This is a genomic window from Chryseobacterium lactis, assembly GCF_003815875.1.
GTDB lineage: Bacteria > Bacteroidota > Bacteroidia > Flavobacteriales > Weeksellaceae > Chryseobacterium > Chryseobacterium lactis.
Genome location: NZ_CP033924.1, coordinates 1,268,542 through 1,326,212, shown reverse-complemented (window position 1 = coordinate 1,326,212; position 57,671 = coordinate 1,268,542). Strand labels below are relative to the sequence as shown.

General features: G+C 38.0%; 26 protein-coding genes (2 of these 26 only partly in view). 5 read left to right on the top strand and 21 right to left on the bottom strand.

Annotation, left to right across the window (positions count from 1 at the left end):
• The 5 genes in view from EG342_RS05600 to EG342_RS25450 are tightly spaced (at most 45 nt apart) and all read right to left on the bottom strand, a layout consistent with a single transcriptional unit that may run on beyond the window.
• Positions 1 to 92 carry the start of a glycosyltransferase family 2 protein gene (locus EG342_RS05600; protein WP_103288774.1) on the bottom strand. Its footprint begins 808 nt before the window's first position, so 92 of the gene's 900 nt are visible here — the first part of the coding sequence; the start codon lies at positions 90 to 92; its stop codon lies off the left edge, out of view.
• 1 nt (position 93) lies between these two features.
• Positions 94 to 1,062: a glycosyltransferase family 9 protein gene (locus tag EG342_RS05595; protein WP_246008737.1), complete on the bottom strand. Its 969-nt coding sequence runs from the start codon at positions 1,060 to 1,062 to the stop codon at positions 94 to 96.
• 2 nt (positions 1,063 to 1,064) lie between these two features.
• Complete coding sequence (locus EG342_RS05590; protein ID WP_103288773.1) at positions 1,065 to 1,484, bottom strand: SufE family protein; 420 nt, start codon at positions 1,482 to 1,484, stop codon at positions 1,065 to 1,067.
• 45 nt (positions 1,485 to 1,529) lie between these two features.
• Positions 1,530 to 2,627 (bottom strand): glycosyltransferase, encoded by a 1,098-nt coding sequence (locus EG342_RS05585; RefSeq protein ID WP_103288772.1) that lies wholly within the window; start codon positions 2,625 to 2,627, stop codon positions 1,530 to 1,532.
• The gene (locus EG342_RS25450) at positions 2,627 to 2,851 is read right to left on the bottom strand and encodes a uroporphyrinogen decarboxylase (protein ID WP_103288771.1); all 225 of its coding nucleotides are present in this window, start codon (positions 2,849 to 2,851) and stop codon (positions 2,627 to 2,629) included. The genes EG342_RS05585 and EG342_RS25450 overlap by 1 nt, the downstream gene beginning before the upstream one ends.
• Before the next feature lie 152 nt (positions 2,852 to 3,003).
• On the opposite strand from EG342_RS25450, the gene EG342_RS05575 reads away from it, so the two are divergent.
• Positions 3,004 to 5,541: an ATP-dependent Clp protease ATP-binding subunit gene (locus tag EG342_RS05575; RefSeq protein WP_103289284.1), complete on the top strand. Its 2,538-nt coding sequence runs from the start codon at positions 3,004 to 3,006 to the stop codon at positions 5,539 to 5,541.
• 146 nt (positions 5,542 to 5,687) lie between these two features.
• Here EG342_RS05575 and EG342_RS05570 read toward each other — a convergent pair whose 3' ends face one another.
• Complete coding sequence (locus tag EG342_RS05570; protein ID WP_103288770.1) at positions 5,688 to 6,215, bottom strand: transporter; 528 nt, start codon at positions 6,213 to 6,215, stop codon at positions 5,688 to 5,690.
• A gap of 192 nt (positions 6,216 to 6,407) precedes the next feature.
• On the opposite strand from EG342_RS05570, the gene mnmA reads away from it, so the two are divergent.
• Together mnmA and EG342_RS05560 are read left to right on the top strand one after the other, a co-directional pair.
• Positions 6,408 to 7,595 carry a tRNA 2-thiouridine(34) synthase MnmA gene (gene mnmA, locus EG342_RS05565; protein WP_103288769.1) on the top strand — a complete coding sequence of 396 codons (1,188 nt, stop codon included), beginning with the start codon at positions 6,408 to 6,410 and terminating at the stop codon, positions 7,593 to 7,595.
• 115 nt (positions 7,596 to 7,710) lie between these two features.
• A complete protein-coding gene (locus tag EG342_RS05560; protein ID WP_103288768.1) occupies positions 7,711 to 7,920 on the top strand; it encodes a hypothetical protein in 210 nt (69 codons plus the stop codon).
• A 66-nt stretch (positions 7,921 to 7,986) separates the two neighbouring features.
• On the opposite strand, the gene EG342_RS05555 is transcribed toward EG342_RS05560, so the two are convergent.
• Positions 7,987 to 8,331, bottom strand: a complete 345-nt coding sequence (locus EG342_RS05555) for a hypothetical protein (protein ID WP_103288767.1) — start codon at positions 8,329 to 8,331, stop codon at positions 7,987 to 7,989.
• Positions 8,332 to 8,343: 12 nt separating this feature from the next.
• On the bottom strand, positions 8,344 to 9,081 hold the full coding sequence (locus EG342_RS05550; RefSeq protein WP_103288766.1) for a glycine-rich domain-containing protein: 738 nt from the start codon (positions 9,079 to 9,081) through the stop codon (positions 8,344 to 8,346).
• A 124-nt stretch (positions 9,082 to 9,205) separates the two neighbouring features.
• On the opposite strand from EG342_RS05550, the gene EG342_RS05545 reads away from it, so the two are divergent.
• On the top strand, positions 9,206 to 10,102 hold the full coding sequence (locus tag EG342_RS05545) for a hypothetical protein (RefSeq protein WP_103288765.1): 897 nt from the start codon (positions 9,206 to 9,208) through the stop codon (positions 10,100 to 10,102).
• Between the two features lie 182 nt (positions 10,103 to 10,284).
• Positions 10,285 to 11,511 carry a DUF6051 family protein gene (locus EG342_RS05540; RefSeq protein WP_103288764.1) on the top strand — a complete coding sequence of 409 codons (1,227 nt, stop codon included), beginning with the start codon at positions 10,285 to 10,287 and terminating at the stop codon, positions 11,509 to 11,511.
• Between the two features lie 146 nt (positions 11,512 to 11,657).
• Here the strand turns inward: EG342_RS05540 and EG342_RS05535 are convergent, their stop codons facing one another.
• The 13 genes from EG342_RS05535 to EG342_RS05475 all read right to left on the bottom strand — a co-directional run.
• Complete coding sequence (locus tag EG342_RS05535) at positions 11,658 to 12,401, bottom strand: LytR/AlgR family response regulator transcription factor (protein WP_103288763.1); 744 nt, start codon at positions 12,399 to 12,401, stop codon at positions 11,658 to 11,660.
• 59 nt (positions 12,402 to 12,460) lie between these two features.
• On the bottom strand, positions 12,461 to 12,751 hold the full coding sequence (locus tag EG342_RS05530) for a 2TM domain-containing protein (RefSeq protein WP_103288762.1): 291 nt from the start codon (positions 12,749 to 12,751) through the stop codon (positions 12,461 to 12,463).
• A gap of 23 nt (positions 12,752 to 12,774) precedes the next feature.
• Entirely contained in the window at positions 12,775 to 13,068 is a 294-nt protein-coding gene (locus EG342_RS05525) for a 2TM domain-containing protein (protein ID WP_103288761.1), read from the bottom strand.
• A 183-nt stretch (positions 13,069 to 13,251) separates the two neighbouring features.
• The gene (locus EG342_RS05520) at positions 13,252 to 13,821 is read right to left on the bottom strand and encodes a methyltransferase family protein (protein ID WP_103288760.1); all 570 of its coding nucleotides are present in this window, start codon (positions 13,819 to 13,821) and stop codon (positions 13,252 to 13,254) included.
• Between the two features lie 57 nt (positions 13,822 to 13,878).
• Positions 13,879 to 14,187, bottom strand: a complete 309-nt coding sequence (locus EG342_RS05515) for a 2TM domain-containing protein (RefSeq protein ID WP_103288759.1) — start codon at positions 14,185 to 14,187, stop codon at positions 13,879 to 13,881.
• A gap of 11 nt (positions 14,188 to 14,198) precedes the next feature.
• Complete coding sequence (locus EG342_RS05510) at positions 14,199 to 14,504, bottom strand: 2TM domain-containing protein (protein WP_103288758.1); 306 nt, start codon at positions 14,502 to 14,504, stop codon at positions 14,199 to 14,201.
• Positions 14,491 to 15,819, bottom strand: a complete 1,329-nt coding sequence (locus EG342_RS05505) for a 2TM domain-containing protein (RefSeq protein WP_103289281.1) — start codon at positions 15,817 to 15,819, stop codon at positions 14,491 to 14,493. Before EG342_RS05505 ends, EG342_RS05510 begins: the two co-directional genes overlap by 14 nt.
• 141 nt (positions 15,820 to 15,960) lie before the next feature.
• Entirely contained in the window at positions 15,961 to 16,620 is a 660-nt protein-coding gene (locus EG342_RS05500) for a hypothetical protein (RefSeq protein ID WP_103288757.1), read from the bottom strand.
• A gap of 49 nt (positions 16,621 to 16,669) precedes the next feature.
• A complete protein-coding gene (locus tag EG342_RS05495) occupies positions 16,670 to 18,916 on the bottom strand; it encodes a TonB-dependent receptor (protein WP_103288756.1) in 2,247 nt (748 codons plus the stop codon).
• Positions 18,917 to 19,009: 93 nt separating this feature from the next.
• Positions 19,010 to 19,933, bottom strand: a complete 924-nt coding sequence (locus tag EG342_RS05490) for an AraC family transcriptional regulator (protein ID WP_164465149.1) — start codon at positions 19,931 to 19,933, stop codon at positions 19,010 to 19,012.
• Between the two features lie 22 nt (positions 19,934 to 19,955).
• Entirely contained in the window at positions 19,956 to 21,197 is a 1,242-nt protein-coding gene (locus tag EG342_RS05485) for a TCR/Tet family MFS transporter (protein WP_103288754.1), read from the bottom strand.
• A 5-nt stretch (positions 21,198 to 21,202) separates the two neighbouring features.
• Positions 21,203 to 21,922, bottom strand: coding sequence for a thioesterase II family protein (locus EG342_RS05480; RefSeq protein WP_103288753.1), 720 nt, complete (start codon positions 21,920 to 21,922; stop codon positions 21,203 to 21,205).
• A gap of 152 nt (positions 21,923 to 22,074) precedes the next feature.
• Positions 22,075 to 57,671, bottom strand: partial view of a non-ribosomal peptide synthase/polyketide synthase gene (locus tag EG342_RS05475; RefSeq protein ID WP_123868036.1) — the 3' portion only. 7,381 nt of this gene lie beyond the right edge of the window; the window shows 35,597 of its 42,978 coding nt (coding positions 7,382-42,978); the start codon falls outside the window, past its right edge — the gene reads right to left on this strand; its stop codon occupies positions 22,075 to 22,077.

Sequence of the window (57,671 nt, the reverse complement as noted above, 5' to 3'; positions counted from 1 at the left end):
TCAATATGATACGCTTTAATTTCTTTTTTTAAATCAAAAACTAATTCACGAACATCAAAATTATAAACCGGAATACAGATGGAAAGCTTCATTTCACAAGATTTTCTCAATCACTTTTTGAATATCAAACTCTTCCAAACACGCCCAATCTCCTCTGTAACATTCTTTATCACCAAAAACGGAACACGGTCTGCATGTTAAATCTTTTACCTGAACCACATCTTCTTCGCTTTGACCAAATCCTAAAAATCCTGCGTAAGGGTGAGTCGCTCCCCATACCGAAACACAACGGGTTCCTACAAGGCTTGCTAAGTGCATATTGGCAGAATCCATTGAAACCATGACTTCTAATCCGGCGATTTTATTAAGTTCTTCTGTAAGATTCAACTTACCGGCAAGGCTTTTAGTATTAGGAATCTCACGTTCCCATCTTTCAAGAGTTTCGGCTTCGGCTTTTCCTCCTCCAAAGAAATATACGGTATGTTTTTGAGCTAAAATTCTAACCAATTCATAGGATTTTTCCAGGGGAAGCATTTTGCCTTTATGTTGAGCAAAAGGAGCAAAACCTATTCCTGATTTGGATCCTGAAGCTGGCCTCAGTTTTTGTGAAAGCTCCACTTTAAACCCCATCGCCCTGAAAACATCTGCATACCGTTCAACGGTTCTTTCCAGCTGAACTTTATTCAGATTCCAAACATCGGTAAGGTGGTCTTTTTCCTCTTTTCCTTTATCTATTTTAAAAACCTTTAGTCCTTTTCTTCTATAAATTTTGTCTATGATTTTAGTCCTGATCACATCATGAAGATTAGCAATAAAATCAGGATTAAATTCTTTGATCAGCTCGTTACTTAGCCTTCTTAGACCAAAAAATCCTTTATAATCGTCTACATCTATTCCTTTAAATATAACATTTGGAATGCCCGCAAATAAAGCTTCAAAGTTTTTTCTTGAAACCATGACAATTTCCACATCAGGATTCTGTTCCAGAAGCTCTCTGAAAACAGGAACCGTCATGGCAACATCTCCAAATGCAGAAAAACGATATGCTAAAATTCTGGTCACAACTATGATTTCAATTGATAAGCAACAGCGTAAAATTTGATTTGTTTGGTCATCGCCATCAGACCGTTGGCTCTGGATGGTGAAAGAAATTCCTGTAAGCCGATTTCTGCAATAAAAGCAAAGTCAGAATCCAGAATTTCCTGGGTAGAATGTCCACTATAAATACTTACCAGAAGAGAAACAATCCCTTTAGGTAAAATTCCGTCAGAATCTGCATCAAAGAAAAGCTTACCCTCTTTAAATTCGGCATCAATCCATACTTTGCTTTGACAACCTTTAATCAGATTTTCTTCGGTTTTCTTGTCTTCCGGCAGCCCTTTCAGTTCTTTTCCAAGATCGATAATATATTCATATTTCTGCTCCCAATCTTCAAGAAATGCAAATTCATCAATTATTTCCTGCTGTTTTTCCTTTATGGTCATCTTTAATCAAATTTCTTTATGCAAAGATAACCAATTTTGTAAAGATTATTTACCTGATGCTTTTTCAAAAAGCTGAAGAATTTTTGTTTCTTCATTCTCCCAGCAGAAAACATCTGCAGCTTTATCGAGTTCAGTTTTGTAATATAACCTTCCTTTTTCGAGTATTTTATGAATCGCTTTTTCGATGGTAAGGGGTTGATGATCCGTAACCATTTCACCAACATCAAATTGATTTTTTATGCGCTGCATTTCCGGAAAATTAATCATCACCAGTGGCACTCTGGCCTGAATATAATCACATACCTTGTTAGGAAGCGAATAATAGTAACTCACTCCATTGTTTTCTTCAAGACTGAAGCCTACATCTGCCGTTTTTGTCACTTCTCTCAGATTTTCAGGCTTAAGCTTACCAAGAAAAATTACTTTATCCTGAAGCCTTTCCTGGATAACAAGATCTTCATAAGTCTTTTTCCTAGGCCCATCACCAGCTATTTTCAAAACAGCGCCTTTCATATGATGCATAGCCAGAATCACTTTCTCAATACCACGGGACTGATTAATTGCGCCCTGATACAGAATTATTTTAGGATTATTATCCGGCACTTCTTCTATAGGAGGAAGTTTTCTGGGAATATTTCTTACAACAACCGCATTAACATTATATTTTTCATGAAACCACTCCGCATAGCTTTCACTCTCAGTCATCATAAACTGAATCTTAGGAAGAATACTTTTTTCCAGCACCCGCCAGAATTTCTGTGAAAATCGGTTTTGTATGGCCGGCATTTCTGTGAAAATTTCATGACTATCGAAAACCAATGGAATATTCAATTTTTTCGCAATGAGATAATTTGGCAGAATTGCATCAATGTCATTGGCATGAAGTATTGTGTTTTTGTCAGCTTTTTTCTTCAGTTCATGGTACAGTTTCCAATTAAACTCAAAATAGGCCGTTTTTAAACTGGTAGATTTTATTTGTATTCTGGAAAAAGGATATGGGCGTTCCATTTTTTCACTTCCGCCCCAGTCATTCCCGATCAGCTCTACAGGATATCCATTATCAAAAAGGGTTTTACAAACCTTTTCTATTCGCTGGTCTGTATACAGATTACTAAAAGCTGAAGTGAGTATTTTTTTCTTCATCAGGCTTTCTTTCTTATTATTAAATGGTAGATCTGAATGAAACAGATTAATCCATTAGGGATAATAACCGGCCATAAAGGCCCGCTAAAGAAACCGTAAATGACAAAACAAAAACAGCCAATCATGTTAACGATTCTGATTTTTCTCACATCTTTCAGTATGAAACTCAGTACGATAAAAACTGAGGCGGAATATCCGATGTAAGTAGTAATTTCAGGGCTCATGACGAATTTTTAAGGATAACAAACTTAATCATTTTCAATAAGATAATAAAATTTTTTACTGCCATAAAGTCATTAATTGATTTTTGGTAAAATATTTGTAATTTAGATAATGAATAATTGGCAACGTTGCCATTATTCTAATGAGATATATTATGGATTATAAGTTTTCACAAGGTTTGAGCCAAGTGTTCAAACAAAGCAAAAGCGAAGCTAAAAGGCTGAAAAGTGAATTTCTTAATACAGAACATCTACTTTTAGGTATTATAAAAACGGAAAACTCTGCAAAAGAAATCCTTCAAAACCTTAATGCGGATTTAACACAAATCAGAAGAAAAATTGAAACTCTAAATACAGCAAGTCTAAATCCTATTTCTGAGGAGGTTACCAATATTTCTTTCACCAAAATGGCGGATCATGCCATTAAACGTGCGGAGTTAGAATGCCGACAATACAAAAGCAATGAAATTAATACCGTTCACCTGCTTTTAGGTATTCTATATAAATATGAGGATCCTACTTCAAATATTCTGGGAGCTTATGACATCGACTACGAAGGAGTTTCAAAAGAATACCAGACGATGCTTAAAAATTCCGGTCAGGCACCACAGATGAGTGCTTATGATGACGATGATGAAAGAGAGGAATTTGAGCAAATGAGAAAGCCTACAGGAAACTTAGGCTCAGCAAAAAGCAAAACCCCAACGTTGGACAACTTTGGTAGAGATTTAACGTCTTTAGCCAGAGATGGAAAACTGGATCCTGTAATCGGGCGTGAAAAAGAAATCGAGAGAGTTTCTCAGATTTTATCCCGTAGAAAGAAAAACAACCCGCTTCTTATCGGGGAGCCGGGAGTTGGTAAATCTGCGATTGCAGAAGGATTAGCTTTAAGAATTCAACAAAAAAAGGTATCCAGGGTCCTTTACGGAAAACGTGTGATCACTTTAGATCTGGCAAGTTTAGTTGCCGGAACAAAATACCGTGGTCAGTTTGAAGAAAGAATGAAGGCCATCATGACGGAGCTGGAAAAAAACAGAGATGTCATCTTATTTATTGATGAGCTTCACACCATTGTAGGTGCAGGAAGTTCTACAGGAAGTTTAGATGCATCCAATATGTTTAAACCCGCTTTGGCAAGAGGTGAAATTCAATGCATCGGGGCAACCACTCTGGATGAATATCGTCAGTATATAGAAAAAGATGGAGCTTTAGAAAGAAGATTCCAGAAGGTAATGGTGGAGCCTACTTCCATTGATGAAACCATTCAGATTTTGAATCAGATAAAGGATAAGTATGAAGAACATCACAATGTAGTTTATACCCCTGAGGCCATTAATGCATGTGTCAATCTGACATCGAGATATATTACAGACCGTTTCTTACCGGATAAAGCTATTGATGCAATGGACGAAGCTGGATCCCGTGTTTATATTAAAAACATGAAAGTTCCGACTGAGATCATTGATTTCGAGAAAAAAATCGAGGACATCAAAGAAATGAAACAGAAAGCCGTAAAAGCTCAGGATTATCTTGAGGCGAGAAAGCTTAAAGATGAAGAAGAACGTCTTCAGATGGAACTGAATGCAGCTCAGGAAAAATGGGATAAGGATGTAAAAGAGAAAAAAGAAACCGTAACGGAAGAAAATGTAGCTGAAGTGGTTTCCATGATGAGTGGAGTTCCTGTAACGAAAGTTGGCAAAAATGAGCTTGATAAATTAGCTCAGATGGACGAGAAGCTGAACGGAAAAGTAATTGGTCAGGAAGATGCTGTGAAAAAAGTAGTGAAAGCTATTCAAAGAAACAGAGCCGGTCTTAAAGATCCTAATCGTCCGATCGGTACCTTTATCTTCCTTGGTACAACCGGGGTTGGTAAAACAGAGCTTGCTAAAGTAATGGCGAGAGAGCTGTTCGAGTCTGATGAATCTCTGATCAGAATTGACATGAGTGAATACATGGAGAAATTTGCTGTTTCGAGATTAGTTGGTGCGCCTCCGGGATATGTAGGATACGAAGAAGGTGGTCAATTAACGGAAGCGGTAAGAAGAAAACCTTATGCTGTGGTTCTTTTGGATGAGATTGAAAAAGCTCACCCGGATGTATTCAATATTCTGTTGCAGATTCTGGATGAAGGACACGTTACCGATAGTTTAGGTAGAAAGATTGATTTTAGAAATACAATTATCATTCTTACTTCCAACATCGGAACAAGAGATCTTAAAGATTTCGGAGACGGTGTAGGATTCGGAACTTCAGCTAAAAAAACAAGTTCGGATACAAGAGCAAGAAGTACAATTGAAAATGCCCTTAAGAAAGCATTTGCTCCTGAATTCTTAAACAGAATTGACGACATTGTGATCTTCAACTCTCTGGTACAGGATGATATCAAGAAAATTATTGATATTGAACTGAACAAGCTTTATGGCAGACTTGAAAAACTAGGTTATAAAGTAGAATTAACTGAGGAAGCAAAAGACTTTATTTCTGAAAAAGGATGGGATAAAGATTTTGGAGCAAGACCATTGAAACGAGCAATCCAGAAATATATTGAAGATTTATTGGCAGAAATGCTGGTTAACAAACAATTAAATGAAGGAGAAACCGTAGTTCTTGATCTTAATGATGCTAAAGATGCATTAATAGGAAAAACGCAGAAGACGAAAAAATCAGCTGCTGAAAAGTCTTCTCAATCATAATTAAATAATTTATACCATAGAAAAGCACCGGAAGTTTCCGGTGCTTTTTGTTTTTAATTGATTTTATGCTTGCTAGATGAATTCTGTTATATTTAAACACATAATTTTGTTGAAAAACATCAACGCAAAAGATTTTTATATCATGATTAAAGTCCCACCACAAAGCCGATATTAGGAATTAAACCACTTGAAAATACACTTGTTCTTTCTTTATAAAGTACATTGTACATCAATCCTATCTGCATAAAAGAATTATTGCCTATCCTTTGCATATATCCACCACCGAGATACAATGCATTTTCTTCTCTATTGTATTTATAATCATAGTATTTATCTCTATAATTAATAAAATAATGCTGATAATTGGCACCCAGATAAAATGATCTTCCGATATAGTAATTGGCAAATGGACCTACTCCAAACATTGTTGATCTGAAATAATCTGAAGTCTGCCAGGAAACACTTCCCACGACCCCTGCTTCCAAATCATTTGTAAGCCTGTATCCTACTCTTGGAGAAGCTTGCAGATAAAATGAGCTGTTGCTTCCAAAGCCTAGCCCGATTCCTCCTCCAAAGGTCCATTTGTTATTTTCTTGAGTTGGCGTTCCCACAGAAATTTGTGAAAAAACGGTTCCTGAGAACAGAAGCATTAACGGAATAATAAACTTTTTCATATGTATATTTTTATTGTTTACTGGTTAAATCCTTTCGTCATTGCATTTGAATTGGTGTTAAATAATAGCGATTGATAGGACTATCGTTTTTATCAATGTTTAAAATTATGGTTTTTTTACGAATTTTTTAATTGTATTTTTGCCGCATCAAACTAAGAACTCCCGTTAAGAGTTTCGTAAAATTGAAATACAATGAAAATAGTAGTAGGCCTCTCAGGAGGTGTAGACTCCAGCGTTACAGCATATTTGCTACAACAACAAGGCCATGAGGTAGTGGCATTGTTTATGAGAAACTGGAATGATGCTTCGGTAACACTAGAAGATGAATGTCCCTGGATTGAGGACAGCAATGATGCCCTGATGGTGGCACAGAAACTGGGAATTCCTTTCCAGGTGATCGATATGAGCGAACTTTACAAAGAACGTATTGTGGATTATATGTTCGATGAATACCAGAAAGGAAGAACTCCAAACCCGGATGTTTTGTGTAACAGAGAAGTAAAATTTGATGTTTTCATGAAAACGGCAATGTCTCTGGGTGCAGACAAGGTGGCAACAGGTCACTATGCAAGGGTCAATTCGACTTTTGATGAAAACGGAAAAGAGATTTTCCATCTTCTGGCCGGAAAAGATAATAATAAGGATCAGTCTTATTTTCTTTGCCAGCTAAGCCAGGATCAATTGTCTAAGGCTTTATTTCCTATCGGAGAACTGACTAAGCCTCAGGTAAGAGAAATCGCAAAAGAAATCGGATTAGTAACCGCTGATAAAAAAGATTCGCAAGGATTATGTTTTATCGGAAAGGTAAGTCTTCCCCAATTTTTACAACAACAGTTGAAACCCAATGAAGGTGAGATTGTAGAAATTTTCAAAGATTCTCCTTTATTCCAGGAAGAAACACCTGTATTCTCTTCTAAAGAGGAAGAGCTGAAATTTTTATCCAGAAAAATCAATTATAAAAAAGCTGACGGAAAGGTAATCGGAAAGCATCAGGGAGCACAATTCTTTACGATCGGACAAAGCAGAGGATTGGGAATAGGTGGCCATAAAGAAAGCTGCTTTATTGTTTCCAGAGATATGGAAAATAATATCCTGTTTGTAGGAGAAGGAAGTCATTTCCCGGGACTTTACAAGAAAGCCCTAAGGATCGATAACTCGGAACTGCATTGGGTACGTGAAGATCTTAGGCTTGAAAATGGCGCTTCCCTAGAAGTATTGTCAAGATTCAGATACCGACAATCTTTGCAAAAAGCTACGCTTTATCAGTTTGAAGATGCCCTTTATGTAGAATTTGATGAACCTCAATCTGCTATTGCTGAAGGCCAGTTTGCATCATGGTATATTGATGATGAATTGATCGGAAGTGGCGTGATTTCGTAAGGTTTCGGGCTTCCGGAAAATGTAGTGTTATTGCTTTCTAAGGAAAATAAAGTTTTTCTGTAACGTTTTTAAAGTTATCATACTTACTGAGTAAATAACAATAAAAAATACTACTATGAAAACGACTACAAAAAACCAGTATGCTTATGCAAACAATATCCTGATTTCAGTTGTATCCGCTGTTTTTGGTTATAACCTTTACCAGGCCATTGTACATCCGGAAAAATCAAACATTGCTCTGACCCTTATTTTAGTGGTTCTAACCTCCGTTATGGTTCGAAAGTATGGTTATAAGCCCATAAAAGACAAGAAGAATGATATTTAAAATCATTAACCTATATAAAACCCGGAACATTATTGTTTCGGGTTTATTATTTTATTGATCTTTACTTCACTTTTTATTGGCTGAACTCAGCATAAAAACCAGTGTTATAATACTTTCTGCTATTAAAATCATGATAAGAAAACCGATAGGTTTCCCCAGCATGACTCCTCTTATCAGCTTTATAATTCCTAATAAAAAGATGAAACCCGCGAAGTAAAGTGTTGTTTTTGAAACACTTTCTTTAAAGGAATTTAAAATAAAAACCGAAGCGTAGAATCCCAGTAACAGGATTACATAGAACTTTAGAAAGTCCGGACCCTTAAGAATAATGGGATTAAATGTCTGATGAGTTGCCCAAAGCCATATCAGGCTTATCACAACCGGAGCTGAATGAATGATAACTTTTTTCATACTTATTATTTTTTATCCTCCGCAGCCACCGCATCCTCCACAACCGCCGCAGCCACCGCCACAACCTCCACCACCACTACAACTTGAGCCTCCACAGCTGCTTCCGTTATTGTTTTGTTGGTCTTTTCTATTGGGATCAGAGACCTCATTATTTCCTACTATTGCTCCTATTGTTCCCAGAATGAAAATAATTGCAAATACCACTCCTGTAACCAAAAGCCCGGTAAAACCAACTCCGTCTGTACATGAGAATAACAGCAGTAAGATAAAGGCTGGAGAAAAAAAAGACATCTTTTTCATCCAGGATTGTAATTTAGATTTTTTCTTCTGTTCTTTCCAGATGTCGTCAGGTGCTTCCTGCTGAAACACTTTCCGGTAATTCGTTAACGTATCATCAAACCAGTTCTGATGTTTTTGTTTTTCTGTAATTCCTCCCTTTGATGGATGGTGATGAAGCGGTTTTTTCAAAATATTGGGGCAAAAATCTTCCCAATAGTTCTGAGTGTAGATCAAATGCATATGCCACACTTTATCCACTATCTGGCTCGGCGAGGCTCCATTGGGAAGGATACAGCAGAGGTAGACAAATTTTTTATATTCTTCGATGGCCTTCTGTGCAAAATCTAAGCTCCAGTTTTCTTCTTTTGCCAACTTTTTTGAGAAAGGAAAAGCAGCATCCGGAGCATCTAAAGAAAATCCAAGGATTCTGTCCCAAAGAGATTCATCTTTTAATAACATACTTGTTTCCATTGTCTTATCGTTTATTTTTCTACTCAAATATCTTTTGATTTTAAAATATAAAAGTCTTTCAATAGTCTCTTTTGGTTTGATAAAAATCTTAAATTAGTCTTACAATAAAAATTAAAATAACCTGATGAAAAAAGAAGATATCCTGCATCTTGAGAAACTGATGAATTTCTTAAGCCGCCAGTTTTTAAAGAAAAACCAGTGGGAAGACGTCACAAAAACGGAATGGTCTTATATCAGTGCGGAACTGAATGACCTTATTACCAATGATCATTTGGAAAAAGGGATAAAAAAAGAGCCGGATCTTTTAGGAATCAATTATTTATACGAACATCTGATAATCAATAAACTGAAGAAGTTTAAACACAATGAAAATATCCCCTCAAGCAAGCCCAATCTGGCCAAACTCAGTCTGATTGTGAAAGTGTTGGGATATTCAAATTATATTGATTTTATTAATTCCAATACCGAGGCATTTAATTTTAATGATCTGAGGATTGACATGAATAATGTAAGCCTGAATACAGCTCTTTTGGACCGCCTGATCGGATGCTGGTATTCTTATAACAGAAATCTCCCGGAAAATCCTTCCCAGGCCAGAGAAGACAGAATCTGGCGTTCTGCAATGGAAATCTATAAGTCTGAAACTACAGGCGAGTATTTTGTAGAACGAAGCGGTGGCGACCATCATAAGTATTTCGGAAAGGTAACGGCATATTCCGATTATGTGTTTATCATTATGAACAGCAATACCTTCATTAGGCAAAGGCATTTTATTTCAAGGATAAAAGATATTAAAGAAAAGCTTAAAAACCCAGGCTACAAGCTGCATGAGCTGCATTTTATCAGTACATGTATCAGCTTTAACCAGGAACCGATTGCTTTGTTCGAAATTTTCCGGAAGGCAGACCGGAAGACCTTTATTTCAGATTCAATAAGTTTCCCGATCGACAGCGATGAGATCCCGGAATCAATTTTAAAACAGCTGGAAGACACTGAATCTAACAGAATAGATTACAGATAGTTAAACTAATTAAGACTGGAAATTTTATCATTGAAAATCAGATGAAAAGAGCTTATTCTATTATGAACAATATTTTTGTTTTCTCTTATGCCTAGAATACATTTAACCTTTCAAAATCAACAGATTACCGCAATAATTACCTAATTTAAAAGTTCTAATTATGAACCTCAGTTATTTTTGCTATGGAATATTATGAGTTGTATGAAATTTTGAAAAGTCACTTTGATTCCGGGAAAGAGTATGTGGAGATCAAAGACTTAAATGTAACGATTGAATCTGTTCCTTTTATTTCTAAGGCTTCAGACTCCCTTCATGGTTCGAACAATCATAACTGTACCGAACATCGGCAGCGACTGGAAATTGATGAGAACACTTATCTCCATTATGATCAGCCATCGGTAGATATTAAGGATTTTGACATAGAATGCAATAAGAAATTTGAATATTATATTCTTAAAAGAGCCGATGTGAAAACAGCTCAGGGATGTATTATTTTTTTCCACGGGTTGAATGAAAAGAAATGGGACAAATATCTTCCGTGGGCTTATGAGCTGGCCCAAAGAACCCGTAAAGCAATTATTCTGTTCCCGATTGCTTTTCATATGAATCGGGCAGAACCGATCTGGAGTGACCGTCACCATATGACGGAAATTGTTAATTTCAGAAAAAAGAGATATCCTGAAAACACCCATTTTTCTTATGTAAATGCGGCTATAAGTTCCAGACTTGAAGCGCATCCTCAGAGGCTTTTCTGGTCAGGGTTGCAAACGTATTCTGATATCATTGAAGTAGTGAAGGATATTAAGCAAAACAAAATACAAAGTATTTCCCCTGACGCCGGTTTAGATTTATTCGGGTATTCCATAGGTTCATTTCTTTCTATGATTATAAAAATGGCAGATCCGGAAAAGTTTTTCACGCAGTCGAAAGTATTTTGTTTTTGTGGAGGCATGACGATTGACCGGATGTTTCCGATTTCAAAATATATTATGGATGCCCAAGCTACGATTAAAATGCTATCTGCCTTTACTGAACTCTTAAGTTCTGATTTCCGGTTTGACAGAAGGTTAAAGCATTATCAGAATGAGAATTTACATCCTGAAGAAAGCTGGTTCAAAAAGATGCTGCGCTACAACTATTTTCAAAATGAAAGAGAGGAAAGGATGCGTGAAATTCAATCTCAAATCAAGGCTTATGTCCTGGAAAAAGATGCGGTGGCTCCTCCGATTGAAGCTTTAAATACTTTAAAAGGCGGCTACCGGAATATTGGTGCAGAAGTTGAAATACAGGATTTCCCCTACGAATATTCTCATATGGTTCCTTTTCCTTTAACGCATAAACATAAGAAAGAAGTTACTGAGGCATTCCGGCAGTTTGTGGGGGCTGCAAGTAGTTTCTTTACTCAATAAGCCTATCATTAAGCTCCAAAGACTGAAAGGAATAATTTAAAAATTAAGAGTAGAAGGACCATGGTATTATTGTTTTGGGATTCGGGTTATAAGGTGCGGAGTTTGGGGTGCAGCATTGGTTTTGAAATGGGAAGAAATACTGATCTTTAACTGACCAGCCAATCTTTAAAATCTTTCACGCGATCCCGGCTTACTGTAATTTCTTCCTGAGGCTGAAACTCAAGATCCACTTTATAATAAGGGGAAGTGTGGATATTTTTAATATAATCTGAATTAATGATAAACTGCCTGTTGACCCTGAAAAATTTCTTTCCATCCAGAACATCTTCCAGTTCGTCCAAGGTAAAATCTGAGGGAAAAGAACGTTCTTCTGTCTGAAGGTATACGATTTTGTTTTCACTGTAAAAACAAGTCACTTCCTGTGTCTGTACAATCTTCAGATTATATCCGATTTTTACCAACACCCTGGAAAGGGTAGATTTTTCTTTTCTGATGAGCTGTTTTATATCCTGAGAACCAAAAGTATCGTTGGCAGGAATAAAGGATTTGAATTTTTCCACAGCTCCGGCAAGATCTTCTTCTAAAATGGGTTTTAAAAGATAATCGATACTATTTAATTTGAAAGCTTTCAGGGTATATTGATCAAAAGCTGTTGTATAGATGATAAATCCTTTGGTGGGAACTTTCTCAAATATATCGAAAGAAAGCCCGTCTCCAAGGACGATATCTGAAAAGATTAATTGTGGATGTTCATTTTCAGTGAACCACTCCACGCCTTCTTCTACAGATTCTATCTTGGCAATTACCTCAATTTCAGGAAAGTTACTTAACATTCTCTCTAGTTTTCTTGAAGCCGGTTTTTCATCTTCGATAATGACAGTCTTGATCATTGAGTTTTAATTTTGGTTTTCAGATTTTTAGGAAATAAAGATAGATAAAAGCAGGCAGATTAATAGTCTATCGGTTGTTTGTCTTTTTGAAGTTCTTTTTCAATCATATCTTGTTCCCATTTGTTGTCAAAAAGAAAGAGTTTTATTGCTTTTATGGTTAAAATAAGAGCCCAGATGGCCAGTATGGTATAGCCATCAAACAATCTGATTCTTACAATATGATCTTCAAAAATATTGCTTTCAAATAGGTCGGAAGGAAGTATTACAATCGCTACGATCCCAAAAAAGAGAAGGCTTTTGTAAAATCTTTTAAGACTGTTGGTTCTTGCATATGCAGCTGGATAGTTCATGATTATATAAGTTTTAATAGTGATTATAATGTTTTTGTTTTTCCTCTTTCCTGGTCCATCAATTCTTTTATCTTCTTCTCTTCCCAGCTTTTTCCAAGTCCGAATACGTTTACGGCATGAAATGCAACTCCTATTCCCCAGCCTAACATCGGCCATAAGAACCATAAATATCCCGGAGCTGTCAAAAGGTTTAATGCTGCCAGAAATGGAATCACAATACAGTAAGAGGTAAGGTTTCCGTAAAACTCTTTTAATTCTTTAACTCTTTTTGAAGCTTTCTGGTAAGCGACTGTTTCTTTGTTGGATAAAATTTCCATAATGTTTTGTTTTAAAGGTTAGTTTGTCTTTTTCTTGAATCAAAGGTATGTCGGAAAACAGGCTCAGATCAATTTTATATTACCGAACGGTAACATTTGCTATCCGAAAGGTAAAAGCTTAGGACTAACGGAAATGATAGGCTGAACAAAGATTGCTTCGCCTTAGGCTCACAATGACAGAAACTAGTAAATAAACGGGATGAGTTTCTTGGTCTTACTTCTGTATTCGATATATTCATCACCAAACTGTTCCACCAAAGCCTGCTCCTCCACTTTAATTCTGTAGGCAAAAGCCAGAAACGGAGGCACAAAAGCAAATATCAGCGACAGCCAGTTATTAAGATATAAACCAAGCCCTAATGAGGTCAACAGAGAAAAAGCGTACGACGGATGTCTCAGGTATTTATAAAATCCTTCTCTTTTTATTTGATGATCATCTCTTATGGTCACATCCACTGTAAAATACTTTCCTAAAGACCTGATAATGACGAACCTGAAAATGATTCCTATCAGAATAAAGAATTCGCCCAGATAACAAATCCAGGTACCCTTTACGATCGGAAAAACAGTGTAAGAAGAAATCATAATAGAAGCTGCGATAGAAAAAGGAATGGCCAGCCAAAGGATATTCAGGGTAGATCTATCCTTTCCTTTTTTATCTTCTTTACCTGATTTGAGTATATTTTTATACAAAAATTCGGTTACAAACCATGCGCCCATTGAAATGGCAAAAACTGTTTCTAGAATATTCATTTCTGTATGATTTTAAGATTAAAAACTGTTGATTATTAACAAATTGAATACATATTACTATTCAATATCCTTCTCTTTCTCCATTAATTCTTTTATTTTCTTTTCTTCCCATTTACTGCCGAGAATAAACCCGGGCAGAAAAGCTCTCATTCCATAAGCTATCAATCCCATTCCCCAGAAAAAAGGGAGCAGAAAATATTTTATATGCCAGATCGTTTGGCCAGGCTTAAGCTCTCTATAGTTTAGAAATAAAATAAACAAATTGACAGCTATGTAAATGAAGATAAACATATAGAAGCCGCGGATCCTTTTTACTCTTTTTTCCGCCTCCTGATAGCGGATATCGTCTGTTTCTAAATTTTCCATGTGCCTGGTAATTATTGTTTGTTTTGCCTTTCGAGAATTTCCTTAATTTTTTTGTTCTCCCATTTTCTAATCATATCACTTTTAAATAAAAAAACGGTGACAGCATGAGCCAGCAGACCAATTCCCCAGAATGTGGCAGTAAAGAAATTTTTGAATTGAAAATAACTTTCGCCCGGCTTCAGGCTTTCATAGTTATAGTAGACAATAATACTATTGACCATGATATAGACGAATAAATGGCTGTAGAAACCTCTTAAGCGATCCACCTGTCGTTTAGCCTGCTGATATTGAATATCATCTTCGTTAAAGCTTTCCATGATGTTTGTTTTTTTGTTTATCCATAATCTCCCTTATTTTCTTTTCCTGCCAGGATCCTCCTACGCCGAAGACCTGAAATGCATGAGAAGCCAATCCAATTCCCCACCCTACGGCTGGAAACCAAAACCAATAGTTTCCACTTCGGCTAAAAAGATTGATAAAAATTAAGAACGGAATAATAATGCAATAAGAAATCAGGTTGGTATAAAATCCCTTGATTTCCTTCACTCTTTTTTGTGCTTTTTGATAAGCTTTGGATTCATCATCCTGTTGAACACTGACAACATTAGGCTTAGATGACAACATCGGAAGCTTTACTTTAAAATAATCTTCAGATTTTTCGATAAACACATTTCTTCTGGTGAGAAGTGCATAACGCTGAACAATATTAGCAAGCCCTATTCCCGAGCTTTCTTTGATCTGCTCCCGTACCTGAAGGTTATTTTCAATACAGAGGATATCATTGTCTGAAAATATCCTTATCATCAAAGGTCTTGAAGACGTTGCAAAATTATGTTTGATACAGTTTTCCAATAAGAGCTGTAAAGAAAGCGGCACTACATATTCTCGGTAATCTTCTTTTTTCACCTCAAAGGTAAAATCTACACTGTCTTCAAATCTTGTTTTTAAAAGATCACAATAGGTTTTCGCAAATTCTATCTCATCTTCCACCGTTACCAGTTCTTTATCTTTTTGTTCAAGTACATACCGGTAAATCTTTGACATTGAAGCGGTAAACTTTTGTGCCTGCTGCGGGTTTTCGTCAATTAAAGAGCTTAAAACATTTAATGAATTAAAAAGAAAATGAGGATCGAGCTGGTTTTTTAAACTCTCAAATTGTGCATTGGCAGACTTGGCAATCAGTTTTTGTTCCACCACTTCTTTTCTGGAAGTCTTTTTAAGCTCCTCCATAAATCCTTTGGCATGAAGAAAAGTAGTAATCAGCAGCGCAATATTGATCATAAACCAGTTGGTCAAACCATATTTTTGGGAGAAAAACTCTTCAATAGTGGCAGTTTTCTGAATCACAACATAATTCATAAAGTTGCAGAAATAAACAAGAATAAAATTACCGACAACAATTGAAATAATACTCAGGACCGCTCTTGTTTTCGTGGCTTCAGACCAGGGGAATTTTCTATTAAGATATTCATTAATAAATCCGTTTCCCATTCCCAATACAAAGGAATACATTGTGGAGAGCAGCAGTGTGATCAAAAAAGAGTGGAGATTCTTTTCATTAAAGAATAAAAAGAAGAACAAAGTAGTTCCCAAAGAGGTCCAAAGTAATATTTTAATGAATTTACGTTTCATGATCATTTTCTTAGCTCAAAATTAGTTTTTATTAAAGGTATCAAAAATTATTTCTTACCGAAGGGCTGTTTTTTTACACTGAACTGCACAAAAAAACCTTCACTGGATGAAGGCTTTTTTTAGTTGAATAAACAATTCTATTTACTTTGCTTTTTCTTCAGGAAGGCTGATGAAGTATTCGGCTTCAGATTTTCCCCAGTTCGGATCTAAAGCTGTTTTTGGCTTATAAGCATTAAACTTTGCCAGGGCTGCCTTAAACTGTTCTATTCCTTTGGTCTTACTTCCTCCGTATTGTTCCGGGGTAAAATAGGTGTCTTCTGCCTTAATCAAGGCTATTCTTGGATTACCCGGTTCCAGTTTTTCGGCAACGGTAAGTTCCTCTGACGCTCTTGCCCCATCGGTCATATAACGTTGCTGAGGGTTGACCATCATTCTAAGAGAAAAGGTCATTTTTCTCAACAAATGAATCTCTGCATTGTCTGCTCCAGCAAGATTCTGTGCCATTCCCAGGTATTTCTCTGCCTGTGATGCAATCGCATCAAGTTCCATCATATTTCCTGTTCTCATCATCACTCTTCCTTTTTGAATAGAAGCAAAAGCTGCATAATACTGTGGAAGCCATTGTGAGCTTTCCTTACTTCCAATCCTTTGAAAGTCATTCGCCAGAGTCTGGAAATCTTCCGGTGTTTTACAGGTTTCGATTTTTGCAATCTTATCAGTCATTATTTTTTCATAATCAGTCTGAGCAAAAGCGGTTAAGCTCATAAAAGCTAAAGCAAAGCTTAAAAGGTATTTTTTCATTATATTAATTTTTAAAGTTATTGATATTGTCTTCTTTAAAGTTATGTTTTTATAGGTTATTATTAATCGCATCTTCTGTTTTATCTGTTCCAAAACTTATAAAAGCGCCCACAAAAACGAATGTATTTACAGGAGGAACAACAGCTGAGCTTCGGGATCCATCTACAGAAAAATTGTATCCATATACATTTTTAGATCCTAAAACATTGGTAACACTCAATACCAGTACCATAAATGCTTTGGCATCTTTTTTCCCTAGATTAGGCAGATAATTGAAACTAAAATTAAGAGCATTATAATCTTTCAGTCTGCCTTCATTTCTTACATAATTGATGGATTTTCCCTCGTCAAACTGAGTTGCAATATCATAGTAAGGACGTCCTTTGGTGTAGGTATATGACATATTTACACCTAGTTTCCATTCAGGGATGAATCTTTTTACTACTGCTGACAGTGTATGTTCTGCTGCAAAGCTTGGTTTTAAGCTCACCGGATAATTCAGAAAGTCCCTTTTTGAATCCAGAAACGAATAAGTGATCCAGTAATCTATATTTTTAAAAGTTTTTTTATTGTCTCTCCAAAATAACTCCAATCCTTTTGCATAGCCGTAGCCGTCATTATTTAAAGCAGTCTGAATCTGTTGATTCTGTTCTTTTCCAGGATTGATATTAAAGGTCTTGATGAGTTGGTCATATTTTTTATAAAAGGCTTCAAAACGTAGAGTCCTTCCCTCTGAAGCTCTCTGCACCTGAAAAATATAGTGCTGTGATTTTTGAAAATCCAGATTTGCCGGACCGTTGATATATTTGCTTTCGGGATTCTGGTAAAAAAGACCATAGGCGAAAGAAGAGGTCCAGTCTTTTGCAAAGCGGTAGGCTAATGCTAAACGAGGTGCAATATTGCTTTTGTTTAAAAAAGATGAGTTTTCTGCCCTTACTCCGATCTTTGCAGATAAGGCATTGCTAAAGCCCAGATCAGTTTCCACAAAAGCGGAGGAAATCAGGTCGTTATATTGTTTATTGACGTCTCCGAAGTTTAGTTTTTCATCGGTGTTATTTAATTCAAAACCGCCTCTGATAGCACTTATTTTATTAATTTTTCTTTCTAAAACAGCTTTGAAGTTGATATAATTTCCATCTGTCAGCAATCTTGTCTTCCCTGATTCTGCATCATTCGTCTCCGTAGAAAAGTTAAGATCCGATCTGTTGTATGAATAAGAACCTCCTACATTCAGCAGGTATTTTCCGAACTTCTGTCTGAAAGATAAGTTATGATAGGTATTTTCTCCGTTGAGCCTTACCAGGGCAAAATCATATCCGGGTTCCAGGCTTTCCGTTTTCACCCCCATTTTATTGGAGTTGTACATCCCGTAATATTTTAGAAATCCGCCGGATTTTGTTTTTATTCTAAAATTAAAATCACTGTTTAAACCTTGTGGTGCATCAATGAAATTGGTATTGAAGTTAAGAGCTTTTTGCATCAGATTTAACATTGAATATCCTAACGTTGCTCCAAAAGAGTGGGTTTTATCATTACTAAGCCTCTGAAATCCGCCACTTAAAAAGATAGGAGAAATTGCAACATCATAAGAACTCTGATCCGGAAGGTCTACACTTTCCAACAATAAAGCTCCGGAAAGAGCCTGCCCATATAATGCAGAATATCCGCCACTTGAGAATATATTTCCTTTAAAGAGAGAAGTATTGAATTGATCTCTTCCCGCAATTCCCGGAATAGAATTAGAGAAATAATTGTTGATTAAGCTTCCATCCATAAAGATTTTGGATTCTGTTCCCGTACCCCCTCTGATGAATAGCCCTTCCTTATCACCAACTTTCTGAACTCCCGGAAGATAAGTTAAAGCTGAAGAAATCTGCCCGTCTGCACCGGCAGTGGTATAGATATCAATAGGGCTAAGCAAAGCCGTTGCTCTTTTTTTGTCGCTGGCTTCAATGGAACCCGCAGAAACCACGATTGCATCAATTTCACTGATCTGCTCTTTAAGTGAAACACTTATTACAACCTCCTGATTGTCAACATTAATACTTTTTTCAACTTCTTCATATTTGGGATGGATAAATGTTAATATCCGGCTCCCTTTTTCTGAAGTTTCAAAAGAGAAATTACCCTGCGCATCAGTAGTCGCTCCGTCATATGTATCTTTTAAAGTGACATTTACTTCAGGTATCCCTTTGTTTTTAAAGGTAACTTTCCCCGATACTTTTATCTGGGAATATCCTATTATAAAAGCAAAAAAGGAGATCAGAAATAGTATTTTTTGTCCTTGAGTTTTCATAGTTATTTATTTCTGGATCAAAAGTAATACGAAGAATACCTTTATGTAAAAAAAATTCTACTGAAAGGTATTCTTTTGTTTCCGAACGGGAAATTAATAAACCGGAATACAAAAATCCACGATCATTTTTCCTTCAGGATGTTCTTTAAAATTTGAGTGATAGATCTCAAAAGGAAACGCTCGCCGCATGGAATAATGATGCTCATTCATCCATAAAAAGAGGGAAACCCAGCATTGCTCAAAATCGTGGAGGGTGACCTCTCCGCTGCCCACGATATACTTTCCGCCCTCAAGGGTTTCAGAAAATATTTCTCCTTCCTGTTTCTCAAGCTTTTCCTTAAGCAGCATACAGGCATGAATTCTAACCTTATCGGGTGGAGTTACTTTAAAACTGTCGTGATATACAGAAATCATCTTGACGTTTTCCCGGGGAAAGAGGTTCTTCTTTACGGCCCAGTCGACTAACACATTGAAAGACGGTTCCACATTTACAATTCCTAAGCTCATTACAGACGCCAGATTCATTTCCGGCATTTCTTTTACTTCGATTTTTAAATTCATTGTAGTCCAATTTAACAGGTTTTCTATATTGCAAATGTATTGGCTGAAAACCGTATCGACTTGTCCGTTCTTGCGCTGTAATTGTAAAATCTTGTGAAATGTTTCGGGAGATGTTTTACGGAATTCTGAAGGAGGAACTCCGTAATATTTTTTAAATGTTTTGGTAAAAACCGAGTGATTTGAAAAGCCAAGTTCAAAGCAAATATCTTTGATTCCCACGTCTTTGCGCAGCGCCAGAAAAAAGGCACTTTTTTCTGTTCTTTTTCTGATGATATAGTTCTGAAGGGTTTCTCCGGTGATCAATTTAAAAATTCTGTGAAAATGAAATGGCGAATACGCACTGATCCCGGCAATTTTTTCCAGAGAGAGATCAGCATCCAGATTTTCATCAATGTACCGGATGGTCTTTACAATTCTTTTTTTATATTCTTCCAATTCAAAAGCGTTGATAGACAAAGGTATCAATCTGCGGAATAGGTTAGTTGTCTTTTATTGCACTTTCCACCGGTTTTTCATTTTTTATTCCCAGATAAATGCATAAACTTCCTGCAGAAGCCAGGACAGAACCTAAAATAAAAGGGGCTCCACTATATACCACACTCCCTTGTCCTGAAGAAAAATAGGAAAATATTCCGGTCATCAGTAAAGGACCAAAAATTGAGGTAATGCTGAGAACACTTGATAATCCACCCTGCAAAAGACCTTGTTTGTTTGCAGATACTTTTGAAGAAATCAGGGCCTGCAGTATGGGAGAAGCCATTCCTCCCAGTGCATAAGGAATCATGATCACAAACATCATCCATCCTTTATTGGCCAATCCGAATAATAAAAGACTGACGCAATAGAATGAGAGGAAGACCACAATTGCTTTCACCTGTCCCAATTTATTGATGAAAAAACCGATCAGTACTCCTTGAAAGATTGCAATCAAAAGCCCAAGAAATCCCAGTGAATATCCGATCATATCTTCTTTCCAGCTGAATCTTTCCATAGTATAGACATTCCATGTGCTTTGTATGGCATGTCCGGCCAGGGCAATAAGAACAAAGGCAAAGATCAGTGAGGGAGCTAATATTTCTTTGTTTAAACTTTTCATCACTCCAATTGGATTAGCGGTTTTCCAGGAAAAGGGTCGTCTATTTTCTTCTGTAAGGGATTCAGGCAGAACAAAAAATCCGTAGATAAGGTTAAGTAAGCTTAGTGCAGCTGCAGCATAAAAGGGAACACGTTCCCCATACTGTCCTAGCAACCCGCCAATTACAGGACCAATAATAAATCCGATTCCGGCAATAGCGCTTATCATTCCGAAGTTCTGTCCTTTTTTTTCAGGGGTACTGATGTCTGAAACATAAGCTGTTGCAGTCGTCATACTGGATCCCATAATACCAATAATCAGCCTTCCGATGAACAGCCAGACCATATTGGGAGCGAGGGCAAGAATGAGATAATCGATCCCAAGTCCCAGCAAAGAACATAAAAGAACAGGCCGCCGCCCATACCGGTCACTTAAATTTCCTAAAATAGGGGCAAATAAAAATTGCATTAAAGCATAAACGGAAACAAATAATCCGATATATTGCGCGGTGACACTTAAATCTTTTGCATGCGCCAGTTTTGAAATCAATCCCGGTAAAACGGGAACAATAATTCCGATTCCGATAATGTCAATCAGAATGGTAATATAAATAAATGCCAGTGCGTGTTCTTTTTTCTTAGTCATAATAGTTATTTAGCTAAGGTTATGTTTATCAGATTTTTAATAACCTGAGCCAGATAATTAAAATTCTGATTGATAAAGAAGTGGTTCCCGTTTACAATATGACATTCACAGTCGGCATCGGTATAATTTTTCCAATTCCTGATGTTGAGTGCATATTGTTCTGTTTTTCCCATGATGGCATAAACAGGCGTTTGTATTTTCCCTTCGAACGGTTTGTTCTCTTTATTTTCAAGCAATCCGAAATCGGCTCTGAGTACCGGTTCAAAAAAATCCAACAGCTCTTCTATTTCCATGACCTCATCTGATAATCCGCCTAGTTTTTTAACCTCAGCAAAAAATTCAGCTCTTGGAAGTCCTGCAATAGGAGCATTGTTTTTAATGTTGGGACCTGGATATCCTGTGGGAATAAAATATTCCGGGCCGTCTCCATTTTCTTCCATGATACGACAGATTTCAAGGCCGAGTATAGCTCCCATACTGTGTCCGTAGATGAGATAGGGTACATTTTTCTGTCTTGTTTTTTTTATCTGATCTAACAGTTCTTCTACTGCTTCTTTTTTATTTTTCAGAAAAGGTTCTGCCATACGATTTCCCCTGCCAGGAAGCTCCGGCGTTTCTATTTGAAAATAAGAATGCAGATTTTCCAGTAATGGACGGAATGAGTTTCTGTCCCCTCCTGCATAATGCAGTAAAAACAGCTGTGGTTTTGATGATATTGTGTTCATAAGTTTTCTTTATGGTTTTTATGCCTGAGCCTATAAAAAGTTTTCAATGTAAGACTTTTCTCATTCCGAGAGCAGCAAAGAATCTTTAAAAACAAAGGGTTAAGATTCTTCACTACCTTTTTTCAGAATGACACTGATACAGTTTCTTTATTTTAGTGTTCCACTGTTGTTTTATTAATAATATCCATGATCTGTTCTTCTTTTTCCAACATCAACTGGTGAGTCGCTTCAATCGGATAAACGCTTAGAAGTTCTTTGTTATCGATGATTGAATCCACATTGTTGTACGTCGAGATTTTCATATAGTCATTAAATGCCTCATTAAATGGCTCTCCACTCAGCATTGCTTTTAACAATACCACTTTTGTGGAATGAAGAGTATTGGAAACAGGTGCTTTGGCAATGGCAAATTCTGCAGACATAAATTTTTTAGTAGACACAAAATGGCTGTCACCAACAGGAACATCCAATCTGTTACTTAATTCTTCATCTGTAGGAAATGACAGAAAATCTACTAACTTCTGATCCGAAGCATACAAAATGGTATCCAGCAGATAAACTGTAATTTTCTGCTGTCCCCTGCTTTCCAGCTGAGAAGCGATTTCCAATGCAATATTTCCTCCTAAAGACCAGCCTAACAGAATGTATTCTTCCTGCTTTGTTTCCTGCTGTATCAGATCAATGTGATCCAGATAATAGCTTGCGAGGCTGTTCAGATCATCAATTTTTTCTTCGTGATACAAGTTATAAGAATCTACTCCATAGCAGTCATAATTTATCTTTAATTGTTCTGCTAGAGACTGATATACCTCACTCCCTCCATTTCCTGGATGAATAAGGAATATATTCGGGTTATTATTCATGCTTCCCAATATTGATATGGCCTTATACTCCTTTCCTTGTCTGGCAATGATCAGAGATAGTTTATGGATTGTTTTCTCTTTGAAAATATCCAGGATTTTGATTTGAACATCCAAAACCATTTTGATTCTGCTGATAAGCTTAATCACCATAATACTATTTCCTCCTAATCTGAAGAAATCATCATGAATACTTATATTGCCAGAATCAAGGCCTAAAACCTCTCCATAGATTTCTGCCAATTGTTTCTGTAGTGCATTTTCCGGAGCGGCATATTCTGTAATGCTTGTAAATTCAGGTTCCGGCAGTTGTTTTCTATCTAATTTACCATTAATGGTTACCGGAAGACGGTCAAGATGAACAAAAATATTCGGAATCATATAATCCGGAAGGGATCTCATCAGGAAATCCGAAAGCAATTGTGGATCAATCATCGGATCGGCAGCATAATATCCTACAAGGTATTTCATTCCAGTTGTATTCTCTTTTGCTACCACGGCTGCCTGGCGGATATCGGGATAACTGAGTAAGGTATTTTCAATCTCGCCCAATTCGATACGATACCCCCGAATTTTCACCTGGAAGTCTTGCCTTCCAATATATTCAAGTTCTCCATTCTGTAACCAGCGTACCAGGTCTCCCGTTTTGTACAAACGTCCGTTCTCGCCTCTTTCTTTCTGTTCTAACGTCTGGTAAGGATTTGTGATAAATCTTTCTTCTGTAAGGTCTTCTCTGTTCAGATATCCTCTTGCAATACCTGCTCCGCCGATATAAAGTTCTCCGATTGCTCCAACAGGAACAGCACGTTGATCACCATCCAGGACGTACAAGGTGGTATTAGAAATGGCGGTTCCGATATTCAACGGATTTCTATCTTCTTTAAAGTAATGAAGAGTGGCGCAAACAGTTCCCTCAGTCGGTCCATACTCATTGATCAGAGTAATATTTTCTATATTTTTATCTAAAGCGGGGAAACTTTCACCTCCGGCATAGATCAGTTTTAAATTCGTTCCATGGTCTATTACCTCTCTCAGTAACACAGGCGGAATAAAGGAGACCTCTATTTTATTTTCATTAATATATTCATTAAGTTCTGCTACAGAGGTTCTAAGATCATTACTGTATAACCATAAGGTATTCCCTTTACACAAAGCAGGGAAAGCTTCATACACAAAGGCATCAAATACATAGTTTGAGAAACAGCCTACTTGTTTGTATTCATCAAGACGATGAGCCTCCGTCATTGATTCGATAAGGTTGATTACACCTTTGTGTTCAATCATCACACCTTTTGGCTGCCCTGTTGTTCCACTGGTATAGATTACGTAAGCAAGGTTTTCTGAGCGCGCTTCGGTAACCGGGTTCTTTGGATCTGATGTTTCAAGGGCCTCTTTTATTTCATCCAGGAATATGACTTCAGTTTCTCTTATTGTATTTCCGGTGCTCAGCTCAGTCAGTACAATTTTTGCTTTTGTATCTTCTAAAATATACTTTATTCTATCTGCAGGATAAGACGGATCCATCGGAACATAAGCTGCACCGGCTTTTAACACCCCCAACATCGCAATAAGCATATTTTCTGAACGTTCAAAACATAATGGCACCAGATCATCCGGCTGAAGCTGATAGGTTTTGATAAGGTAATTGGCCAGTCGATTTGATTTCTCATTCAATTCTCTGTAAGACAACCTGATATTCTGATAGACTAATGCGGTGTCTTCCGGAGTTTTTAAAACCTGATCTTCAAATAATGCATGGATCGTCATTTCTAACTGGTACTCTTTATTTGTAGCATTCCAGGTGCTTATAATCTGTTTCGACTCTTCTCCTGAGATCAGAGAAAGATCACCAATTACGGTGTTTTCTGACTCCAACACACCGGATTGTACCATCTGACTTAGAAGCAACTGGTAAGAATCCGACATGCGGATGATCGTCTCTTTTCTGAACAGAGATTTTGCATAATTGAATGTGAGCAGTATTCCTTCCGGACTTTCATTGACCATGGTAGTCAAATCAAATTTCGCCGCCTGATAATTTACTTCGCCATCGTAAGAATGGAATATCGTCAGATTCTCATGAGCAGAAGATTTGCTTTTTCCGGCACTTTGAATACCAAACATAACCTGGAAAACAGGATGTCTTGAGGTATCTTGTTCTACTTCCAGCTCTTCCACTAATTTTTCAAACGGAAGATCCTGATGTAACTGAGCTTCTGTCACAGAATTTGAAACCTGCATAATAAAATCTCTGATACTTTGTTTGGTGTCTATTTTTTCCCGCAATGCCAGCGTATTCACAAAGAATCCCACCATATTCTCAAGACCTGCATGATGTCGATTGGCAATCGGACTTCCGACCACAATATCACCCTGCCCTGAATACGCAGAAAGCATAAGGTAATATCCACTTAACATTACGCTATATAAACTTACACCAAGGTTTTGAGAGACTTCTTTAAGTATTTCTGCAAGATCTCCGGAAAGGTTAAAATTAATCGTTTCTCCTTCATAAGAAATCTCTGCAGGTCTATGGAAGTCAAGTGGCAGATTAAGACTCTGGTACTCATCAAATCTGGTTTTCCAATATTCAATCTGACGGTCAAGACGTTCTCCCGTAAGATAATTACGCTGCCACAATGCAAAGTCTTTATACTGGATTTTTAATTCCGGAAGTTTCGGCATATATCCTTTTACAAGGGCATCATAGATTATGGTAACTTCTTGCATAAACAGGTCAATAGACCATCCGTCAAAAGCAATGTGATGGATAACTGCTGACAGGTAACGTTCGTCTCCCAGCCGGAATATAGTAATACTCACCGGAATTTCTTCATTCAGACGGAAAACCTTATTGGCGCATTTGTTTATGGATTCTTCGAGTTCTTCTTTTGTCTCTACGTCTATTATACTAAATTCCGGCACGACGTCTGTAACTACCTGATAACCCACCCCATTTTCTGTGGTATGAATCATTGTACGAAGTACCTCATGACGCATGATGATAGCTTCAAAGGCAGTAGAAAGAAGTGAAATATCAGACTCCTTATCTAATAAAACAGTCATTGGAATATTGTAAGCCTTGCTTCCACCTTCATAAGATTCTATAAACCAAAGTCTTTCCTGAGCAAAAGATAAACGCTGTTTTTCAGGAGAATCGACTTTTACCGGATTTATAACAATCTGCTCAATATTTTCTTCACCCATCGCATTCGCCATGGACGCGATTGTTTTATGGTTGAAGACCATCCCTACATTAACATGAGCATCCAACTTTTGCTTAATTTTACTGATCAGCTTAATGGCCATGATACTGTTTCCTCCCAATCTGAAGAAATCATCATGGATACTTATTGTTTCCGGTGCAATTCCTAACACTTCTCCGTAAATATGGGATAATTTCCGTTGCAACTCATTTTCTCCGGCTACATATTCCCGATCTTCGGTAAGTTCATGCTCATCTAAGGATTTCCCATTGATCTCCATCTGAAGATCAGCATTGCCCATGTTTTGAATATTTCCATCCGGAAGGTATCGTGCCAGATCTCCTGTTTTATACAGCTTGCTCTTTCTTCCTTCATTTTTCTCTTCAGCAGTTTGGAAAGGATTAATAATGAAGTATTCTAATTTTATATCAGCTTGATTCAGATAATCTTCCTCAGAGAGATAAAGTTCTCCTACGGCACCAACCGGTAATAAGCGATAGGAATCATCTAAAATATAACCTGAAGATTTATCCCAATTTCGCATCAGAATAAACTGATTTTCTGAAACATATATAATTTCTTCAGATGTAATCTTCCGATTTTCTACAATCTGATTGAGCACAAATGACATTCCCTGTATCAATTGTTCTATCATGTCTGATTCAAAAAGATCACCTTCATAATTGATTTTCAGGATCACTTTATCGCCTTGTTCAGAGGCCATTATACCTAGCGGATAATCGAGTTTTTCCACCGAATCCCTGAATACAAAACCAAGTTCATTACTGTCTCCTCCTTTCGGTACAGGATAATTCTCGTATACAAACAAACTGCTGAAAATCCTGCGTCCCCCATGATGAAGTTCTGCAAGGTTAATATCACTATGGGTATTCAGATCACTGATTGTCTCTTGTATTTCTGTGATCTGATCTACAACCTTCCCTTCTTTATGGGTAACAATCAATGGCAGGGTATTGATATAAAGACCTGCTGAAGACTCAATACCATCTACCGGCAAGCTTCTTCCTGATACTGTAGTTCCTACAACCGTGTTTCCTGTTCTGTTATAAATACTTAGCTGCTGATGCCACAGATACTGAAGAACAGCATTTATTGTAAATCCGTGTTCCTGGGTAAGGCTTTTCAATTGATGATACTGGTTTCCGGTTATCGACATCTGTAAAACCTGATGGTCTTTTATATGTCGATAATTGCTCAAATCAATCTGTTTTTGCTCTTCTTTAACCAAATTGCCCAGGTTTTCATGATTTTCAAGCAGGTTCATATATTGATTCCAGAAAGTACGGCTGCTCTCTTTATGTTTCTGAAGATATTTCTGACTTACAGGATACGCTTCATCTTTTATCAGATTTGGAGCTTGATTTCTTATCAGGTTAAGATAAGTATCATGAACTCCGTTCAGTATCACAGGCATACTCCAACCATCCAATATGGCATGGTGATTACTGAATAAGCAGCTGTACTGTTTTTCATTTCGTTTAAACAGATAAATTCTGAATAAACTTCCTTTGGATAAATCATAGATTTCAAAACGATCCTGAGCTGTTACTTCTGTCATCAAAGCTTCCTGCTCTTCTTCATTGAGATGACTGATATCTTTATAACGCCAGTCAACACGGCCTTCTTTATCAATTATCTGGACGATTTCCCCATTCCAGTCAAATCTTAATCGCAAAGAAGGATAATGATCTTGAGTAAGCCTCCATGATTTCTGAAGGTGTTCCAGATTAATTTCAGTATGGTAATCCCACATCAGCTGTACCCTGTAGGCATCATCCTTCTCTCCCTGATTTAAAGCATGATATACAAACCCTTCCTGTAAACTGTTTGCCAGGTATACGCCTTCTATTTCTCCCGATTCCTGAATATGCTGCAGCTGGTCATTGTCGACAATATGATCTACATCTGAAGGTGTCAGATAACTTCTTGTTTCTTCGGACAAGTAGTTGGTGATCGCAACAATATGTTTTTTAAAATCTTCTGACAACATTAAAACCTGTGATTCAGACAAATATCCGGATATTCCAAACCGAAGTTGTCCATCAACCACTGCACCATTGATACTGATCAGATGGCCGTCCCGGTTATTGCTTCCAACTCCTGAACCGCAGTCTTCAGCAGCAATAAACCAGGTTTTTTCACCTTTTGTTTCTTCCTGATCCAGCTGCCCCAGATAGTTGAAGCTGATCTTTGGAAGAGAACGATCTACATATCCTATAAGGCTGCCATATCCAATCCCATTATCAGGAATATTTCTCAAGGATTCTTTGGTAAAAATTAAAGTGTCTTTTGCATCTTCACCTGTTTCCAGTAATAGTGGATACATGGTGGTAAACCAGCCTACAGTTTCGGTAATATCCAGATTTCCGAAGACTTCTTCCCGTCCGTGACTTTCTAATAAAATGGCATGTTTGGTATTCCCATTTAGATCTGTCAATGCAGAAGATAATGCCGACAGCAATAAGTCATTGATCTGGGTTTGATACACATGATGGGTCTTTCTGATTAATTTCTCTGTTGTTTCTTTATCGAGAATAAAGTGTCCATGATGAGATTCAGAGCCGGATAATGAAGTCAGGAGACTATTGTTCTCTTCTACAATGTCTGTGATTGCATTCCAGTAGGCTATTTCCTTTTCTCTCGATTCTTTATCTTCAGATTTATAGCTTTTTACAGCATTGACCCATTGACGATAACTGCTTCCTTTGCTGTGGGAGCGAATATTTTCAATTTCTCCATTTTCAACAGATCGGTACATATTTTTAAGATCTTCGGTAATAATTCTCCAGCTTACCGCATCGATAATAAGGTGATGAAGGGCAAAGAAAATTCTTGAACTTCCATCAGGATAACCATTGATGTAACCAATATGATATAATGGTCCATTTTCTATATTAAAATTGTTTTGCCATTTTGTCAATTGTTGGGAAATTGCTTCCTGATCCGCTCCTGATATATCAAGGAAGGAGATTTCCTGATAAGAAGTGTTTTCTCTATATTCCTGTCCGTATCTTCCTTCTGTTTTAGGATAATAGAGTCTGAAAGCATCATGCCTTTCCACCAATAATTGTATTGCCCTTTCTAAATATTCCGGATTCAGCTGTGGAACATGGATCAGGAATGCCTGGTTCCAGTGGTTGAAATCCTTCAGATACCCTTGTTCTTTCTGGCTGAAGAACCATTCCTGGACAGGAAGGAAAGGAACTTCGCCTGTTAGTATTCCCTGCTCGGTCAGAATATGAGTTTCTGAATTATCTTTTTTCTCTTCAATAGCCAGAGCTAATGAAGCAACTGTTCGGGAAGTAAAGACTTCCTTAACACTTAATTTTACTTCCAGTTGCTGTCTGGTTCTTCCTACAAGCTGGATACTGATGATACTATCGCCTCCAAGTCGGAAGAAATCATCATAAATCCCTATTGTTTCCGTATCCAATCCTAATACTTCACCATAAATTCGGCAAAGTTTTTTCTGAAGTTCCGTTTCCGGGGCAGCATATTCTTTATTTCCTGTAAAATCAGGTTCAGGCAGAGCTCTTCGGTCTAATTTACCATTGATCGTTAGTGGTAAACTTGTTAAATGTACAAAAGCTCCGGGAACCATATATTCGGGAAGAGATGCTGAAAGATGTTCTGAAAGCAATCCCGGTTCAATTTCTTTATCGGAAACATAATAGCCTGCAAGATATTTCAATCCTGATTTGTTTTCTTGTACCAATACTGCCACCTGACGAACATCGGGATAATTGAGCAAGGTATTTTCAATCTCACCCAATTCAATACGATGCCCCCGAATTTTTACCTGGAAATCGTTTCTTCCCACATATTCAAGTTCTCCATTTGGTAACCAGCGTACTAAATCCCCGGTTTTGTATAATCTTGCATTTCCCCCTTTTACAGTTTGGAATGGATTGCTAATGAAACGTTCTTCGGTCAACTCAGGACGGTTCAGATAGCCTCTGGCAACTCCTGCTCCTCCGATATAAAGCTCTCCTACCGCACCTACCGGCACAGGGCGTAAATAATGATCGAGAACATAAGTCGTCATATTGGCAATCGGAGCACCAATATTCAGTGGATTCTGATCATCTTTATAGTGATGAAGAGTGGTACACACGGTACCTTCCGTAGGACCGTATTCATTAATTAATATAATATTTTCTATTTTTTTGCGTAAAGCAGGGAAACTTTCTCCACCGGCAAAAATCAGTTTCAGACTTGTTCCACTCTCTACAACTTCTCTCAATAATACAGGTGGAATAAAGGAAACCTCAATCTTATTTTCTTTAATATAATCATTAAGATCATTGACTGATGTTCTGATTTCATTGCTGTACAACCATAAGGTATTACCATTACACAAGGCTGAAAAAGCTTCATATACAAAAGCATCGAATACATAGTTGGAATAGCATCCCACTTCGTTATATTCTTGAAGTCGGTGAGCATTGATCATTGATCCAATGAGATTTATGACTCCTGAATGCTCTATCATTACGCCTTTTGGCAGCCCGGTTGTTCCACTGGTATAAATCACATAGGCAAGATTCCGTGAATGTACCTTTGTAACAGGATTATAAGAGGCTTCTATTTCAAGTGCTGCTTTAAGATTAACATCATCCAAGGAAAGAACCTCAACGTTTTCCGTTCCTATTTTATCAACAGAGCCTTTTTGTGCAAGAACAATTCTGGCTGAGGTATCCGTTAAAATATGCTGTATTCTGTCTGACGGATACGACGGATCCATTGGAACATACGCCGCTCCGGATTTTAATATAGCAAGCATTGCTACAAGTATATTTTCAGAGCGTTCTAAACATATTGGAACGAGATCATCAGGCTGAAGATTATATTTTTCAATCAGATAATTAGCCAGACGATTGGCTCTTTCATTTAACTCCCGATAAGAAAGCTTTGTATCCAGGTATACCAAAGCGGTTTGGTCAGGAGTTGTTTTCGTTTGGCTTTCAAAAAGTTGATGAATAGTCAGTTCTTTTGGATATTCTTGCTGTGTATTATTCCAATCATTTATAATTTGTTGAGTTTCTTTTTCGGAAATCAGAGTCATACTGCCAGCGGCATTGCCTTGTATCATCTGATCTAAGAAAAGCTGATAAGAATCTGCCATACGAATGACGGTTTCTTTTCTGAACAGAGATTTTGCATAATTGAACATGACATTAATTCCTTTTCCGTCATCATCTACCATGGTCGTCAGGTCAAATTTGGCTACCTGATAATCTAGCTCACCATCAAAAGGATAGAATAATATTTCTCCATGATCCTTTGTTTCACCTTCAACATTCTGAAGACCAAACATTACCTGGAACACAGGATGTCTTGAGGTATCCTGCTCTACGCCAAGTTCATCCACCAACTTCTCAAAAGGAAGATCCTGATGAGCCTGAGCCTCCGTACCTGATGTGGAAACCTGCACAATAAATTCTCTGATAGTTTGTACAGGATTGATTTTCTCTCTCAAAGCCAAAGTATTGACAAAGAACCCAATACTATTCTCAAGACCGGCATGATGACGATTTGCAACAGGGCTTCCCACCACAATATCATCCTGCCCGGAATAGGCGGAGAGCATCAGGTAATACCCGCTTAGCATTACCGTATAAAGACTTACACCAAGATCTTTGGAAAGCGATCTCAGCTTTTCGCCTTGCTCTTTATTCAGGCTGAAATATAGATTTTCGCCTTCGTAAGATATTTGAGGTGGTCTTTGAAAATCGGCAGGCAGGTCAAGATTCTCGAAGTTGTCAAATTTATTTTTCCAGTACTTAATCTGTTGATCAAGGCGGTCTCCCGTAAGATAATTACGCTGCCATAATGCAAAATCTTTATACTGGAATTTTAATTCCGGTAATTCCGGTGCTTCTTTTCCGGATAGCCTATCATAAATCGTTGCTACTTCTTGCAGGAAGATGTCCGTAGACCATCCATCGAAGGCAATATGATGAATCACCACTGAAAGGTAATAACGATTTTCAAACTTGAAAACATTAATTTTAACAGGGATTTCCTGATCCAACCGGAAAATCTGATTAACACTTCTGTTGATTGCATTTTCCAGTTCTGGTCTTGATTCTACCTTTATGATGTTGAATTCAGGAATCTGATCTGTAACCACCTGATAGCCTACTCCTTTTTCATTTGTTCTGATCATAGAGCGAAGAACTTCATGGCGCATAATCACTGTTTCCAGAGATTGCTGAAGAAGATCAAGCTGTATATTTTCATTTAATATCGTCGTGATCGGAATATTATAGGCAGTGCTTCCTCCTTCATAAGATTCAATAAACCATAATCTTTCCTGTGCAAAGGACAACAGCTGTTGATCCTCAGCACTAACCTGTATCGGAACAATATTAATTTGCTCTTCAAAATGGTTTTTATCTTTCAAAATACCTGCAAGTGAAGCAATGGTTTTATGATTAAATACTACAGCTACACTGACCTGTATATTGAGATCCTGCTTGATCTTACTGATCAGTTTAATCGCCATGATGCTGTTTCCTCCTAATCTGAAGAAATCATCATGGATACTTATATTGTCTGGATCTAACTTCAGCACTTCACTGTAGATCCTGCATAATACGGCTTCAAGATCGCTTCCCGGTGCTGTATATTCTTTATTTCCTTTAAAATCAGGTTCAGGTAAGGCTCTTCTGTCTAATTTTCCATTAATGGTTAATGGCAGAGCCTTCAAATGAACAAATGCTTCAGGAACCATATATTCCGGAAGAGATGCTGACAAAAACTCTGCAATCAATCCCGGATCAATTACTGGATCTGAAACATAGTATCCTGCCAGATATTTTAATCCGTATTTATTTTCCTTTGCCAATACGGCAGCCTGGCGAATTTCAGGATAACTTTGCAGGGTATTTTCAATCTCACCTAATTCGATACGGTAACCACGGATTTTTACCTGGAAGTCGTTCCTTCCAATATATTCCAATTCACCATTGGATAACATCCGAACTAAGTCACCCGTCTTATATAATTTTCCGTTATCATCATTTTCTTTTTGTTTAAAAGTTTGGAAATGGTTTACTATAAATCGTTCTTTCGTCAGGTCAGGTCTGTTAAGATATCCTCTCGCAATACCTGCTCCTCCGATATACAGTTCACCAACGGCACCTACCGGTACAGGACGCTGATGCCGATCCAAAACGTACACCGTCATATTACCAATCGCTTTTCCGATATTTAAAGGGTTTCCATCTTCATTATAATGGTGTAAAGTTGCACATACTGTACTTTCCGTAGGACCATAGGCATTGATAAGGTCTACTCCACTTTCTTTATACAGAGACATGATTTGCGGATTTGTAATATCACCGGCCACCACAAGCTTTTCTAGTGGCAGGATACAATCACTTGCCAGAAGAACAGGTGGTATTGTCGCTATGCTGATAGTATTTTCTTTGATATATTCTTGTAATGCAGAGAGATCAATCCGTTTTTCCTGCTCCAACAAGTAGATACGATGTCCATGGGTAATAGCCGGATAGAGTTCCCAAACATGGGCATCAAATACATAGCTGGCATACCACAGACAGTTTTTTTGTTGGAAAGGAATTTCCTCATTATGGAATAAACCAAACTCTTTCGCCTCCTGTTCAATTAAGTTGGACACATTCCTGTGGTCGATCATTACGCCTTTAGGCAATCCGGTTGTTCCACTTGTAAAGATTACGTATGCAAGATGGTCTGAGGTCACTTCCGTAACAGGATTTTCTGACGACATCCTTCTGGTAATCACCTGGAATACTGCATTATCTATGGAAATAACATCCGCATTGAGCATTTGTAATTTTTCAATTGTATTTTCCTGCCCAATGATCAGTTTTCCTTGAGTATCCTTAAGAATATGTTCAATCCTTTCTATCGGATAGGATGGGTCCATAGGTACATATGCAGCTCCAGCTTTTAATACGGCCAGGATTGCAACCAACATATGCTCGGAACGATCAAGCAATAAAGGGACTAAATTATCCGGCTGAAGATCATACGTTTTAATCAGATAATGAGCCAGACGATTTGACTTTTCATTCAATTCACGGTAGGTAAGTTTAGTATCCTGATATACCAATACGATCTCGTCCGGTGTCCTTTCTACCTGCTCTTCAAATAATGTGTGAATTGTTTTATGAGAAGGATAATCAGATTCTGTAGCATTCCAAAGCAGCATTTGGTTGAGCTGGGATTCAGAAACGTATGAAAGTTGGTCAGCATTTACTTTCCAATTTTTAAGGATTTGATGTAAAACAGTCTTCATTCCTTCGATCATTTGTTCCATAGTATGCTGCTCAAAGAGAACGCCTTCGTAATTGATTTTCATCGTTACACTTTCTCCTTGCTCAAAAGCCATTATCCCTAACGGATAGTCTAATTTTTCAACTGAATCACGGAAAACAAATCCTAATTCATTATTATCATCGCCTCCTTTTGGTACAGGATAGTTTTCATATACAAATAAACTGCTGAAAATACGTCGTGCATCCTGATGAAGTTCTCCAAGACTCACATCACTATGGGTATTCAATTCACTGATTCTTTGCTGAATATCAGAAATAACATCCACTACTTTTCCATCATTATGCTGAACTATTAACGGCAATGTATTGATGAAAAGACCCGCTGAAGCTTCTATATCGTCTATTGGAAGGCTTCGTCCGGACACGGTTGTTCCTACAACCGTTGTTTGCACTCCTCCATACAGACTAAGTTGGCTATGCCACAGGTACTGAAGCACGGCATTGATGGTAAACCCATTCTCAAGGGTAAACTTTTTCAATTGCTGGTATTCTTCTTCTGCAATGATCATTTTTACAAAGCGATGCTCTCTGACCTGACGATAGGTTCCCAGATCAATATGCCTGTGGGATTCTTTGATCAGACTGCTGAGATCTTCACGATCTTCCAGAAGTTTCATATAGTCTTTCCAGAAAACACGACTCTCTTCTTTATGCTGCTGAAGATAGTGCTGAGTATTGGTATACGCATGATCCGTCACAAGGGTAAGCTTTTCCTTTTTCATGAGTTTCAGATAGATCTCATGAATTCTTGTGAGAATTACAGGCATGCTCCATCCATCCAAAACAGCATGGTGATTGCTAAAGAGACAGGTATAGTGTTTCTCTGAGCGCTTAAACAGATAGATTCTGAATAGTCCTCCTTTAGACAAATCATAGACTTCAAAACGATCATTTTGAGTCGTTTCACGGATCAACTCTTCCTGCTCAATCTCCATCATTTCGCATAAATCAAGATAGCGCCAATCCAAAATCCCTGCTTTATCTATGACCTGAATAATCTCTCCGTTCCAGTCGAATCTGAGTCTCAATGCAGGAAATTGCTGTTGTGTGTATGACCAGGCTTGTTTCATGACATCACCATTGATTTCAGACAGATAATCCCATAGCAACTGAACCCGGTAAGCATCGTCCGTATCGCCTTGATTTAATGCATGATATACAAACCCTTCCTGAAGACTGTTGGCAAGATATACTTTTTCTATCTCTCCAAAATCCTGAATATATGTGAGTTGTTTATGACCTGTGATATATCCGATATCTGAAGGAGTAAGGAAACTACGAGCGCTTTGTGAAAGCTCTTCTATAATTGCAATAATTTGATTTTTAAAGCATTTAGCCAGATCACCGACTTGTTTCTGAGACAAATATGCCGAAATATCAAACCGAAGTTGTCCATCAATGATAGCACCATTAATCCCAATAATATGGCTGTTTCTATTATTATTTCCTATGGCAACTCCACTGTCTTCTGCTGCAATATACCATGTTTTTTCACCTGAAAGGTCTTCCTGGTCGAGTTGTCCCAGATAGTTGAAACTGATCTTTGGAAGTTCATGACTAATATATCCGATAAGACCTCCATAACCGATCCCGTTTTCAGGAATCGATCGCAGTGTTTCTTTAGTCGATATGATGGTTTGATTCAAATTCTCTTTCTTCTCCAATACTATCGGATACATTGATGTAAACCAGCCTACCGTTTCCGTAATATCCATATTTCCAAACACGTCTTCACGACCATGACTTTCCAGCACAACCGCGTGACGAGATTTTCCTGTGAACTCGGTGAGCGCTAATGCGAGTGCTGACAACAACAAATCATTGATCCGGGTATGATATACATGATGGCTGCCTCTGATCAGTTGTTCTGTATAGTTTTTATCTAAAATAAGATTACTGTGGTTGTATTCTGAACCCGACAATACTTCGAGATGACTATTACTTTCACCAACCTGTTCTGTTGTCTTATTCCAGTATATCAATTCTTTATGTCTGGATTCGGCATCATCGGATTTGTAACTTTTTATGGCTTTTATCCATTGGCGATAGCTGCTGCCTTTTTGAGGTATTTTAAAATCTTCTCCTTTTTCCAGAGTCTTATATATATTTTTAAGATCATCCACAATAATTCTCCAGCTCACCGTATCAATGATGAGGTGATGGAAAGCAAAGAAAATTCTTGCACTCTTATCCTGGTAACCTGTTATATACCCTATGCAATACAAAGGACTTTCCTCTATATCAAACTGTTGCTGCCACGTTGTCAGGGTATTGGAAAGTTCTTCCCCGCTCATTCCGGATGCATCAAGATAATTGATATTCACAGTTGGATTTACTCCTCCATATTGTTGATTCAACACTCCATTTTCCAGAGGATAATACATTCTGAATGCATCATGTTTTTCAATAAGAAGTGTGATACTTTTTTCTAAAAGATCTCTGTCTAAGTCCGGGACATGGATTAAAAATGACTGATTCCAATGGTTCGAATCCGCCAGGTACCCCCTTTCTTTTTCACTAAAGAACCATTCCTGGATCGGTAGAAGTGGAACAAGTCCTGTAAGCTGTCCTTGTTCTGTAAGGATTTCAATGCCCGTTGAGGATTCTTTGCTTTCCATCAACAATGCTAAGGCAGCAACCGTTCTTGATGAGAAAATTTCTTTTACACTCAACCTTGTATCCAATTGTTGTTTTATTTTGCTCACCAACTGAATACTGATAATACTATCACCTCCCAATCGGAAGAAATCATCATGAATACTAATACTTTTAGCATCAATTCCCAGGACTTCTCCATAAATTTCTACGAGACTCTTTTGAATCTCCGTTTCAGGAGCTGTATATTCTTTATTTCCGGTAAAATTGGGTTCAGGTAAAGCCCTTCTGTCCAGTTTACCATTGATAGTCAATGGTAAAGCGGCAAGATGAACAAATGCTCCGGGAACCATATATTCAGGAAGGGATACCGCTAAATGCTCTGAAAGCAATGTTGAATCAATCTCTGCATCAGAAACATAGTATCCTGCCAGGTATTTCATTCCAGCTTTATTTTCTTTAGCCAAAACCGCTGCCTGACGGATTTTCGGATAGGTTAACAGGGTATTTTCAATCTCACCCAGCTCAATACGATAGCCCCGGATTTTTACCTGGAAGTCATTTCTACCAAGATATTCCAGCTCGCCGGTAGATAACCACCGAACAAGGTCTCCTGTTTTGTATAGTCTTTCGTTTCTTCCTTTTTCCTTTTGTTTTAAAGTTTGGAAAGGGTTTGCTATAAAGCGTTCCTCCGTTAATTCAAGACGGTTGAGATAACCTCTGGCAATACCCTCTCCACCAATGTAGAGTTCCCCCGCTGCTCCTACAGGAACCGGACGCTGATTATTATCCAGAACATAAATTGTCATATTCCCAATCGGCCCTCCGATATTCAATGGGTTACCATCTTTGTTGTAACGATGCAATGTGGCACATACAGTACTTTCTGTAGGTCCATAGGCATTAATCAGATCTACACCATGTTCCTTATACAAAAGCATCACCTGAGGGTTTGTGACATCTCCGGCAACGACCAGTTTTTCTAATGGTAGAATATAATCTTTAGTAAGAAGTACCGGCGGTATTGTAGCAATACTAATCTTGTGATCCTTTATATATTTTTGTAAAGCAGGAAGTTCCGTTTGTTTTTCTTTATCAAGAATGTAAATAGTATGACCATGGGTGATAGATGGATACAATTCCCATACGTGAGCATCGAATACATAGTTGGCATACCACAGACATCTTTTAGGAATCACTTTTTCAGATATCAATCCAAATTCTTTTGCTTCCTGGTGGATTAGGTTCACTACGTTTCCATGCTCAACCATTACTCCTTTTGGCAGTCCTGTTGTACCGCTGGTATAAATAACATAGGCCAGATTTGCCGGACATACCTTAGTTGCCGGATTTTCTGAAGGCATTGTTTCAAGAATTGCCTGGAAATTTACATGATTTAAGGAAAGAATATCTACTTCTGCATTTTGAAGTTTTTGTGTTGTGCTTTCTTCTGCCAATATCAATCCCGCTCCGGTATCCTGAAGAATATGCTCTATTCTTTCTGCGGGATATGAGGAATCCATAGGAACATATGCTGCTCCGGATTTTAATACTGCTAAAATGGCAATAAGCATCTGCTCAGAACGATCCAGGCATAAAGGAACAATATTATCCGGCTGGAGATCATAGGTTTCAATGAGATAATTTGCCAAACGGTTTGCACGCTCATTAAGCTCCTGATAAGATAACTTTATGTCCCCATATACTACCGCGATATGATCAGGGGTTCTTTGTACCTGCTTTTCAAATAAATGGTGAATGGTGGTATCAGATGGATAATCTGTTTCAGTATCATTCCATTCTTCCAGTACTTTTTTACGTACTTGTGCCGGAATCAGATGAAGATCACAAAGTCTGATATTTTCCAACTGAATCTTATCTGCTCCAAAAATCTGCTCAAGAAGATATAGGTAAGAATTGATCATACTGTCGATCGTTTCTCTTGAAAACAGTGCCTTAGCATAGTTGAACATTCCCTGAATGGTTTCTTCCCCATCATCGATCATCGTTGTCAGATCAAATTTGGCCACCTGATAATCCATGTTTCCTTCAAAAGGATGAAATAATGCTTCCTCAACACCTGAGTTTCTTCCAAAGCTTTGAAGACCAAACATCACCTGAAATACAGGATGACGGGACATGTCCTGCTCTATTCCAAGTTCTTCCACCAGTTTCTCAAACGGAAGATCCTGATGAGACTGTGCCTCTGTCACTGATTGAGATATTTGAAGAATAAAGTCTTTATAATTTTGCCGCCAATCAACCTTTTCTCTCAACGCAAGGGTGTTCACAAAGAATCCGATGATATCTTCAAGTCCTGCATGATGACGATTGGCAATAGGACTTCCCACCACAATATCATCCTGCCCGGAATAGGCTGACAACATCAGATAATAGCCTCCCAGCATCATCGTATACAGACTAACACCCAATTCTTTAGATGCATTTCTAAGACCTTGAGCAACTGCCGGGTCTAATTTGAAATGGACAGTTTCTCCTTCATAGGATACCTGAGCCGGTCTTTTGAAGTCGGCAGGTAATGTCAAATTTTGGAAATCTTCCAGCTTCCTTTTCCAATATCCAACCTGATGATCGAGTCGGTCTCCTGAAAGATAGTTTCTCTGCCATAATGCGAAATCTTTGTATTGTATTTTGACTTCAGCAAGCTGAGGAGTTTCTCCTTTAATAAGAGCTTTATAAATCGTTTGTATTTCTTGTAAGAAAATATCCGTCGACCAACCATCAAATGCAATGTGATGAATCACAACTGACAGATGATGGTGGTCTCCTAACCTAAAAATGTTAATTTCTATAGGAAGTTCTTCATCCAGACGGAAGGTTTTGTTTGAAATTCTGTTGATTTCCTTTTCGAGTTCTTCTTTGCTGTTTACCTGATGTAAACGGATTTCGGGAACCCGATCAAGAACCAACTGATATCCTTTTCCTTCGTCTGTCGAACGGATAATGGTTCGTAATACTTCATGTCGTATTACGATGGTTTCAAGCGCTTTACTTATAACGGAAATGTTTGTTTTCTCATCGAGACGAACAGCCATCGGAATGTTATAAGCGCTACTTCCTCCTTCATAGGTTTCAATAAACCAAAGTCTTTCCTGAGCAAAGGACAACCTCTGCTCTTCAGGAGTACTAACTTTTATTGGAATAATGGCAACCTCTTCATCAATATTATTTTTATCATTTAATGCATGCGAAAGAGAGACAATCGTTTTATGACCAAATACCGTTGCCACTCCGACTTGTATATTCAAGACACGTTTGATGGTACTGATCAGTTTAATGGCCATAATACTGTTTCCTCCTAATCTGAAGAAATCCTCATGAATACCAATTCCTGAAGCATCCAATCCAAGAACCTCGCCATAGATCTGACACAGTTTTTCCTGCAATTCGTTCTCAGGAGCCGTGTATTCTTTACTTCCCGTAAATTCTGGCTCCGGTAAGGCTCTTCTGTCAAGTTTGCCATTAATCGTTAATGGTAATCGGGTTAAATGAACAAAAACAGCAGGAACCATATATTCCGGTAAAGTCTCGGAGAGGAAGATTGCAAGTTGATTTGTATCTATCTGGTTTTCCGATACATAATATCCAACAAGATATTTCATTCCGGCTTTATTTTCTTTTGCCAGAACAACTCCCTGTTTTACTTCGGAATATTCCTGAAGCCTGTTTTCAATCTCTCCCAACTCGATACGATAGCCACGGATCTTCACCTGGAAGTCATTTCTACCAATATATTCCAGCTCGCCATCAGCAAGATAACGAACCAGATCTCCGGTTTTGTAAAGGATGCCATTCTTATTTTCTTTTATCTCCTCTAAAGTCTGGAACGGATTACCGATAAAACGCTCGGCCGTTAATTCAGCTCGGTTCAGATAGCCTCTCGCAATACCGGCTCCGCCTACATACAACTCTCCTACTGCTCCAACAGGAACTGCACGAAGGTGTTTATCAAGGATATACATCCCCTGATCAGGGATATTCTCACCAATTAGCGAGGCTTTATCTAAGTCTTTAACGCTTAGTTTTTTATAGGTTACATGGACGGTTGTTTCAGTAATTCCGTACATATTGATTAGGTCCGGAGAGAATTGATAACGCTCATACCAAGGTTTTAACGAGGCCAGATTTAATGCTTCCCCTCCAAAGATTACATAGCGAAGGGTTGTTAATTGTTCCTCCCGTTGAAGCGCTGTATCTATAAATTGGTAGAAGGCTGTCGGGGTTTGATTCAGGACGGTTAATCCTTCCTGTAAGCATAAACTAAAGAATAAATTCGTGTCTTTGGTCTGTTCATAGGATGGAATTAATAGTTTTCCGCCATAGAATAAGGCTCCCCAGATTTCCCAAACACTGAAGTCAAAGACATAGGAATGGAATAAGCTCCACACATCACCTTCATTAAAGTGATACCAATGATCTGTTGCACTGAATAAGCGTGCCACATTTCGGTGTTCCTGCATCACTCCTTTTGGCATTCCGGTAGTTCCGCTGGTGTAGATGACGTAAGCAAGATGGGATGAATTTACCTGAGTGATAGGATTTTGAGTACTATGTTCTTCAAGAATTGTTGCAAGTTCAGGGCTGTTCAAGACAATCATGGAAATGCTTTCTTCGCAAACTTCAGCAACACCGGCTTTTGAAACAGCATCAGTCAATATTATTTTGGCTCCGGTATCTTTTAAAATATGTTTAATTCTATCTGCCGGATATGATGGATCCATCGGAACGTAAGCGCCTCCGGATTTTAAGACAGCTAGAATCCCAACAAGCATTTCTTCGGAACGTTCAAAACATAAGGGAATCAGATCATCGGGTTGAATAGTATAGGTTTTAACAAGATAATTTGCCAGTCGGTTAGAACGTTCGTTAAGCTCAAGATATGACAATCTTATATCCTGATACACTACCGCTGTATGATCCGGAGTAGTTTCAACCTGTGCTTCAAATAACTCATGAATTGTTTTGTGATCGGCATACTTAACCCCTGAAGACCACAGCCTCGAAACTTCATGATATTCTTCGTTGGTAAGATACGTTAACTGATCTGATGAAATCTCTGTATTTTCAAGAATTTGCTCTAAAACAGTATTCATTCCTGCAATCAATTGTCTTATCGTTTTATCATCGAAGAGATGCCCTTCATAGTTAATATTTAATATAACTTCATCACCACTTTCATAAGCTACAATTCCAAGAGGATAATCCAGACGTTCAACAGAACCTTTGAAGGCAAAAGACAGTTCGCTTTCTTCATCTGCTTCCGGAACAGGATAGTTTTCATAGACAAACAAGCTGCTGAAAATCCTGTGCCCATCATGCTGAAGGCTTGCCAGATTTACACTGCTGTGGGTATTAAGCTCACTGATTCTGTGTTGAATTTCAGAAATCATATCTACCACTTTTCCATCTGTATGGGTTACAATCAACGGTAGTGTATTGATGTAAAGTCCTACAGAAGATTCTATTCCATCAACAGGAATACTTCTTCCGGAAACAGTGGTTCCAACTACAGTAGTAACGCCACCACTATAGATTCCCAGCTGTTTATGCCACAGATATTGAAGTACCGCATTGATCGTGAAGCCATACTTTGCAGTAAACTTCTTCAACACCTGATATTGTTCTCCTGTGATTGACATTTTTGTGGAACGATGATCCACAATCTGCTTATATTCAGAAAGATCAATATGTTTTTGAGATTCTTTTAGGAGTCCGCTTAAGTCTTCACGATCTTCAAGCAATCCCAGATAGTTTTTCCAGAAACTCTTGTTGCTGTCTTTATTTTTTTGAAGATATTTTTGTGCTTCTGCATATGCGGTATCCGGGGCGGGTGAAAGCTCCTGATTCTTAATTAATTTCAGATAAGATTCATGAATAAGCGTCAGGAATACAGGCATACTCCAACCATCAAGAATTGCATGATGATTGCTGAAAATACAGGTGTAGTGCTTCTCTGAACGCTTGAACAAATAGATTCTAAAGAGGCTTCCTTTAGACAAATCATAGACTTCAAAACGATCTTTTTGAGTCATTTCTGTAATAAAATCTTCTTTATCGACTTCACTCATTTCACTTATATCGTGATAACGCCAATCGAGGATTCCTTTTTGGTCAATAATCTGAACTATTTCTTTGCTCCAGTCAAATCTTAATCTTAAGGTAGGAAGCTGATCCTGAGTATATATCCATGCTTTTTTCAATTGGTCAAGATCCATTTCAGAAAGATAATCCCAAATCACCTGCACACGATAAGCATCATCTGTATCTCCTTGATTTAATGCATGGTATATAAATCCTTCCTGTAAGCTATTAGCAAGATAAACACCTTCAACAACCCCTGATTTCTGGATGTGCATCAGCTGATCTTTTCCAACAATATGTTCCGTATCTGATGGAGTCAGCCAGCTTCTTTGCTCTGCTGCCAATTCGTCAACAGTACTTTTTATATATTCTTTAAATTTTTCTGTGAGCAGATTAATCTGATCTTGTGACAGATATCCTGAGATTCCAAAACGAAGTTGTCCATCTGCAATGGCTCCGTTGATACTAATAATATGGCTGTCAAGATTTTGATCCCCCATAGAATTTCCTGTATTTTCCCCGGAAATGTACCATGTTTTTTCTCCTGTGCTCTCTTCCTGATCAAGCTGCCCCAGATAGTTGAAACTGATTTTAGGAAGCGCTCGTTCCGTATATCCTACAAGACTTCCGTATCCAATTCCATTATTGGGAATATTTCTCAGGGATTCTTTGGTAAGAATGACGGTGTCTTTTATATCTTTTCCTTTTTCGAGCAATACCGGGTACATGGAAGTAAACCACCCTACCGTTTCTGTAATATCCAGATTATTAAATACTTCTTCACGGCCATGTCCTTCCAGAAGAACTGTATGTCCGGATATTCCCGTAAGGTCAGAAAGTGCGGAAGCCAGTGCCGACAATAATAAATCATTGATCTGCGTATGATAGACATGATGTACTTCTCTGATTAATTTTTCGGTATATTTTTCTTCCAGAGTAAGATTGGCGAAATGATAATCGGCTGAAGATAATTCAGTAAGGATATTATTATTTTGGGTAACAGTATCGGCTGTTTTATTCCAGTAGGCAATTTCATTTGCTTTGACTTCCTGATTTTCATTCAAATACCCTTTTACCGCTTCAACCCATTGGCGATAGCTGCTTCCTTTTGTATAAGCCTCTATCTTACCTCCATTTTCAAGAGTCTGGTAAATGTTTTTCAGGTCTTCGGTAATAATTCGCCAGCTTACGGCATCAATGATAAGGTGATGCAAGGCAAAGAAAATTCCGGAGCTTCCGTCTTCATAACCACTGATATATCCTATCTGGAATAATGGCCCATTTTCGATATCAAAATGAGACTGCCATTCTGTAAGCACCGCTGAAATAGCTTCTGATGCCATCCCGGAAATATTCAGATCGTTAATTTCAGGTATTGTTTCTGTTCCGTATTGTTGTGTATAGACTTGATTTTCTTTTGGATAATAAATTCTGAAAGCATCATGTTTTTCAATGAGCAGTTGTACACTGTGTCTCAGAAGTTCAGGATTAAGTTCAGGAACTTTAATGATAAAAGATTGATTCCAGTGATTAAGATTTCCTACAAAGCCCTCTTCTACAAGATTAAAGAACCATTCCTGAACAGGAAGGAAAGATAAACTTCCGGTCAACTGACCTTGTTCCGTCAGAATCTGGGTTTGCTCTTCTTTGGCTTTATTTTCAATCAGTTCCGAAAGTTTTGACACTGATTTTGAAGTGAAAATATCCTTAACACTTACTCTTATATCCAGTCGTTGTCTTATTCTACTGACCAACTGAATACTGATAATACTGTCACCTCCTAATCTGAAGAAATCCTCATGAATACCAATTCCTGAAGCATCCAATCCCAGAACTTCGCCATAGATCTGACACAGTTTTTCCTGCAATTCGTTTTCAGGAGCTGTGTATTCTTTACTTCCTGTAAATTCTGGCTCCGGTAAGGCTCTTCTGTCCAGTTTGCCATTAATCGTTAATGGTAATTGGGTTAAATGAACAAAAACAGCAGGAACCATATATTCCGGTAAAGTCTCTGAGAGGAAAATTGCAAGTTGATTCGTATCTATCAGGTTTTCTGACACATAATATCCGACAAGATATTTCATTCCGACTTTATTTTCTTTTGCCAGAACAACTCCCTGTTTTACCTCGGAATATTCCTGAAGCCTGTTTTCAATCTCTCCCAACTCAATACGATACCCACGGATCTTCACCTGGAAGTCATTTCTACCAATATATTCCAGCTCGCCATCAGCCAGATAACGAACCAGATCTCCGGTTTTGTAAAGGATCCCATTCTTATTTTCTTTTTTCTCCTCTAAAGTCTGGAACGGATTGCTGATAAAACGCTCGGCCGTTAATTCAGCTCTGTTCAGATAGCCTCTCGCAATACCGGCTCCGCCTACATACAACTCTCCTACTGCTCCGACAGGAACTGCACGAAGGTGTTTATCAAGGATATACATCCCTTGGTCAGGGATATTCTCACCAATTAGCGAGGCTTTATCTAAGTCTTTAACGCTTAGTTTTTTATAGGTTACATGGACGGTTGTTTCAGTAATTCCGTACATATTGATTAAGTCCGGAGAGAATTGATATCGCACATACCAAGGTTTTAACGAGGCCAGATTTAATGCTTCCCCTCCAAAGATTACATAGCGAAGGGTTGTTAGCTGTTCTTCCCGCTGAAGTGCTGTATCTATAAATTGGTAGAAAGCTGTCGGGGTTTGATTCAGGACGGTTAATCCTTCCTGTAAACATAAACTGAAGAATAAATTTGTGTCTTTGGTCTGTTCATAGGATGGGATTAATAGCTTTCCGCCATAGAATAAGGCTCCCCAGATTTCCCAAACACTGAAGTCAAAGACATAGGAATGGAATAAGCTCCAAACATCACCTTCATTAAAGTGATACCAATGATCTGTTGCGCTAAAGAGCCGTGCCACATTTCGGTGTTCCTGCATTACTCCTTTTGGCATTCCGGTAGTTCCGCTCGTGTAGATGACGTAAGCAAGATGGGATGAATTTACCTGAGTGACAGGATTTTCAGCACTTTGTTTTTCAAGAATTGTTGCAAGTTCAGGGCTGTTCAAAACAATCATGGAAATGCTTTCTTCGCAAGCTTCAACAACACTGTCTTTTGAAACAGCATCAGTCAATATTATTTTGGCTCCGGTATCTTTTAAAATATGTTTAATTCTATCTGCCGGATATGATGGATCCATCGGAACATAAGCGCCTCCGGATTTTAAGACAGCTAGAATCCCAACAAGCATTTCTTCGGAACGTTCAAAACATAAGGGAATCAGATCATCGGGTTGAATAGTATAGGTTTTAACAAGATAATTTGCCAGTCGGTTGGAACGTTCGTTAAGCTCACGATATGACAATCTTATATCCTGATACACTACCGCTGTATGATCCGGAGTAGTTTCAACCTGTGCTTCAAATAACTCATGAATTGTTTTGTGATCGGCATACTTAACTCCTGAAGACCAGAGCCTAGAAACTTCATGATATTGTGCCTGAGGAATAAGTGTTAATCCTGATAATGTACGATCATCTTGTTGGTCAGTTTCTGCAATTTGTTCAAGTAAGAAGAGGTAAGAATTCAACATATTCTGAACCGTTTCTTTTGCAAAAACTGTTTTGGCAAAGTTGAACATTCCCTGTAAAGTATGTCCAATATCATTAATCATCGTGGTCAAATCAAACTTCGCTACCTGATATTCTACATTTCCGTTGAAAGGATGTAATAAGGTGGTTTCATTTTCAGACGGCAACATTTCCTCTCCAAAGCTCTGAAGTCCGAACATTACCTGAAAAACAGGATGACGGGACGTATCTTTCTCAACTCCCAATTCTTCTACTAATTTCTCAAATGGAAGATCCTGATAAGACTGAACCTCTGTTACCGATTGAGCCACCTGTAAAATAAAATCTTTCACACGCTGATCGGGATTAATATGCTCTCTTAATGCTAATGTATTGACAAAGAACCCAATCATATCTTCAAGTCCGGCATGATGGCGATTGGCAATCGGGCTTCCCACAATAATGTCATCCTGACCGGAATAGGCAGAGAGCATCAGATAATATCCGCTCAGAAGTATACTATATAAACTTACTCCAAGGTCTTTTGATAGATTTTTTAACTTTCTCGTCTGATCTGCATCCAGGTCGAAGTATATATTTTCTCCTTCATAGGATATTTGGGCAGGTCTTTTGAAATCAGAAGCCAGATCAAGGTTTTGGAAAGCACTTAACTTGTTTTTCCAGTAACCGATTTGCTGATCAAGCCTTTCCCCACTAAGATAATTCCGCTGCCATAAGGCAAAGTCTTTGTATTGAATTTTTAAAACCGGTACTCCATGAGGTTTATTTTCTTTAATGGCATGGTAGATCGTGACTAATTCTTTTAGGAAAACATCGGATGACCAGCCATCAAATGCAATATGATGAATAACAACCGACAAATAGAATATATCATCCAGTTTAAAGATATTAATGTCTATCGGCAGTTCTTGTTCCAGACGGAAGATTTTATTGGCTACTTCGCTTACTTTTTCCTCCAGTTCTGACATTGTTCTGACCTCATGCTGATGAATAGCCGGAATATCATCCACAACATATTGCCAGCCTTTTCCTTCATCAGTCGTCCGAATAACAGAACGAAGCACTTCGTGGCGTATCACAATAGCATCCAAAGCCTTACACAACACCGTAATATCCGTTTTCTCATCCAGACGGAAAATCATAGGGATATTATAAGCACTAGTTCCGCCCTCATAGTTTTCTATAAACCAAAGTCTTTCCTGAGCGAAAGATAACCGCTGCTCTTCCTGAGATTGTATTGCTACCGGTGCAATGATTATCTGTTCGCTATCATTAACCTGATCTTCTAAAATATGCGAAAGTAAAGCAATTGTTTTATGGTTGAATATTTTAGCAACTTCTATCTGAAGATCTAAAGCCTGCCTGATCTTACTGATCAGTTTTATAGCCATAATACTGTTTCCTCCCAGCCTGAAAAAGTCATCATGAATACTGATGCTTTCTGCATTTACTCCTAATACTTCAGCATATATCTGACAAAGCTTTTCCTGAAGTTCCGTTTCCGGAGCAGAATATTCTTTATTTCCTGTAAAATCAGGTTCAGGTAAAGCTCTTCGATCCAATTTACCATTGATCGTCAATGGTAAAGTCGTTAAATGAACGAATGCTCCCAGAAGCATATATTCCGGAAGAGAGACTGATAAATGTTCTGAAAGTAATGCTGGTTCAATTTCTTTATCAGAAACATAATAGCCTGCCAGATAGTTTAATCCCGCATTATTTTCTTTTACCAATACTGCTACCTGACGAACATCGGGATAGCTTAACAAGGTATTTTCAATCTCTCCTAATTCGATACGATGACCCCTGATTTTTACCTGGAAGTCGTTTCTTCCAACATATTCCAGCTCGCCATTTGATAGCCAGCGTACTAAATCTCCGGTTTTGTATAATCTTCCGTTTTCACCTTTTGCCTTTTGAAAAGCGGTTTGAAACGGGTTACTGATGAAACGTTCTTCCGTTAACTCAGGACGGTTCAGATAGCCTCTTGCGATACCTGCTCCTCCAATATAAAGTTCACCAATTGCTCCCGCAGGTGCCAGTCGGAACTGATTGTCAAGAACATATACATTTGTATTCACAATAGGAGCTCCGATATTCAACGGATTATCATTTTCTTTGTAATGATGTAGCGTAGAGCAAACCGTTGCTTCGGTCGGACCATATTCATTGACAAAAATGATATCATGAACAGTCTTGTTTAAAGCAGGGAAAGCTTCTCCTCCGGCAAAAATCAGTTTCAAACTTGTTCCTCCTTCTACAACTTCTCTTAACAGAACCGGAGGAATAAAGGAAACTTCAATATTGTTTTCTTTAATATATTGATTAAGTTCATTCACTGATGTTCTGATTTCATTGCTGTATAGCCACAAAGTATTCCCATTACAAAGTGCAGGGAAGGCTTCATATACAAAAGCATCAAATACATAGTTTGAATAGCATCCTACTTCGTTGTATTCTTGAAGTCGGTGAGCATTAATCATTGATCCAATGAGATTTATAACTCCCGAATGTTCTATCATTACTCCTTTTGGCAACCCGGTTGTTCCGCTGGTGTAAATGACGTAGGCAAGGTTTTGTGAATTAATCTGAATATCAGGATTCTGAGAAGATATTATTTCAAGTTCTGCTTTAAGATTAATATCCTCTAAAGAAAGAACCTCAACATCTATATCTTTTAATTGTTCAATGGCGCTTTGATTCCCGATGACAAATCTTGCATTGGTGTCTTTAAGAATATGTTTCATTCTGTCCGTGGGATAGGATGGATCCATCGGAACGTAAGCTGCCCCTGATTTCAAGACAGCAAGTATTGCAATCAGTATGTTTTCTGAACGATCCAGGCATAACGGAGCCAGGTCATCTGGTTGCAGATTATATTTTTCACCCAAATAATTGGCGAGGCGATTGGCTCTTTCGTTCAATTCAAAATAGGAAAGTTGAACACCCTGATATACTAAAGCAGTTTGGTTAGGAGTCATTTTCACCTGATTTTCAAATAATTGATGAATGGTAATATCTTTTGAATATTCCTGGTGAGTATTATTCCAGCCTTCTGTTACTTTTTTGTACTGATCCTGCGGAATAAGGCTTAATTCGGAAAGCTTGATGTCTTTTTGCTCTGCTATTTGAATCAACAAAAACTCATAAGAACGGATCATGTTATGAATCGTCTCTTTTGAGAAGATCCCTTTAGCATAATTAAACATTCCATGGATATTGTCTCCTCCATCATCAATCATTGTCGTCAGATCAAATTTGGCAACCTGATAATCGATCTCCCCTTCATAAGGATAGAACAATTTTCCGTGATCATTTTTCAATGTTTCATTACCAAAATTCTGAAGTCCAAACATCACCTGAAACACAGGATGTCTTGAGGTATCCTGTTCAATACCAAGTTCTTCTACCAGTTTTTCAAATGGGAGATCCTGATGAGACTGTGCTTCTGTCACTGATTTTGAAACCTGAAGGAGAAAATCCTTAAGATTTTGATCGGGATCAAGCTTCTCTCTTAGCGCAAGCGTATTCACAAAAAAGCCGATCATATCTTCCAGGCCGGCATGGTGTCGGTTGGCAATCGGACTTCCGATTACGATATCATCCTGTCCGGAATAAGCAGAAAGCATCAGGTAATATCCACTGAGCAGGACACTATAAAGACTTATTCCCAATTCTTTAGAGAGTGCTCTCAATTGTTCTCCTGCTTCAGTATTCAAACTGAAATAAATATTTTCTCCTTCATAAGAAATCTGAGAAGGTCTTCTGAAGTCTGTCGGGAGATCCAGATTCTCAAAATCATGGAGTTGATCTTTCCAATAATCAATTTGTTTATTGAGGCGATCACCGGTAAGGTAATCTCGTTGCCAAAGCGCAAAATCTTTATATTGAATCTGTAAGTCAACAAGTTCGAAAGCCTGATCTTTATTGAGAATAGCCTCATAAAACATTTGCAATTCTCTGAGGAATACCTCTGTGGACCATCCATCAAAAGCAATATGGTGAATAACCACGGAAAGATAGTGTCGGGTATTGAATTTGAAAATGTTGACTGCTATCGGAATTTCTTCATCCAGACGGAAGGTTTTGTTGACCGATTTGTCAATTTTTTCCTCTAAATCTTCTCTGGTGCCAGCTTCCGTCACTTTAAACTCTGGAAGAAGATCTGTAACAAGCTGATATCCTACTCCATCTTCAGTAATTTTAATCATAGAACGCAACACTTCATGACGTTTGATCACCTTTTCAAAAGCCTGATATAATGCTGAAATATCTATCTTTTCCTCAAGAACCAATGTTATCGGAATGTTGTAAGCATTACTTCCTCCTTCATATGTTTCCAGAAACCACAGCCTTTCCTGTGCAAAGGATAATCTTTGGTCTTCCGGAAAATTGACTTTTACGGGACTAATGATTGTATCTTCTCCAGTATGGAATTCATCGGTCAAAATTTGAGAAAGAGAGGCAATTGTTTTATGACTAAAAATGGCAGCCACTTCTACTCTGATATCCAGAATCTTTTTAATTCTGCTCATCAGTTTTATAGCCATGATGCTGTTTCCTCCCAGTGTAAAGAAGTCATCATGAATTCCTATACTTGCTGAATCCAGTCCAAGAATTCCGGCATAGACTTCACTAAGTGCTTTCTGAAGATCATTTTCAGGAGCAATATAATTTGTGCTTCCTGTAAATGTTGGCTCAGGCAGGCTTTTTCGGTCCAGTTTTCCATTAATGGTTAATGGAAGTGAGGTTAAATGTACAAATACGGAAGGTATCATATACTCTGCCAACGTCTCTGATAAAAATGATGTAAGCTGCCCGGAATCTATAGAGGAATCTGAAACATAATACCCGGCAAGATATTTTAACCCGGACTTATTTTCTTTGGCCAGTACTGCTACTTGCCTCACTTCAGGAAACTTTTGCATCCTGTTCTCAATTTCTCCTAATTCTATTCTATAACCACGGATCTTTACCTGGAAGTCATTTCTTCCAATATATTCCAGGTCACCTGAGGTCAGATATCGTACTAAATCTCCGGTTTTATATATTCGCCCGTTTTCTCCTTTTTCTTTCTGATCTTCTGTTTGAAACGGGTTTTCCAGGAAGCGTTCTGTAGTCAGTTCAGGGCGGTTCAGATATCCCCTGGCCACGCCTGTTCCGCCGATATATAATTCTCCTATAGCTCCTACAGGTACTGGACGATGATGATTATCCAATACATAAACACTTGTATTGCTGATTGGGCGCCCAATCGTATTAACCTCAATATTGGTATTCACAATTGAGGTAACGGTCGTTTCTGTTGGTCCGTAAGAATTAATAAGTTTAAAGCTTCCGTTCTTTAGTTTATGATGCAGATCGGCTGGCAGTGCTTCTCCTCCTGAGTTTAAAATACGTAGACTTTTAACCTGAGTAATATCTATACTCTGCAATACTGATGGAGTAAGGTGGATATAAGAAACTTTATTTTCTGAAAGGGTATTTACAAAATCTTCTTCATTTACTATTTTTTGATTTTCTATCAGCACTAATTTGTTTCCGTTTAATAAGGCTAACAGAATCTGTTCTACCGAGGCATCAAAAACGTAATTGGCAAACTGAAGGATAACGTCTGTCCTATTTAAACCATAACGCGGATAAAGATCCTGCATTAGGTTGATTGCCCCTTTATGTTCTATCATTACTCCTTTAGGAAGCCCCGTCGTTCCACTGGTATAGATTACATACGCCAGATTTTCCTGAGTAGCAGCAGTAACAGGATTGTTTGCACTTGCCTCTGAAAGAATAGCTTTAAAAGATCGGTTATCCAGAGATATTGTTTCGGCTTGTCCCGATGTAACGGCAACTATTATTTCCTGGGTACTTTCCTGATGGAGAACAACTTTGGGGTTCGTATCTTCCAACACATGTTTTATTCTTTCTATAGGATAAGATGGGTCTATCGGTACATAAGCAGCACCTGCTTTTAATATTGCCAGTATTGCAATGATTATCTGTTCTGAACGTTCCAGACATAAAGGAATCAGGTCATCAGGTTGAATACCATATGTTTCGAGAAGATGATTGGCCAAACGACTAGCCTGTTCATTCAATTCTTTGTAGGATAAATGAATATCCTGATAGGTAACAGCAATCTGGTCCGGTGTTTTTAAAACCTGATCTTCAAACAATCCATGGATGGTGTGATTGGGGAAAATTTCATTCCAGGTAGTATTCTGATTTTCAGCAATCTTTTTATATTTCTCTGTTGTAAGAAGGGAAAGATGTTCGGATGTTATATTTTGATTATCAAGCAATTGATCAAGGATGAATTCCATCCCTTCTACAACCTGATTTATCATTTCGTTTTCAAAAAGATGCCCTTCGTAGTTTAGGGTTAATGAGATTTCATTTCCTCGTTCATAAGCTACTATTCCGAGTGGATAATCCAGTTTTTCTACTGAGTGTCTGAATACGAACGCGAGTTCGTTATCATTGCTGCTTTTTGGTACAGGATAATTTTCATACACAAACAGACTGCTGAAGACTCGGCGTCCATCGTGATGAAGCTCTGCCAGATTAATATCACTGTGGGTATTCAGATCACTGATTCTGTTCTGGACTTCCCTGATATGTTCAACCACCTTTCCTTCCTGATGAGTAACAATCAATGGTAAAGTATTGATATATAATCCTGCTGATGATTCGATCCCGTCTATTGGTAAATTTCGCCCCGATACCGTTGTTCCAACTATCGTCGTATTTAATCCGCTGTACGTTCTTAATTGCTGATGCCAAAGGTATTGTAATACAGCGTTGATGGTGAGCCCATTTGTTTTGGTAAAATCTTTCAGCAACTGGTATCGATCACCATTTATCATCAATTTTTGAGACCTGTGATCCTGAATATGGCGGTAGGTTCCTAAATCAATCTGTCTCTGACTTTCCTTCATTAATCCGCTTACATCTTCCTGATCTTCAAGCAAATTCATATAAGAATTCCAGAAGCTGCGTGCACTTTCTTTATGATCCTGAAGGTATTTCTGAGTATTAATATAGGCAATGTCCGGTACCAAGGAAATTTCTTCGCCTTTAACCAAACTCAGATAATTATTGTGAATACTGTTAAGAATGACAGGCATACTCCAGCCATCCAATATTGCATGATGGTTACTGAATAAACAGGTAAAATGGTTTTTTGAGCGTTTGAACAGATATACTCTGAAAAGATCTCCTTTAGAAAGATCATAGGCTTCAAATCGATCATTCTGAGTAACATCTTTAACCAACGCACCCTGAGCATCTTCACTTAAATCACTTATATCTTCATACCGCCAGTCAACATTTCCTTTTTTATTGATTACCTGAACAATTTCTCCACTCCAGTCAAACCTCATCCTCAACGTAGGATAATTTGTCTGGGTAATTTCCCATGATTTTTTAAGTTTTGCTTCGTCTATTTCAGAAAGATAATCCCAGATAAGCTGAACTCTGTAGGCATCATCTTTTTCTCCCTGATTCAGAGCGTGATAAACAAAGCCTTCCTGTAAGCTGTTGGCAAGATATATTCCGTCTATTTCTTCTGATTTCTGAATACCCGTTAACTGCTCTTTATCAACAATATATTCTACATCGGAAGGAGTAAGATAAGTTCGCTTTTCCGAGGAAAGGATCTCAGCAATATTTTCAAGATTGGTTTTAAACCTTTCGGATAGAAACCTGATCTTTTCCTCAGATAAATATCCTGCTACTTCAAAGGTTAACCGACCGTCTATAACCGCTCCGTTGATGCTGATATAATGACTGTTTCTGTTGTTATTTCCTATGGATACACCACTGTCTTCTGCTGTGATATGCCAGCTTTTATGATCCGAATCCTGATCCAGCTGCCCTAAATAATTGAAACTGATCTTTGGCAATTCACGATCAGAATAACCCATCAGACTTCCATAACCGATTCCGTTATTAGGAATACTTCTTAATGTTTCTTTGGTTAAAACTATCGTATCTTTTAGATCATTCCCATTTTTCAGAAGTAAAGGATACATCGTCGTGAACCAACCTATAGTTTGGGTAATATCAACATTATCAAATATTTGCTCACGACCATGCCCTTCCAATATCACAGAGTGATTTTCTTCTCCTGTCAACTCGGAAAGAGAAAGTGCGAGTGCAGCAAGTAATACATCATTAATCTGTGTGTGATACACATGATGCGTCTTTCTGATCAAAGATTCGGTAATGTCCTTACTTACGATCAGACTTTCATGATGCTGGCTCTGAGTTAAGAAACCATCAAGGGAGTTGTTACCCGATTCTACCATATCTGCGGCTGTATTCCAGTATGATAATTCCTGTAATCTGGACTCCGTATCATCAGATTTATATGCTTTTACAGCATTAACCCACTGTCGATAACTGGTTCCTTTTGTATGGGAAACAATTGCTTGTTTCTCTCCTTTTTCAAGAGATTGATAAATATTTTTAATATCTTCTGTAATAATTCTCCAGCTCACCGCATCAATAATCAAATGGTGAAAAGCGAAGTAAATCCTTGCACTACCATCCTCATAACCATCAATATAACCTATCTGATATAACGAACCTTTTTCAATATCAAATCCGGATTGCCATTCTGTAAAGATTGTAGATAAGCCATCTTTATCCAGACCTGAAGCATTGAGATACTTGATCTTTGAAATGTTTGAAGTATTTCCATAGGTTTGAATATATATTTCGTCATTTTTTTCATATCTAAATCTGAGCGCATCATGCCTTTCTATCAGATATTGTATAGATTCTTCCAGCAATTCTTTGTCAAGCTTAGGAACATGAATCAAAAAAGCCTGATTCCAATGATTGAAATCTATCAGATTGGTGGATTCTTTCTCACTGAAAAACCATTCCTGAACAGGCAGCAGAGGTACATTCCCTTCCAATACGCCTTGTTCTGATACTATTTCGGATGCTTCGCTCTGTTCTTTTTCCTCAATCAATATAGATAAAGAAGCTGCAGTTCGGGCTGCGAAAACATCTTTTACACTTACTCTTGTATTCAGTTGCTGCCTGATTCTTCCAACCAGCTGGATGCTGATAATACTATCTCCTCCCAATCTGAAGAAATCATCATGAATCCCGATACTTTCTACCTGAATACCGAGAACATCTGCATAAATCTGGCATAATCTGGTCTGGAGACCCGTTTCCGGAGCAGTATAATTTTTATTCCCTGTAAATTCGGGTTCAGGTAATTGCTTTCTGTCCAGTTTTCCATTGATAGTCAACGGTAAAGTCTTCATATGAACAAAAACACCTGGTATCATATATTCCGGCAAGGAATCCGATATGTAATCAGAAAGCAGATTGGAATCTATTTCCTGATCTGATACATAATATCCGGCAAGATATTTCAAGCCGCTCTTATTTTCTTTTGCTAAAACAACAGCCTGGCGAACGCCGTGATACCCTAATAATGTATTTTCAATTTCTCCTAATTCAATTCTATAACCACGGATTTTTACCTGGAAATCGTTTCTTCCCATGTACTCAAGCTCACCATAAGATAACCAGCGTACCAAATCTCCTGTTTTGTACAATCTTATATTTTCGCCTTTTCTTTTTTCTTCTAAAGTCTGGAAAGGATTGGCAATGAATCGTTCGGCAGTAAGTTCGGGACGGTTCAGATATCCTCTGGCAATTCCGGCTCCTCCGATATATAGTTCACCTATTCCTCCGACTGGAACCGGTCGTAATTGCCCATCCAACACATAAGAGGTCATATTGCCGATCGGGCCGCCAATATTTAATGGATTATTGTCATCTTTGTAGTAGTGAAACGTTGAACATACGGTTCCCTCACTAGGCCCGTAAGCATTAATAACATCTACGCCTTCAGACTGATAAAGCGCCATCAGTTGTGGATTGGTAATGTCTCCGGCCACTATAAGCTTTTTTAAAGGCAAAATATAGTCCCTAGTAAGAAGTACAGGTGGTATGGTTGCTGTATAAATCTTATTTTCACTGATATACTGTTGCAATTCGACAATATCGGTTTGCTTTTCTTTATCCAGCAGATAAATGCAGTGGCCCTGGGTGATGACCGGATATAGCTCCGCAACATGGGCATCAAAGACATAATTGGAGTACCATAAGCAGTTTTTAGGCGTAGATTCTCCAAAGACAAGATCCAGATTTATAGCGAACTGTGCGATCAGATTAGATACACCTTTATGCTCAACCATGACTCCTTTCGGGATTCCTGTTGTTCCACTTGTGTAGATGACGTAAGCTAAATTTTCAGGACCAGTAGCCGTTTTAGGATTATTTGAATCCGTCAATTCAAGTTGTGCTTTACAATAAACCTCATCCAAAGAAATAATGTCTGTATTCAGTCCTTCTAGTTTTCCTTTTGTAGATTCCTGCCCTATCGCAAGTTTTGCCTGCGTATCGTGAAGAATATGTTTTATTCTGTCTGAAGGATATGAAGGGTCAATCGGTACATAAGCAGCTCCTGATTTCAGGACTCCCAATAGGGCAATGAGCATGTTCTCAGAGCGTTCCAGACATACAGGAATTATCTCATCAGACTGAATGTCATAAGTTCTGATAAGATAATGGGCAAATCGATTGGATCTTTCATTCAACTCTTTATAAGACAGCTTAGTATCATCATATACCATAGCAATACGATCAGGAGTCTTTGCGGCCTGCTCTTCAAAAAGTCGGTGAATGGTCTTATCTGAAGAATACTCAGAGACCGTATTATTCCAGTCTTCTGCTATTTTTTGTTGATCAGTTTCTTTCAAAAGATTGAATTCGCTGATTTTAAACGATTTATATTTTTCAATACTTATGGCTGCCATTTGTTCCAGCATCAGAACATAAGTATCTTTCATTCTTAAAATGGTATCCTCACTAAAAAGAGAAACAGCATAATTGAACATTCCTTTAATGGTATCTCCACCGTCATCAATCATCGTGGTCAGATCAAATTTGGCTGCCTGATAATCAGTTTCGCCATCAAAAAGAGAGAATAATGATCCGGCATTACTTTCCCTTCCAA

What these genes read in the sequence shown, in the direction of transcription:
- EG342_RS05515 (WP_103288759.1), bottom strand. Translation starts at nt 14,187, where the DNA reads ATGGAAAATTTAGAAACAGACGATATCCGCTATCAGGAGGCGGAAAAA.
- EG342_RS05560 (WP_103288768.1), top strand. Translation starts at nt 7,711, where the DNA reads ATGAAAACGACTACAAAAAACCAGTATGCTTATGCAAACAATATCCTG.
- EG342_RS25450 (WP_103288771.1), bottom strand. Translation starts at nt 2,851, where the DNA reads ATGAGCCCTGAAATTACTACTTACATCGGATATTCCGCCTCAGTTTTT.
- EG342_RS05555 (WP_103288767.1), bottom strand. Translation starts at nt 8,331, where the DNA reads ATGAAAAAAGTTATCATTCATTCAGCTCCGGTTGTGATAAGCCTGATA.
- EG342_RS05570 (WP_103288770.1), bottom strand. Translation starts at nt 6,215, where the DNA reads ATGAAAAAGTTTATTATTCCGTTAATGCTTCTGTTCTCAGGAACCGTT.
- mnmA (WP_103288769.1), top strand. Translation starts at nt 6,408, where the DNA reads ATGAAAATAGTAGTAGGCCTCTCAGGAGGTGTAGACTCCAGCGTTACA.
- EG342_RS05550 (WP_103288766.1), bottom strand. Translation starts at nt 9,081, where the DNA reads ATGGAAACAAGTATGTTATTAAAAGATGAATCTCTTTGGGACAGAATC.
- EG342_RS05590 (WP_103288773.1), bottom strand. Translation starts at nt 1,484, where the DNA reads ATGACCATAAAGGAAAAACAGCAGGAAATAATTGATGAATTTGCATTT.
- EG342_RS05485 (WP_103288754.1), bottom strand. Translation starts at nt 21,197, where the DNA reads ATGACTAAGAAAAAAGAACACGCACTGGCATTTATTTATATTACCATT.
- EG342_RS05585 (WP_103288772.1), bottom strand. Translation starts at nt 2,627, where the DNA reads ATGAAGAAAAAAATACTCACTTCAGCTTTTAGTAATCTGTATACAGAC.
- EG342_RS05530 (WP_103288762.1), bottom strand. Translation starts at nt 12,751, where the DNA reads ATGAACTATCCAGCTGCATATGCAAGAACCAACAGTCTTAAAAGATTT.
- EG342_RS05510 (WP_103288758.1), bottom strand. Translation starts at nt 14,504, where the DNA reads ATGGAAAGCTTTAACGAAGATGATATTCAATATCAGCAGGCTAAACGA.
- EG342_RS05505 (WP_103289281.1), bottom strand. Translation starts at nt 15,819, where the DNA reads ATGAAACGTAAATTCATTAAAATATTACTTTGGACCTCTTTGGGAACT.
- EG342_RS05540 (WP_103288764.1), top strand. Translation starts at nt 10,285, where the DNA reads ATGGAATATTATGAGTTGTATGAAATTTTGAAAAGTCACTTTGATTCC.
- EG342_RS05575 (WP_103289284.1), top strand. Translation starts at nt 3,004, where the DNA reads ATGGATTATAAGTTTTCACAAGGTTTGAGCCAAGTGTTCAAACAAAGC.
- EG342_RS05525 (WP_103288761.1), bottom strand. Translation starts at nt 13,068, where the DNA reads ATGGAAATTTTATCCAACAAAGAAACAGTCGCTTACCAGAAAGCTTCA.
- EG342_RS05495 (WP_103288756.1), bottom strand. Translation starts at nt 18,916, where the DNA reads ATGAAAACTCAAGGACAAAAAATACTATTTCTGATCTCCTTTTTTGCT.
- EG342_RS05480 (WP_103288753.1), bottom strand. Translation starts at nt 21,922, where the DNA reads ATGAACACAATATCATCAAAACCACAGCTGTTTTTACTGCATTATGCA.
- EG342_RS05535 (WP_103288763.1), bottom strand. Translation starts at nt 12,401, where the DNA reads ATGATCAAGACTGTCATTATCGAAGATGAAAAACCGGCTTCAAGAAAA.
- EG342_RS05500 (WP_103288757.1), bottom strand. Translation starts at nt 16,620, where the DNA reads ATGAAAAAATACCTTTTAAGCTTTGCTTTAGCTTTTATGAGCTTAACC.
- EG342_RS05520 (WP_103288760.1), bottom strand. Translation starts at nt 13,821, where the DNA reads ATGAATATTCTAGAAACAGTTTTTGCCATTTCAATGGGCGCATGGTTT.
- EG342_RS05545 (WP_103288765.1), top strand. Translation starts at nt 9,206, where the DNA reads ATGAAAAAAGAAGATATCCTGCATCTTGAGAAACTGATGAATTTCTTA.